The 54,974-nt window shown below is 70.3% G+C and carries 65 protein-coding genes; 11 read left to right on the top strand and 54 right to left on the bottom strand.

What is annotated here, in order from left to right; translation table 11 throughout:
- Window positions 1–72 precede the first annotated feature (72 nt).
- Window positions 73–1,587 carry a coiled-coil domain-containing protein gene (locus DQ384_RS32905; protein WP_147268977.1) on the top strand — a complete coding sequence of 505 codons (1,515 nt, stop codon included), beginning with the start codon at window positions 73–75 and terminating at the stop codon, window positions 1,585–1,587.
- A gap of 15 nt (window positions 1,588–1,602) precedes the next feature.
- Here the strand turns inward: DQ384_RS32905 and tsaD are convergent, their stop codons facing one another.
- The 10 genes from tsaD to DQ384_RS32855 form a co-directional block, all read right to left on the bottom strand.
- Window positions 1,603–2,634: a tRNA (adenosine(37)-N6)-threonylcarbamoyltransferase complex transferase subunit TsaD gene (gene tsaD, locus DQ384_RS32900; protein WP_181871550.1), complete on the bottom strand. Its 1,032-nt coding sequence runs from the start codon at window positions 2,632–2,634 to the stop codon at window positions 1,603–1,605.
- The gene (gene rimI / locus DQ384_RS32895; RefSeq protein WP_181871554.1) at window positions 2,627–3,079 is read right to left on the bottom strand and encodes a ribosomal protein S18-alanine N-acetyltransferase; all 453 of its coding nucleotides are present in this window, start codon (window positions 3,077–3,079) and stop codon (window positions 2,627–2,629) included. Before rimI ends, tsaD begins: the two co-directional genes overlap by 8 nt.
- Window positions 3,080–3,123: 44 nt before the next feature.
- A complete protein-coding gene (gene tsaB, locus DQ384_RS32890) occupies window positions 3,124–3,894 on the bottom strand; it encodes a tRNA (adenosine(37)-N6)-threonylcarbamoyltransferase complex dimerization subunit type 1 TsaB (protein WP_114032778.1) in 771 nt (256 codons plus the stop codon).
- A 74-nt stretch (window positions 3,895–3,968) separates the two neighbouring features.
- Window positions 3,969–4,538 carry a class F sortase gene (locus DQ384_RS32885; protein WP_114032777.1) on the bottom strand — a complete coding sequence of 190 codons (570 nt, stop codon included), beginning with the start codon at window positions 4,536–4,538 and terminating at the stop codon, window positions 3,969–3,971.
- Between the two features lie 22 nt (window positions 4,539–4,560).
- The gene (locus tag DQ384_RS32880; RefSeq protein WP_114032776.1) at window positions 4,561–5,061 is read right to left on the bottom strand and encodes a hypothetical protein; all 501 of its coding nucleotides are present in this window, start codon (window positions 5,059–5,061) and stop codon (window positions 4,561–4,563) included.
- A gap of 305 nt (window positions 5,062–5,366) precedes the next feature.
- Complete coding sequence (gene tsaE, locus DQ384_RS32875; RefSeq protein WP_114032775.1) at window positions 5,367–5,849, bottom strand: tRNA (adenosine(37)-N6)-threonylcarbamoyltransferase complex ATPase subunit type 1 TsaE; 483 nt, start codon at window positions 5,847–5,849, stop codon at window positions 5,367–5,369.
- Window positions 5,846–6,928: an alpha/beta fold hydrolase gene (locus tag DQ384_RS32870; RefSeq protein ID WP_114032774.1), complete on the bottom strand. Its 1,083-nt coding sequence runs from the start codon at window positions 6,926–6,928 to the stop codon at window positions 5,846–5,848. Before DQ384_RS32870 ends, tsaE begins: the two co-directional genes overlap by 4 nt.
- A 12-nt stretch (window positions 6,929–6,940) precedes the next feature.
- Complete coding sequence (alr, locus tag DQ384_RS32865) at window positions 6,941–8,155, bottom strand: alanine racemase (RefSeq protein ID WP_114032773.1); 1,215 nt, start codon at window positions 8,153–8,155, stop codon at window positions 6,941–6,943.
- Between the two features lie 140 nt (window positions 8,156–8,295).
- Complete coding sequence (locus DQ384_RS32860; protein WP_114032772.1) at window positions 8,296–9,798, bottom strand: NAD(P)H-hydrate dehydratase; 1,503 nt, start codon at window positions 9,796–9,798, stop codon at window positions 8,296–8,298.
- Between the two features lie 60 nt (window positions 9,799–9,858).
- Window positions 9,859–10,209 carry a holo-ACP synthase gene (locus DQ384_RS32855; protein ID WP_114032771.1) on the bottom strand — a complete coding sequence of 117 codons (351 nt, stop codon included), beginning with the start codon at window positions 10,207–10,209 and terminating at the stop codon, window positions 9,859–9,861.
- Window positions 10,210–10,564: 355 nt separating this feature from the next.
- On the opposite strand from DQ384_RS32855, the gene coaA reads away from it, so the two are divergent.
- The 6 genes from coaA to DQ384_RS32825 all read left to right on the top strand — a co-directional run bounded on the left by coaA (window position 10,565) and on the right by DQ384_RS32825 (window position 16,069).
- Entirely contained in the window at window positions 10,565–11,488 is a 924-nt protein-coding gene (gene coaA, locus DQ384_RS32850) for a type I pantothenate kinase (protein WP_114032770.1), read from the top strand.
- 130 nt (window positions 11,489–11,618) lie between these two features.
- On the top strand, window positions 11,619–12,584 hold the full coding sequence (locus tag DQ384_RS32845; RefSeq protein ID WP_114032842.1) for a DUF389 domain-containing protein: 966 nt from the start codon (window positions 11,619–11,621) through the stop codon (window positions 12,582–12,584).
- A 39-nt stretch (window positions 12,585–12,623) separates the two neighbouring features.
- Window positions 12,624–13,532, top strand: coding sequence for an ABC transporter ATP-binding protein (locus DQ384_RS32840; RefSeq protein ID WP_114032769.1), 909 nt, complete (start codon window positions 12,624–12,626; stop codon window positions 13,530–13,532).
- Entirely contained in the window at window positions 13,525–14,442 is a 918-nt protein-coding gene (locus DQ384_RS32835; protein WP_114032768.1) for an ABC transporter permease subunit, read from the top strand. The genes DQ384_RS32840 and DQ384_RS32835 overlap by 8 nt, the downstream gene beginning before the upstream one ends.
- Entirely contained in the window at window positions 14,439–15,356 is a 918-nt protein-coding gene (locus tag DQ384_RS32830) for an ABC transporter ATP-binding protein (protein WP_220183260.1), read from the top strand. The genes DQ384_RS32835 and DQ384_RS32830 overlap by 4 nt, the downstream gene beginning before the upstream one ends.
- Window positions 15,353–16,069 carry an ABC transporter permease gene (locus DQ384_RS32825; RefSeq protein WP_114032767.1) on the top strand — a complete coding sequence of 239 codons (717 nt, stop codon included), beginning with the start codon at window positions 15,353–15,355 and terminating at the stop codon, window positions 16,067–16,069. Before DQ384_RS32830 ends, DQ384_RS32825 begins: the two co-directional genes overlap by 4 nt.
- A 25-nt stretch (window positions 16,070–16,094) precedes the next feature.
- Here DQ384_RS32825 and DQ384_RS32820 read toward each other — a convergent pair whose 3' ends face one another.
- Window positions 16,095–16,469, bottom strand: coding sequence for a hypothetical protein (locus DQ384_RS32820; protein ID WP_114032766.1), 375 nt, complete (start codon window positions 16,467–16,469; stop codon window positions 16,095–16,097).
- A gap of 178 nt (window positions 16,470–16,647) precedes the next feature.
- Between DQ384_RS32820 and DQ384_RS32815 the strand changes: the two genes are divergently transcribed.
- Window positions 16,648–17,187: a hypothetical protein gene (locus DQ384_RS32815; RefSeq protein WP_147268976.1), complete on the top strand. Its 540-nt coding sequence runs from the start codon at window positions 16,648–16,650 to the stop codon at window positions 17,185–17,187.
- Window positions 17,188–17,276: 89 nt separating this feature from the next.
- Here DQ384_RS32815 and glmM read toward each other — a convergent pair whose 3' ends face one another.
- From glmM to rplM, 3 genes are read right to left on the bottom strand one after another with little or no spacing between them, the layout of a single operon-like run.
- A complete protein-coding gene (gene glmM / locus DQ384_RS32810; protein WP_114032764.1) occupies window positions 17,277–18,638 on the bottom strand; it encodes a phosphoglucosamine mutase in 1,362 nt (453 codons plus the stop codon).
- The gene (gene rpsI / locus DQ384_RS32805; protein WP_114032763.1) at window positions 18,635–19,162 is read right to left on the bottom strand and encodes a 30S ribosomal protein S9; all 528 of its coding nucleotides are present in this window, start codon (window positions 19,160–19,162) and stop codon (window positions 18,635–18,637) included. The genes glmM and rpsI overlap by 4 nt, the downstream gene beginning before the upstream one ends.
- Before the next feature lie 53 nt (window positions 19,163–19,215).
- Entirely contained in the window at window positions 19,216–19,659 is a 444-nt protein-coding gene (gene rplM / locus DQ384_RS32800; protein ID WP_114032762.1) for a 50S ribosomal protein L13, read from the bottom strand.
- A 475-nt stretch (window positions 19,660–20,134) separates the two neighbouring features.
- Here rplM and DQ384_RS32795 point away from each other — a divergent pair, with 475 nt between their 5' ends.
- Together DQ384_RS32795 and DQ384_RS32790 are read left to right on the top strand one after the other, a co-directional pair.
- Entirely contained in the window at window positions 20,135–20,872 is a 738-nt protein-coding gene (locus DQ384_RS32795) for a CAP domain-containing protein (protein WP_181871549.1), read from the top strand.
- 35 nt (window positions 20,873–20,907) lie between these two features.
- Complete coding sequence (locus DQ384_RS32790) at window positions 20,908–23,010, top strand: hypothetical protein (RefSeq protein WP_147268975.1); 2,103 nt, start codon at window positions 20,908–20,910, stop codon at window positions 23,008–23,010.
- Window positions 23,011–25,104: 2,094 nt separating this feature from the next.
- On the opposite strand, the gene DQ384_RS40605 is transcribed toward DQ384_RS32790, so the two are convergent.
- On the bottom strand, window positions 25,105–25,593 hold the full coding sequence (locus tag DQ384_RS40605; RefSeq protein WP_147268974.1) for a hypothetical protein: 489 nt from the start codon (window positions 25,591–25,593) through the stop codon (window positions 25,105–25,107).
- A gap of 43 nt (window positions 25,594–25,636) precedes the next feature.
- On the opposite strand from DQ384_RS40605, the gene DQ384_RS32780 reads away from it, so the two are divergent.
- Window positions 25,637–26,746: a hypothetical protein gene (locus tag DQ384_RS32780; protein ID WP_147268973.1), complete on the top strand. Its 1,110-nt coding sequence runs from the start codon at window positions 25,637–25,639 to the stop codon at window positions 26,744–26,746.
- Window positions 26,747–26,907: 161 nt separating this feature from the next.
- Here DQ384_RS32780 and truA read toward each other — a convergent pair whose 3' ends face one another.
- The 39 genes from truA to rpoC form a co-directional block, all read right to left on the bottom strand.
- Entirely contained in the window at window positions 26,908–27,804 is an 897-nt protein-coding gene (gene truA / locus DQ384_RS32775; RefSeq protein WP_114032757.1) for a tRNA pseudouridine(38-40) synthase TruA, read from the bottom strand.
- 348 nt (window positions 27,805–28,152) lie between these two features.
- On the bottom strand, window positions 28,153–28,719 hold the full coding sequence (rplQ, locus tag DQ384_RS32770) for a 50S ribosomal protein L17 (protein ID WP_114032756.1): 567 nt from the start codon (window positions 28,717–28,719) through the stop codon (window positions 28,153–28,155).
- A 213-nt stretch (window positions 28,720–28,932) separates the two neighbouring features.
- A complete protein-coding gene (locus DQ384_RS32765) occupies window positions 28,933–29,949 on the bottom strand; it encodes a DNA-directed RNA polymerase subunit alpha (protein ID WP_114032755.1) in 1,017 nt (338 codons plus the stop codon).
- A 121-nt stretch (window positions 29,950–30,070) separates the two neighbouring features.
- On the bottom strand, window positions 30,071–30,697 hold the full coding sequence (rpsD, locus tag DQ384_RS32760; RefSeq protein ID WP_114032754.1) for a 30S ribosomal protein S4: 627 nt from the start codon (window positions 30,695–30,697) through the stop codon (window positions 30,071–30,073).
- Window positions 30,698–30,717: 20 nt separating this feature from the next.
- Complete coding sequence (gene rpsK, locus DQ384_RS32755) at window positions 30,718–31,122, bottom strand: 30S ribosomal protein S11 (protein ID WP_012887860.1); 405 nt, start codon at window positions 31,120–31,122, stop codon at window positions 30,718–30,720.
- A 90-nt stretch (window positions 31,123–31,212) separates the two neighbouring features.
- Window positions 31,213–31,593: a 30S ribosomal protein S13 gene (gene rpsM, locus DQ384_RS32750; protein ID WP_114032753.1), complete on the bottom strand. Its 381-nt coding sequence runs from the start codon at window positions 31,591–31,593 to the stop codon at window positions 31,213–31,215.
- Window positions 31,594–31,792: 199 nt separating this feature from the next.
- Window positions 31,793–31,906 (bottom strand): 50S ribosomal protein L36, encoded by a 114-nt coding sequence (gene rpmJ, locus DQ384_RS32745; RefSeq protein ID WP_009740505.1) that lies wholly within the window; start codon window positions 31,904–31,906, stop codon window positions 31,793–31,795.
- Between the two features lie 106 nt (window positions 31,907–32,012).
- Window positions 32,013–32,234, bottom strand: a complete 222-nt coding sequence (gene infA, locus DQ384_RS32740; RefSeq protein ID WP_012887858.1) for a translation initiation factor IF-1 — start codon at window positions 32,232–32,234, stop codon at window positions 32,013–32,015.
- A 568-nt stretch (window positions 32,235–32,802) separates the two neighbouring features.
- Entirely contained in the window at window positions 32,803–33,285 is a 483-nt protein-coding gene (locus DQ384_RS32735) for a hypothetical protein (RefSeq protein WP_114032752.1), read from the bottom strand.
- Window positions 33,286–33,460: 175 nt separating this feature from the next.
- Window positions 33,461–33,892, bottom strand: coding sequence for a DUF1707 SHOCT-like domain-containing protein (locus DQ384_RS32730; protein WP_114032751.1), 432 nt, complete (start codon window positions 33,890–33,892; stop codon window positions 33,461–33,463).
- Between the two features lie 62 nt (window positions 33,893–33,954).
- Window positions 33,955–34,797, bottom strand: coding sequence for a type I methionyl aminopeptidase (map, locus tag DQ384_RS32725; RefSeq protein WP_114032750.1), 843 nt, complete (start codon window positions 34,795–34,797; stop codon window positions 33,955–33,957).
- Window positions 34,798–34,941: 144 nt separating this feature from the next.
- Window positions 34,942–35,595, bottom strand: a complete 654-nt coding sequence (locus tag DQ384_RS32720; protein WP_114032749.1) for an adenylate kinase — start codon at window positions 35,593–35,595, stop codon at window positions 34,942–34,944.
- Window positions 35,595–36,902 (bottom strand): preprotein translocase subunit SecY, encoded by a 1,308-nt coding sequence (gene secY, locus DQ384_RS32715; protein ID WP_114032748.1) that lies wholly within the window; start codon window positions 36,900–36,902, stop codon window positions 35,595–35,597. The genes DQ384_RS32720 and secY overlap by 1 nt, the downstream gene beginning before the upstream one ends.
- Before the next feature lie 168 nt (window positions 36,903–37,070).
- The gene (rplO, locus tag DQ384_RS32710; RefSeq protein ID WP_114032747.1) at window positions 37,071–37,544 is read right to left on the bottom strand and encodes a 50S ribosomal protein L15; all 474 of its coding nucleotides are present in this window, start codon (window positions 37,542–37,544) and stop codon (window positions 37,071–37,073) included.
- Between the two features lie 2 nt (window positions 37,545–37,546).
- On the bottom strand, window positions 37,547–37,729 hold the full coding sequence (rpmD, locus tag DQ384_RS32705; protein ID WP_020542293.1) for a 50S ribosomal protein L30: 183 nt from the start codon (window positions 37,727–37,729) through the stop codon (window positions 37,547–37,549).
- A gap of 3 nt (window positions 37,730–37,732) precedes the next feature.
- Entirely contained in the window at window positions 37,733–38,365 is a 633-nt protein-coding gene (gene rpsE / locus DQ384_RS32700; RefSeq protein ID WP_114032746.1) for a 30S ribosomal protein S5, read from the bottom strand.
- 49 nt (window positions 38,366–38,414) lie between these two features.
- Entirely contained in the window at window positions 38,415–38,795 is a 381-nt protein-coding gene (gene rplR, locus DQ384_RS32695; RefSeq protein ID WP_114032745.1) for a 50S ribosomal protein L18, read from the bottom strand.
- A gap of 2 nt (window positions 38,796–38,797) precedes the next feature.
- Window positions 38,798–39,340, bottom strand: coding sequence for a 50S ribosomal protein L6 (rplF, locus tag DQ384_RS32690; protein ID WP_114032744.1), 543 nt, complete (start codon window positions 39,338–39,340; stop codon window positions 38,798–38,800).
- Window positions 39,341–39,358: 18 nt separating this feature from the next.
- Window positions 39,359–39,757 (bottom strand): 30S ribosomal protein S8, encoded by a 399-nt coding sequence (gene rpsH, locus DQ384_RS32685; RefSeq protein WP_114032743.1) that lies wholly within the window; start codon window positions 39,755–39,757, stop codon window positions 39,359–39,361.
- 138 nt (window positions 39,758–39,895) lie between these two features.
- Complete coding sequence (locus DQ384_RS32680) at window positions 39,896–40,081, bottom strand: type Z 30S ribosomal protein S14 (protein WP_114032742.1); 186 nt, start codon at window positions 40,079–40,081, stop codon at window positions 39,896–39,898.
- A 38-nt stretch (window positions 40,082–40,119) separates the two neighbouring features.
- Window positions 40,120–40,695, bottom strand: coding sequence for a 50S ribosomal protein L5 (rplE, locus tag DQ384_RS32675; protein ID WP_114032741.1), 576 nt, complete (start codon window positions 40,693–40,695; stop codon window positions 40,120–40,122).
- Complete coding sequence (gene rplX, locus DQ384_RS32670) at window positions 40,695–41,009, bottom strand: 50S ribosomal protein L24 (protein WP_220183269.1); 315 nt, start codon at window positions 41,007–41,009, stop codon at window positions 40,695–40,697. Before rplX ends, rplE begins: the two co-directional genes overlap by 1 nt.
- A 9-nt stretch (window positions 41,010–41,018) precedes the next feature.
- Entirely contained in the window at window positions 41,019–41,387 is a 369-nt protein-coding gene (gene rplN, locus DQ384_RS32665) for a 50S ribosomal protein L14 (RefSeq protein WP_114032739.1), read from the bottom strand.
- A 147-nt stretch (window positions 41,388–41,534) separates the two neighbouring features.
- Window positions 41,535–41,822: a 30S ribosomal protein S17 gene (gene rpsQ / locus DQ384_RS32660; RefSeq protein ID WP_114032738.1), complete on the bottom strand. Its 288-nt coding sequence runs from the start codon at window positions 41,820–41,822 to the stop codon at window positions 41,535–41,537.
- The gene (gene rpmC / locus DQ384_RS32655) at window positions 41,815–42,051 is read right to left on the bottom strand and encodes a 50S ribosomal protein L29 (protein ID WP_114032840.1); all 237 of its coding nucleotides are present in this window, start codon (window positions 42,049–42,051) and stop codon (window positions 41,815–41,817) included. Before rpmC ends, rpsQ begins: the two co-directional genes overlap by 8 nt.
- Window positions 42,051–42,470 (bottom strand): 50S ribosomal protein L16, encoded by a 420-nt coding sequence (gene rplP, locus DQ384_RS32650; protein WP_114032737.1) that lies wholly within the window; start codon window positions 42,468–42,470, stop codon window positions 42,051–42,053. Before rplP ends, rpmC begins: the two co-directional genes overlap by 1 nt.
- Window positions 42,471–42,472: 2 nt before the next feature.
- Complete coding sequence (gene rpsC / locus DQ384_RS32645) at window positions 42,473–43,342, bottom strand: 30S ribosomal protein S3 (protein WP_114032736.1); 870 nt, start codon at window positions 43,340–43,342, stop codon at window positions 42,473–42,475.
- The gene (rplV, locus tag DQ384_RS32640) at window positions 43,342–43,710 is read right to left on the bottom strand and encodes a 50S ribosomal protein L22 (protein ID WP_114032735.1); all 369 of its coding nucleotides are present in this window, start codon (window positions 43,708–43,710) and stop codon (window positions 43,342–43,344) included. The genes rpsC and rplV overlap by 1 nt, the downstream gene beginning before the upstream one ends.
- Before the next feature lie 27 nt (window positions 43,711–43,737).
- Complete coding sequence (rpsS, locus tag DQ384_RS32635) at window positions 43,738–44,016, bottom strand: 30S ribosomal protein S19 (protein WP_114032734.1); 279 nt, start codon at window positions 44,014–44,016, stop codon at window positions 43,738–43,740.
- A gap of 11 nt (window positions 44,017–44,027) precedes the next feature.
- Window positions 44,028–44,864: a 50S ribosomal protein L2 gene (gene rplB / locus DQ384_RS32630; RefSeq protein ID WP_114032733.1), complete on the bottom strand. Its 837-nt coding sequence runs from the start codon at window positions 44,862–44,864 to the stop codon at window positions 44,028–44,030.
- Between the two features lie 47 nt (window positions 44,865–44,911).
- Window positions 44,912–45,214, bottom strand: coding sequence for a 50S ribosomal protein L23 (gene rplW, locus DQ384_RS32625; protein ID WP_114032732.1), 303 nt, complete (start codon window positions 45,212–45,214; stop codon window positions 44,912–44,914).
- Window positions 45,214–45,864 (bottom strand): 50S ribosomal protein L4, encoded by a 651-nt coding sequence (gene rplD / locus DQ384_RS32620; RefSeq protein WP_114032731.1) that lies wholly within the window; start codon window positions 45,862–45,864, stop codon window positions 45,214–45,216. The genes rplW and rplD overlap by 1 nt, the downstream gene beginning before the upstream one ends.
- The gene (gene rplC / locus DQ384_RS32615; protein WP_114032730.1) at window positions 45,861–46,514 is read right to left on the bottom strand and encodes a 50S ribosomal protein L3; all 654 of its coding nucleotides are present in this window, start codon (window positions 46,512–46,514) and stop codon (window positions 45,861–45,863) included. The genes rplD and rplC overlap by 4 nt, the downstream gene beginning before the upstream one ends.
- 14 nt (window positions 46,515–46,528) lie before the next feature.
- Window positions 46,529–46,837: a 30S ribosomal protein S10 gene (rpsJ, locus tag DQ384_RS32610; protein WP_012887830.1), complete on the bottom strand. Its 309-nt coding sequence runs from the start codon at window positions 46,835–46,837 to the stop codon at window positions 46,529–46,531.
- Window positions 46,838–47,067: 230 nt separating this feature from the next.
- Entirely contained in the window at window positions 47,068–48,261 is a 1,194-nt protein-coding gene (gene tuf, locus DQ384_RS32605) for an elongation factor Tu (protein WP_114032729.1), read from the bottom strand.
- A gap of 175 nt (window positions 48,262–48,436) precedes the next feature.
- Window positions 48,437–50,485: an elongation factor G gene (fusA, locus tag DQ384_RS32600; protein WP_245966950.1), complete on the bottom strand. Its 2,049-nt coding sequence runs from the start codon at window positions 50,483–50,485 to the stop codon at window positions 48,437–48,439.
- A 90-nt stretch (window positions 50,486–50,575) separates the two neighbouring features.
- Window positions 50,576–51,046 carry a 30S ribosomal protein S7 gene (gene rpsG, locus DQ384_RS32595; RefSeq protein WP_114032727.1) on the bottom strand — a complete coding sequence of 157 codons (471 nt, stop codon included), beginning with the start codon at window positions 51,044–51,046 and terminating at the stop codon, window positions 50,576–50,578.
- A gap of 1 nt (window position 51,047) precedes the next feature.
- Window positions 51,048–51,422: a 30S ribosomal protein S12 gene (gene rpsL / locus DQ384_RS32590; RefSeq protein WP_061253213.1), complete on the bottom strand. Its 375-nt coding sequence runs from the start codon at window positions 51,420–51,422 to the stop codon at window positions 51,048–51,050.
- Window positions 51,423–52,006: 584 nt separating this feature from the next.
- Window positions 52,007–54,974: DNA-directed RNA polymerase subunit beta' (gene rpoC / locus DQ384_RS32585; RefSeq protein WP_245966940.1), on the bottom strand; the 2,968-nt coding region annotated here is incomplete at its 5' end.

Genomic DNA, 54,974 nt, shown 5'->3' with positions numbered 1-54,974 from the left:
TCGTCGTGCCACGACGACCAGGACCGACCCCACCGCCGTGCGGCCGACGGCCCGCGAGTGAAGGAGCTTCCGGTGGATCACTCCAACCACACCCTCCTCCAGGCGGGCGACCAGACCGCCATCTCCGACAGGATGCGCGAGCTCCTCGCCCGGGCGGCCCAGGACCACGTCTACGAGCAGCGCACCCAGGGGGCCGTGCTCGACGAGATCCGGCAACGGCTCGAAGGCATGGAATGGCTGCTGCGCGAGGTCCGCGAGCGCGAGCTCGGCGGCCTCAGCGGCGCGCTGGAGGGGGTCAGCGGGCGGCTCGGCGAGCTCGCCACCCGGCCCCCCGTGTGGGCGGAGGGCCTGGCCCAGCACGTCGAGGCCGTGCGCGACCGGGTGGACGGCGTGGGCAACCGCCTCGCCGGGCTCGGCGACCGCATCGAGGTCGTCAGCGACCGCGTCAAGCCCATCGCCGACCTGTCCGGCCTCTGGACCGACCTCGCAACGGTGCGCGAGGGCGTCGCCGAGGCCCTCAAACGCCTCCAGGCCGTCCTGGACGGCGGCCAGGCGATCCCCGAGCGCCTCGGCGAGTTCGCGCGCCGCCTGGACCAGCTCGCCTCCAGCATGGAGGCCGCGGGCGGCCGGTTCACCCGCCTGGACAAGGCGCTGACCGACCTCACCCAGCGCACCGAGCGGCTGGAGGGCGGCGTCCTCGACCTCACCGAGGGCCTGGAGGAGACCCTGCCCTCGGCGATCGACCGCCTTACCGGCACGGTCGAGCGGCTCGCCGGCAAGCTGGACGACATGAGCGCCAGGCTGGAGGCGGCCGAGACGCGGCTCGGCGACCGGCTCGACGGGGTGGACGGGCGCGTGGCCGGCGTCGAGACCCGCCTGGCCGGCATGGACGGCACGCTCGCGGCCGTCCCCGGGCGCTTCGACGACGTGGACAGCCACCTGGGCGCCGTACGCGGCCGCTTCGACACGGTGGACGCCCGGCTGCGCAGCCTGGACGAGCGCGTCGAGGCCTCCGACGCCCGGCTCACCGTCCTGGACGACCTGGGCGAGCGGCTCACCGGCGTCGACGACGGGCTGAGCGGCCTCGACCGGCGGCTCACCGACGTGGACGGCCGCCTCACCGGCTTCGACCAGCGGTTCACCGGCATCGACGGCGCCCTGTCGCGCCACGACGAGCGCTTCGGCACCATCGGCGCGAGCTTCGAGGACGTCAACGAGCGGCTGGAGATGGTGGACGACCGCGTGGAGGCCGTCAACCAGCGCGTCGGCCAGCTCCCCGCGCTGCTGGAGGTCGGCGAGGTGCACAAGCGCGTCGGCGAGCTGCTCGACGCGAAGGGGGGCGACCAGGGCAAGCGGTTCGACCGCATCGACGAGAAGCTCGCCGAGACCGTCGCGTCCCTGCCCCCGCTCGCGGAGCTCGTCGACCTGGTGCGGGCCCGCCCCGACCGCGACCAGCTCTCGCAGACCGTGAACGAGGTCGTCCAGCCCGCCCGCACCGACCTCACCCGCAGGCTCGGCGCCCTGGAGGAGACGATGCTCGCCCTCGCCGAGGCCCTGCTACGCCCCGCCCGCCCGGTCAAGGACTGACCGCGAGCCGCCGTATCACATGTGGACGGTCGTGATCGGCAGGGAGGAGTCGGCCGGGATGTCCAGGGCGGACGGGCCGATGCCCGCGGCGACCAGCTCGGACCCGAGCGCGGCGATCATGGCGCCGTTGTCCGTGCACAGCCCCGGCCGGGGCACCCGCAGCCGCACCCCGGCGGCGTCGCACCGCTCCTGGGCCAGCGCCCGCAGCCGGGAGTTGGCCGCGACGCCGCCGCCGATCAGCAGGTCCTGAACGTCGTACTTGCGGCACGCCTGCAACGCCTTGCGGGTCAGCACGTCGACCACGGCCTCCTGGAAGGACGCGGCGACGTCGGCCACCGGCACCGTCTCCCCCGCACGCTCCTTGGCCTCGACCCAGCGCGCGACCGCGGTCTTCAGGCCCGAGAACGAGAAGTCCAGCGTGCCGTCGTCGTACTTGCCCCTCGGGAACGCGACCGCCGCCCCCGACCCCTGCGCGGCGGCCCGGTCGATGTGGGGCCCGCCCGGGAAGGGCAGGCCGAGCACCCGGGCCACCTTGTCGAACGCCTCGCCCGCGGCGTCGTCCACCGTCGAGCCGAGCGAGATCACGTCCTTGGCGACGTCGGGCACCAGCAGCAGCGACGAGTGGCCGCCGGAGACCAGCAGCGCGATCGACGGCTTGGGAAGCGGGCCGTGTTCGAGCTGGTCCACCGCGACGTGCGCGGCCAGGTGGTTCACGCCGTACAGCGGCACGCCGAGCCCCACCGCGTACGCCTTGGCGGCGGCCACGCCGACCAGCAGCGCGCCCGCGAGCCCGGGGCCCGCCGTCACGGCCACCGCGTCGATGTCGGCGAACCGCACCCCGGCCTGGTCGAGGGCGCGCTCGACCGTCGGCGTCATCGCCTCGAGGTGGGCGCGCGAGGCCACCTCGGGCACGACGCCGCCGAACCGGGCGTGCTCCTCGACGCTGGAGGCGACGGCGTTGGCGAGCAGGGTCTGCCCGCGCACGATGCCGACCCCGGTCTCGTCGCACGAGGTCTCGATGCCCAGCACCAAGGGCAGGTCAGCCATTTCGATCATCCCCCTGGCCGTTCAGCGACCTCATCATCATGATCGCGTCGGTTCCGTCGTCGTAGTAGTCGCGGCGCAGGCCGATGCGCTCGAACCCGAAGCGCTCGTACATCGCCTGCGCGGGCGGGTTGTCCGCGCGGACCTCCAGGAACACCGCCGTCACGCCCCGGCGCGCCGCCTCGGCGAGCAGCTCGGTCAGCATGGCGCTGCCGATGCCGGACCGCTGGTGGCCCGCGAGCACCGCGATCGTCTGCACGTCCGCCTGGTCGGCCGCCGCCGCGAGGCCCGCGTACCCGACGATCTCGTCGCCGGCCACGGCCACGACGTAGTGGCGGGTGCGCGGCTGGTCGGCCAGCTCGCCCCGCAGCATGCCCTCGCTCCAGGCGTCGAGCGGGAACGTCGAGCGCTCGATGGCGAGGACGGCGGGCAGGTCGGCCTCGGTCATCTGCCGCAGCGTGGCCGCGCTCAGGCGGCGGCCCTCCGCCGGGCTCACGCCGTGACCTTCTTCGGCGGGCCGGGCACCCGGGCGTCGGGACGGCGCAGGTAGATCGGCCGCGGCAGGGTCAGCACGGCGTCACCGGTGCCCGAACCGGCGGCGTCCCCCGAGTCGTCGTCCGCGAGAGCGGCCACGGTGCCGTGGCCGCTGACGGGCTCACCGGCGGTGGAGGCGTGATGGGCATGACCGGCGGCCATGAGCGTCAGGCGTTCGACGGCCAGGGCGGCCAGGGCGCCGGCCCCGGGATACTCGGGGGCGCCCTCCACCAGGCGTGCCTCGCCGAACGCGCCGGCGTGCATGCGCGCGCCCGCGCCCACCAGGGGCAGCTCGCCGGGCACGTCCCCGGGCCGGTCGACCGACGGCCCCGAGACCCGCGTGCGCATGTCGGCGTACTGCGCCCAGAACACCTCTTTTCGCCGCGCGTCCGTCGCCACGAGGAACGGCTCGGAGAGCCCGCTCGCGTAGGCGAGGACGTCCAGCGTGCACAGGCCGTACGCCGCGGCGCCCGTGGTGGACGCCAGCGCCTGGGCGGTCATCAGGCCGACCCGCAGCCCGGTGTACGGCCCAGGCCCCGACCCGGCCACGATCGCCGTGACGTCCTTGAGCACCGCCCCCGCCTCGCGCAGCACCTCGCGCACGGACGGAATCAGCAGCTCACCATGCCGGCGAGCGTCAACCGTCGTGACCTCGGCGAGCACGCGCTCACCATCGTGAAGCGCGGCGGTGACAGCCGGAGTCGCAGTATCGAAAGCCAAGACCAGCACAAACGCCTAGCTTAGTTGCGTCCGACCGCCGCCCGAGCCGAGTGAGCCCCGTGAACCCGGCCTCAACGCCTCCCTCACGCGTCCGAAGGCCGCGCCACGAGCGTCGCGTAAACGATCACGTTGTCCTGATATTCGTGCGTTTTGCGGTCGAAGACGCCGCCGCAGGTGACCAGGCGGAGGCCGTCGTCCACGTAGACGCGCTCCGACGGGAAGTGGTCCTTGGAGATCTGCTCCACCGACTCGACGCGGTACTGGGCGGTTTTGCCGTCGCTGCGGAGGACCTTGACGACGGCGCCCTTCTTGACCTCGCGGAGGCGGTAGAAGACGGCCGGGGCGGTCTTGGTGTCGACGTGGCCGATGATCACCGAGGGGCCGTCGTCGCCGGGGACGACGCTCTCGTCGAACCAGCCCGCCGTCGAGGGCTTCTCGAACGGCGGCAGCTCGACCTCCCCGTCATCGGCGAGCCCGAGCTTCATCAGCGGGGCCTTGAGGCCGAGCGAGGGGATCTCGAGCCGTTTGGGGACGGCGGCCGTGACCCGGGGCGCCTCGGCCTCCTTGCGCGGCCCGCCGGTGAGTGCGTACATGACCGTGCCGGTGACGAACCCCGCCACCACGATCTTCAACCACTTGGGGGTGTCGGCCATCGGGAGGAGACGCGTTCGGGGCTCAGCGCGACCTGGAGTTGTGCCGCGCCAGGGCGACGCCGCCGCCGAGTGCCGCGAGCAGCGCCACGACGGTCACGGCCGTGGGGATGCCGGAAGGCTCGTCCCCGGACGCGGCGCTCGCCGCCGTGCCACCGCCTCCGGCCCTCGGCGCGCGGCTCGGCACGACGCGCGTCCTGGTGGGCTTGGGCGTCGCGCGGGCGGTGAGGGTGAGCGTGGTCCTGCCGGTGTCGTTGGTGCCGTCGCACTTGACGTCGACCTGGTAGCGGCCGGGCCGGGCGTCCTCGTTGACGAGCGCGAAGCCGTGCACCTCGGGCGAGGGCGCCGCGGTGACGGGCGTGGAGGACGCGGCGGGGGTGGACGGCGGCGGCTGGGTGAGGGTGACGACACCGGTGAAGGAGTTGGACCGCGCCGTCGCGCGGTAGTCGGTGCCGCCCTGGGGAACGGGGCAGAACGCCCGGACGCGGACCGACCGCGACGCCCCGCTCTGCACTTTGTCCGGCACGAGCTGAACGCGGATGTCCTGCCTGCTGATCGTTGGAGACGGCGTTGGAGCCGCGCCGGTCTGGGCTTCGGCGGTGCACGCGACCCCGCCTAAGAGAAGGAATGCACCCGACACCGCGACCCGCCCGACCCTGTGCACCGTCGCACTCCACTTCGCCGTACGATCCGACCCCGCCCGATACGACCACACCTGGGCTTTACCTAACCTGCATACCCAGAATTAACAGGCCAATCCATCGGAACGATCTTCATTACCGATGATCCGCAACAACTCAGGAGTGCGTCAAGACAGGCAAGGTTACCGGTCTAGATCGGCGAACGCGGTCGATCCGGGGAGGCGCCGGTACCGTTCCATCGCGCCCCGACCCCGCGGACCTCGACGAACCGCTCCTCGCCGCTCTCGCCGCGCCGGATGGACACCTCCAGCCGGTCGTCCGCCAACCCTTCGACCAGGCCCTCGCCCCACTCGACGACGGTCACCGAGTCCTCCAAGGAGGCGTCGAGGTCGAGGTCGTCGACCTCCAGCGCGCCGCCGATGCGGTAGGCGTCGGCGTGGACCAGCGCGGGGCCGCCCGCCAGCGAGGGGTGGACCCGGGCGATCACGAACGTCGGCGAGGTGATCGGCCCGCGGACCTTCAGGCCCTCGGCGAGGCCCTGCACGAGCGTGGTCTTGCCGGCGCCGAGCGGCCCCGACAGCACCATCAGGTCGCCGGGGCCGAGCAGCCGGGCGAGCTCCTCGCCCAGGGCGCGCATGTCCTCGGTCGTGGGCACGTGCCGCGAAAGCGTCATACGGCCTCCCTCCCCGCCCCCGCGGAGCCGCCGCCGGTGTCCTCGGCGCGCTTGATCAGCTCGGTCAGGGTCTCGTTCACGGTCTCGGGGTTCTCCAGGGGCACCAGGTGGGAGGCGCCGTCGATGACGGTCAGCCGGGCACTGGGCAGGCCCGCGCTGATCGCCCTGCTGTGGTCGGGCGGGGTCAGCCAGTCGCTCGCGCCCACGATGATCTCCGTGGGCACCTTGTCCAGCACGCCGAGCGCGGACAGCTTGTCGTGGGACATCAGCGCCGGGTAGAAGTCCGCGATGACGTCGGTGGGCGTGGAGCGGATCATCGACTCGGCGAAGTCGACCACCGTCGGGCTGATCGAGGACGGGTCGCCGAACCCGAGGAAGCGCAGCGCCAGGAACGACACGTCGTTACCCGCCTGTCTGCCCTTGTCGATGAGGGCGGCGCGGCGGCCCAACATGGAGACGGCGGGCGCCGCCGCCCAGTGGACGGCCTTGGAGATCAGGGCGGGCAGCCCGAGCGTGATCTCGGCGAGCTTGCCGGCGGAGGTGGAGATCAACGCGACGCCGCGCACCTTGTCGCCGAACAGCTCGGGGTGGGCGTCGGCCAGGGCCATCACCGTCATGCCGCCCATGGAGTGGCCCACGAGCACGCACGGCCCCGGCACCAGCGTCTTCAGCACCTCGGCCAGGTCGGCGCCCAGGCGGTCGATCGTGCAGTCCTCGGCGGGGGTGCGCGTGGAGCGGCCGTGGCAGCGCTGGTCCCAGAAGACCAGGCGGTGGGTGTGGCGCAGGTCGCGGCGCTGGTAGTGCCAGGAGTCGAGGTTCAGCGTGTAGCCGTGGCAGAAGACGACCGTCAGCGCGGCGTCCTCGGGCCCGTCGACCTCGGCGTACAACTCGACCCCGTCGGAGGTCTTCACGATGGCCGGACGGCCCCGCAGCTCGCCGAAGGGCTCGCTCGCCTCCAGGTCGGGCCTGAGGCGGATGCGCCCCACGGCGTACCTTTTGGCCAGGGCGGCAGCCGCCACGCCCGCCGACGCGGTTCCGACGATCGCCCCCGCGATGCCGACCCTGCGGCGTGTGGACATCCCAACCTCCTCTTAGCGGTAAACGCGCGGCACGCGTGAACCAATCCTGGTCACGATCTCATGAGTGATCGTGCCTAGGGAATCCGCCCATTCCTGTGCGGTCGGCTCGCCGTCCGCACCCGATCCGAACAGCACGACCTCGTCTCCTTCGGCGATCGGATCGTCCCCGACGTCGATCATGAACTGGTCCATGCAGACCCGTCCCGCGACCCGGCGGCGGCGCCCGGCCGCGAGCACCTCGGCGCGGTTGGTGGCGCCGCGCAGCACGCCGTCGGCGTACCCGAGGGGAACCAGGGCGACGGTGGTCTCGCGCTCGGTCGTGTAGAGGTGGCCGTACGAGACTCCCGTGCCGGGCGGCACGCGCTTGGCCAGGGCGACGCGGGCGGTGAGCGTCATCGCCGGGCGCAGGCCGAAGTCGCCGAGCTCCGGGATGGGGCTGAGGCCGTACACCGCGATGCCGGGGCGCACCATGTCGTAGTGGGTCCCGGGCAGCGAGACCGTGGCGGCCGAGTTGGCGAGGTGGCGCAGGACGTGCGACCCGGTGATCCCCGCCTTCTCGGCGAGGCTCACCGCGTCGTCGAACTCGGCGATCTGGCGGGCGATCGAGGGGTGCCCGGGGATGTCGGCGCAGGCGAAGTGGGACCACAGGCCGACGATCTCGATGACGCCCTCGGCCTGGGCGGCCAGCGCGGTGTCGAGCAGCGCGGCCCACTCGCGGGCGGTCGCGCCGCCCCGCGTGATGCCGGTGTCGATCTTGAGGTGGACGCGCGCCACGCGGCCGGTGCGCCGGGCGGCGGCGGAGATGTCCCCGACCAGCCAGGGCGCCCCGGCCGACAGCTCGACGCCGGCCGTGAGCGCCTCGTCCAGCGGCTCGCCCGGGGTGAGGATCCAGGACAGGACGGGCGCCGTCACGCCGGCCGCGCGCAGTTCCAGGGCCTCCCGGACGTAGGCGGTGCCGAGGCGGGTGGCCCCGCCCTCCAGGGCGGCGCGCGCGCAGGGCACGAGGCCGTGGCCGTAGCCGTCGGCCTTGACGGCGACCATCATCTCGGAGGCGCGGGAGTGCTCGCGCAGGACGGCCACGTTGTGCCTGATCGCCGTCAGGTCGACGCGGGCCTCGGCAGGAGTGACGAGGGAACCGCGCGTGACCGCTCCGCTCTCCGGAGAGAGCGGCTGCCCGCTTCCCTCGGCCGAGGTCGGCGGCGGCCAGGCCCTGCCCGTTCCGGGCACGGGTACCGTCTCGGGAAGGCGGTTCCCCCGCTGGGTGAAGTCGCCGGTCCCCTCGCTAGCTGTAATGGGAGCTCACCCTCTCATTTCGCAGTGTGCCGCCGGCGACCGGACCCGTGCCCTGGCCAGGCCGGGTAAACCTGTCAGGCGCCCGCCGTGAGGGCGCGGAGCGCGCCGGGAAGTTCCAGCGCGACGTCCAGCGCCGCGATGGGCGCCTCGCCCGTGCGCGGATCGCCCGCGGCGGCCCGGGCGGCCAGGCCGTGCACATAGGCCGCGCACGAAGCCGCGTCATAGCAACTCAACCCCCCGGCGAGGAAGGCTCCGGCGATGCCGGCGAGCACGTCCCCCGTGCCGCCGGTGGCGAGCCACGGAGTGCCCGTGAGGTTCACGCGGACGGGCCGGCCCTCCTCGGCGACCAGGGTAGTCGACCCCTTGAGCAGAACCGTCACGCCGAGCTCCTCGGCCGCGCGCCGCGCGTAGTGGAGCCTGCGGGCCTCGATCTCGCCGGACGGCACGTCGAGCAGGCGGCCGAGCTCGCCGGCGTGGGGAGTGAGGAGCGTGGGGGCGTCGCGCCGCAGGAGCGAGGGGTCGCGAGCGGCCAGCGTGAGCCCGTCGGCGTCGACGAGCACCGGCACGTCGCTCCGAAGGACCGACCTGGCCAGCGCGTGGGCGTCGTCGTCGGTGCCCATGCCGGGCCCGAGCACCCACGCCTGCACCCGCCCGACCTCGCTCACCCCCTCGCCCGGGGCGAGGATCGTGGTGATCGCCTCCGGCCACCTGGCCCTGACGTACCGGACGGGCTCGGCGGCGCTCGCGAAGCGCACCAGCCCGGCGCCCGCCCGCACGGCGCCGCCGACGGTGAGCACGGCCGCGCCGGTGAAGCGGTCGCTGCCCGCGACGACGCCGACCACCCCGCGCCGGTACTTGTTGGACTCGGGTTCGGGCTTCGGCAGCCGGTCGGCGACGTCGGGGCCGGTGAGCGCGGTCACGCCCGGTTCCGGCAGCCAGGGGCCGAGACCGATGTCCACCGGGCTCAGCAGGCCGACGTGGCTCGCGCCCGGGTCGATCAGCAGGCCGGCCTTCACGGCCCCGAAGGTCACGGTGACGTGCGCGCGCACCGCCTCGCCCTCGACCTCGCCGGTGCTCGCGTCCACCCCGCTCGGCACGTCCACCGCGACGACGATGCCGGGGGCATGGGCGCTGAGCCGGGCCAGCGTGACGTACGGCTCACGCAGCGCGCCGGCGCCGCCGATGCCCACCAGGCCGTCCAGGATCACATCGGCACGGTCGATCAGCCGGGCGAGCGCCGGATCGGCGTGGGCGTCGGCCCCGCGCAGGTCGAGCGTTCTGCCGCCCGCGCGCCGCAGCTCGGCGAGGCCGCCCTCGTGCGCCGACCGCCCGGCGAGCACGGCGTGCACCCGCGCGCCCCTGCGGGCCAGGTACGCCCCGGCGTACAGGGCGTCGCCGCCGTTGTCGCCGGCGCCGACGAGCAGCACGACGCGCGAGCCGTACACGGCGGGCAGCAGGCCGGCGCAGGTGGCGGCGAGCCCGGTGGCGGCGCGGCGCATGAGCGTGCCCTCGGGCAGGCGGCTCATCAGCTCGCGCTCGGCCGCCCTGATCTCGTCGGAGGTGTACGCGGTCAGCATTCCACCGAATCTAGCCCTCCCCGATCATCGAGGCGAAGGCCACCCGCCGGAGCGCTCCCGTCAACCCTCGGCGATCACGTACGCGATCGCGAAACCGCCGTCGTGGCTCAGGGACACGTGCCACCGGCGCACGCCCAGCTCGCGGGCGAGGTCGCTGACCCGCCCGGTGAGCCGGAGCACGGGCCTGCCGAGGGCGGCCGTCGTGATCTCGGCGTCGCGGTGGGCGAGGCCGGGCGGCGCGCCGAGCGCCTTGGCCGCGGCCTCCTTGGCCGCGAACCGCGCGGCGAGGGAGGCGATGGGCAACCCGATCTCGACCTCGGTGAACAGGCGCTCGCGTAGCTTGGGGGTACGTTCCAACGCGGTGTCCAGGCGGGCGATCTCGACGATGTCGACGCCGATGCCGACGATCACCGGCCCGCCCTCCCCGGCGCCGGCGGGCGCCGTAGGGGTGGCGAGGCGTGCCGTCCTGCCCTGACAGGCTCAGGGACTTCGTGCGGCACCCGCGCGAAGGCGGGGGTCCCGACGCTCGGGCGCACCGGAGCGGCAGGTGGCGGCCATTGCGTCACGGTCCAATCTTGCCCCACTTCAGCAGCTCGGGTCTCCTTGCAGGGCCCCCCGGTATCGCCCCACCCCTACCCCTAGACCGGCACCCCTGTGTGATCATCCCGAAGATCCGCTCCCCCTCTTCTCCCCCGGGAAAGGCCGCGCCCGCCGCGCCGAGGCCCCCGAGCGGCCGGGCCCAAGGCCCTCAGTAGAGTTTGCGGCCATGGAGGCACCCACGCCGTACGTCGAGCTGAGCCGCGAGCAGTGGCGGGACCTACGCCTGAACACGCCTCTCACCTTGACGGCCGAGGAGCTGGAAGAGCTTCGCGGCGTCGACGACCCGATCGACCTCGCCGAGGTCACCGACATCTACCTGCCGCTGACCCGGCTGCTCAACCTGCACTTCACCGGGGCGCGGCAGCGCAGCGCGGCGGTGAACACCTTCCTCGGCGACGACCACGCGCCGCCGCCGTACATCCTCGGCATCGCGGGCAGCGTCGCGGTCGGCAAGTCGACCACGGCGCGGCTGCTGCACACGCTGCTGGCCCGCTGGCCCGAGCACTCCCGGGTCGAGCTGATCACGACCGACTCCTTCCTGTACCCGAACAAGGTGCTGGAGGAGCGCGGCATCCCCCACCGCAAGGGCTTCCCCGAGAGCTACGACCGGCGGGCGCTGGTCCGCTTCGTCGCCGAGGTGAAGGCCGGGGTCCCGGAGGTCCGCGCGCCCGTTTACAGCCACCTGGAGTACGACATCGTGCCCGGCGCGGTGCAGACCGTGCGGCGGCCGGACATCCTCATCGTGGAGGGGCTGAACGTGCTGCAACCGGCTCCCCCCGCGGCGCTGGCGGTGAACGACTACTTCGACTTCTCGATCTACGTGGACGCCAAGGTCGAGGACATCCGCACCTGGTACGTCGACCGCTTCCACAAGCTGCGCCGCACGGCCTTCGCCGACCCGAAGTCGTACTTCTCCTACATCGCCGACATGTCGGAGGAGGAGGCGACCCGGTTCGCCAGGAACGTCTGGCGGGACGTCAACGAGCTGAACCTGGTGGAGAACATCGCCCCCACCCGTGGCCGCGCGGGCCTCGTCCTGCTGAAGGGCTCCGACCACTCCGTCCGCCGCATCCGCCTGCGCCGCACGTAGCCGTACCAAGCCACGCGGCGCCACCTGACCGCACCGACCACACCAGGCCGTACGAAGCCGCCCGGCCCCGCGAAACGCGTCCCGGGGAGTCGTCGCGTGCGCGGGGCCGCGCCGTGCGTACGCTTTGCCGGTGCTGCACTTACGCGTCATCTGCCCGGCCGAGCGCAGCTCCGCCGTGCTGGACCTGCTCAACGACGCGGCCGGCGTCACCAACGTCGTCGTCCTGCCGGGCGCGGGCCACCGGCCGAAGGGCGACGTGGTGCTGTTCGACGTCGCCCGCGAGGCCGCCAGCGAGCTGCTGGGCCACCTGAAGGAACTCGGCATGGCCGACGACGGCTCGATCGCGGTGGAACGGGTGGACTTCTCCCTCTCGCGCGTCGCCGAGGAGGCCGAGGCCGAGGCCCCCGGCGCGCCCGAGGACGCGGTGGTCTGGGAGGAACTCTCCCGGCAGGTGTCCTCCGACTCCCGGATCACCTGGGCGTACCTCGCGTTCCTCGCCATCGCCACGCAGATCGCGGCCATCGGCGTGCTGCTGCCGTCGATCATCCTCATCGTCGGCGCGATGGTCCTCGGCCCGGAGTTCGGGGCGGTGGCGGCGATCTGCTTCGGCATCCTGCGCGGGCACCCTCGCCTGGTCACGTCGGCCCTGCGCACCCTGGCGGTCGGGTTCACGGTGGCCATCGCGGTCACGTGCGCCTGCGCGCTGGTCTCGCGCGGCCTGGGCTGGATCGGGCCCGGCAGCCTGGCCGGCCACGAAGAGGTCGACTTCATCGTCAAGCCCGACAAATGGTCCTTCATCGTGGCACTGCTCGCCGGGGCCGCCGGGGTGCTGTCGGTGACGGCGGGCAAGTCCTCGGCGCTGGTCGGCGTCTTCATCTCGGTCACCACCGTCCCGGCCGCCGGGTACGCCGCCGTGGCCGTCGCCCTCGGCCGGTGGGGCGACGTCGCGGGCTCCGTGGCGCAGCTCGCGGTCAACATCACCGGGATGGTCATCGCGGGCACGGCCACGCTCCTCGTCCAGAGGTTCTTCTGGTCCAGGTACGGCCTGCGGATCACGCCGCCCACCGCGCGGATGAGGAGGAGTTCCTCCCTGTGACGGAGGAACCACCGGACGGACGTTGGATAGTGTCCGGTCATGACCATCCTCGCCACCGAGGGACTCACCAAACGCTTCCCCCGGGTGACGGCGCTCGACCGCCTCACCGTCAGCGCGGGGCCTGGCGTGACCGGCCTGGTCGGCGCGAACGGCGCGGGGAAGTCGACGCTCATCAAGATCCTGCTGGGGCTGCTGCCGCCCACCGAGGGCACCGCCACGGTGCTCGGCCTCGACCCCGCCACGCGGGCCCTCGACATCCGCAGGTCCGTGGGCTACATGCCCGAGCACGACTGCCTCCCGCCGGACGTGTCCGCGACCGAGTTCACCGTCCACATGGCGCAGATGTCCGGCCTGCCGCGCAGCGCCGCCCGCGAGCGCGCCGCCGACACCCTGCGCCACGTCGGGCTGTACGAGGAGCGCTACCGCCCCATCGGCGGGTACTCGACCGGCATGCGCCAGCGGGTGAAGCTGGCCCAGGCGCTCGTCCACGACCCCAAGCTCGTCTTCCTCGACGAGCCCACCAACGGGCTGGACCCGCAGGGTCGCGACGACATGCTCGCGCTGATCCGGCGCATCGGCACCGAGTTCGGCATCAGCGTGGTCGTCACCTCCCACCTGCTGGGCGAGCTCGAACGCGTCTGCGACCACGTCATCGTCATCGACGGGGGCCGCCTGCTGCGCTCTTCGGCCATCGGCGAGTTCACGCAGGCGACCCGGACGATCACCGTCGAGGTCGAGGAGGGCCGGCAGGCCCTGGCCGACCGGCTGACCGCCCTCGGGCAGACGGTGACCGCGCACGGCCGCCTGCTGATCGTCGAGACGGACTCCCCGGCGGCGTTCGACGTCGTCCGCGACGCCGTGGTCGACCTGGACCTGTGCCTGGTCCGGCTGGAGCAGGGCCGCCACCGCATCGAGGACGTCTTCAGGGAGGAGGTCGCCAATGTCTGAGCCGTCCCCCGCGACCGCGGCCGCACAGGCGTCCCCCGCGGCGCCCACCGGCGTCATCCACGACATCGGCTACCGCCACTACGAGGGCCCGCGTCTCGGCCGGGGCGCCGCGCTCGTGGCGCTCACCATCCAGAGCCTCCGCGGCGTCTTCGGCCTCGGCCGCACCGCCCGGGCCAAGATCATGCCGTTCCTGATCGGCGGCACCATGATGCTGCCCGCGGTGGTGTCCATCGCGCTCATGGCCGTGGTCAAGCAGCGCGGGGTGGCCTATCCGTCCTACGCGCTGATCATGCAGGCCGTGCTCGCGGTGTTCCTGGCGGCCCAGTCGCCCTACCTCGTGGCCCCCGACCTGCGGTTCCGGGTGCTGCCGCTGTACCTGTCACGGCCGGTGACGACCGCCGACTACATCGCCGCCAAGCTCGCGGCGATGGCCCTGGCGATGTTCCTGCTCATCGCCGTGCCGCTGACCGTCCTGTACGCCGGCGAGCTGCTTGTGGATCTGGACGGGCCCCCGCAGACCAAGGAGTACTTCGCGGCGCTGGCCACCGGCGTGATCTTCGCGGTGCTGCTGGCCTCCGTCGGGGTCGCGATCGCCTCGTTCACCCCCCGGCGCGGGCTGGGCGTCGCGGCCGTCATCGCGGTCTACCTGCTGACCTCCGCCATCTCCGGCGTGCTGGTGGGCGTGCTGATGTCGGTGAGCCGTGACAGCGCGGCCGCCTGGGCGTGGCTCATCAACCCGTTCTTCCTGGTCGACGCCGTGCAGGTGTGGCTGTTCGGCACCTCTCCGAACAACGACGGCGGGTACCCCGAAGGCGTGGGCGGCCCCGTCGCCCTGGCCGCCATCCTGGTGGTGATCGCCCTGAGCGTGACCGCCCTGGCCCTCCGCTACCGCAAGGCGGCCTCATCGTGAACATCGAACTCGCCCAGGTCTCCCGCTGGTACGGCAACGTGGTCGCCGTCAACGACGTCACGATGACCGTCGGGCCCGGCGTCACCGGCCTGCTCGGCCCGAACGGCGCAGGCAAGTCGACGCTGCTGCACATGATGGCCGGGTTCCTCGCCCCTTCCACCGGCACCGCCACCCTCGACGGCCGGCAGATCTGGCGCAACCACCAGATCTACCGCTCCATCGGCCTGGTGCCCGAGCGCGAGGCCGTGTACGGCTTCCTGACCGGCTGGCAGTTCGTGCTGTCCAGCGCCCGCCTGCACCGCCTGTCGTCCCCCGAGGACGCCGCCTCCAAGGCGCTGGCGCTGGTCGACATGGAGGGCGCGAAGGACCGGCGCGTCGAGACCTACTCCAAGGGCATGCGCCAGCGGGTCAAGGTCGCCGCCGCGCTCGTCCACGACCCGCAGGTGCTGCTGCTGGACGAGCCGTTCAACGGCATGGACCCGCGCCAGCGCCTCCATTTGATGGACCTGGTCAGGGAGCTCGGCGCCGCCGGGCGCACCATCCTGTTCAGCTCCCACATCCTGGAGGAGGTCGAGCGGGTCGCCCAGCAGATCGAGGTGCTCGTGGCCGGCCGCCACGCCGCCTCGGGCGACTTCCGCGAGATCCGCCGGCGCATGACCGACCGGCCCCACCTGTTCCGCGTCCGCTCCAGCGACGACCGGCGCCTGGCCTCCGCGCTGATCGCGGACGCGTCCTCGGGCGCGGTCTCCCTGGGCGAGGCCGGCCTGGAGGTCCAGGCGGTGGACTTCCGCAGGTTCACCTGGCTGCTCCCGAGGCTCGCCCGCGACGCGGGCGTCTCCGTCTGGCAGGTGTCCCCCGCCGACGAGGACCTCGAAAGCGTCTTCTCCTACCTGATCTCCGGGAGCTCCCGTTGAACTCCGTCGTCGCCGGAATCACCTACCGGGCCGTGCTGGGGCGGCGCAGGGTGCTGCTGCTGATCCTGCTGCCCCTTCTGCTCATCGGCCTCGCGGTGCTGCTGCGCGCCATCGGCAGCACGGACGAGAACGCCACGATCAAGCTCATGCAGATCTACGCGATCGGCATGATGCTGCCACTGCTCGGCCTGATCGCGGGCACGGGCACGATCGCGCCCGAGATCGACGACGGCACGATCATCCACCTGCTGTCCAAGCCGATCTCCCGCCCGTCGATCGCCGTCACCAAGTTCGCCGTGGCCGCCTCGCTGCTCGTGCTGTTCGCGGCCGTCCCGACGTACATCGCCGCCTACATCGTCCTCGGCAACGAGGCGGGCATCGCCACCGGCTTCGGGCTCGGCGCACTGGTCGGCGGCATCGCGTACGCCGGGGTCTTCCTGTTCCTCGGCGTCGTCACCCGGCACGCGGTGACGGTCGGCATCATCTACGCCGTGGTGTGGGAGGGCCTGGTCGGCCAGTACGTGCCCGGCGCGGGCAACCTGTCGATCCAGCAGTGGGCGCAGACCTTCGCCGCGCAGTTCGTCACGTCGAACTTCTTCAAGTCCTCCGTCGGCATGGGTTTCGCCGTCCCCGCCGTACTGATCGTCACGATCGGCTCGGTGGTGTGGGCAGGCCAGCGCCTCCGCTCCATCTCCCTCACCGGCGAGGAGTGACGCCGCTTCCTCGGCGGCCGTGTTGTCAGCGGCGGAACATCAGGCGGACGCAGACGCCGATGGCGATGCAGCCCACCGCGAAGACCAGCAGGACCGTCGAGGAGACGAAGCCCACGACCCACAGGCCCCCGCCGGTCTCGGGTCGTGGGCCGACGCCCTGCCACAGGGCCGTGAGGGGCTGTGGCACCGCGAACGGCACCAGCGTCGCCACGGCGCTCTTGACCGACACGGTCACGCCGAGGACGAGCCCACCGATCAGCACGACGGCGTACATCCAGGGGTACAGCAGGGAGCGGAAGAAGTAACCGTCGGTGCCCGTCGAGGCGAGGATCCAGGTGAAGAACGCTCCCGCGAGGAACGAGGCGACGGCGATCATCTGGAGCCTGTACCTGTGGACCACGAACAATCACCCTAGATGACAACGCCACCGCGCGCCGTCGCACCTCCGGCGGGTGGGCGCGCGGGGCCCGTCGCGTTGACCGGCTTGAGTCTCCACCTGCTGGAGGCTGGAAGGTTGCTCCTCGAAGGCACGCCATCTGGTGCCGCCACCACGCCTGACATATGAGGAGATGACCATCATGGCGGATCGGCCGTCCGCGCGAGAGCGGCAGCAGATCATCGACGCGTTCGTGAGCGAGGCGTTCGCCGGTGTCGGCCCCGGCGCGACCGGCGCGCGCATCGCCGAGGGCATGCGGCAGCTGCCCGCCGACGCCCCCGACGAGCTCGACGCCGACAAGGCGCGGGCCTGGGACGAGCTGGCGGAGCTGGTCGCCGACCCCGCCTTCCGGCGGCGCGTGCGCCAGATGGCGGTCACCGGCGCCCAGGAGGCCGAGAAGCGGCCGTACGACCCGCAGCCGATCTTGGAACACGCGGGTGCCGCGGTGGCGGCGGGCATCGCGCCCGGCTCGCCCGAGGGCCGGGAGGTTCTCGACAGGATCGTCCCGGCGGGCACCCCCGCCGAGGAGCGCCGCCGCCTGGCCGGCCAGGTGGAGACGTTCACCGACCGGCGGGTGGAGCGGTTCTGGGAGCTGACGGGCGTCCTCAACGACCGGCCGCCGTTTCCGAGCGGCGTCCCGGCGTTCGAGTGGCTGGCCGAGGCCCTGCGCGCCCACGCCTGAGCCCGCGCGAGTCCTGGAAGCCGAAAGGCGGGGCCCTCACCAGGAGGACCCCGCCTTTCGGGCACTGCTGTCGCGCGTGACGCCTCGGATCAGGCGCAGGTGGCGCGGACGACCTCGGCCAGCTTTCCGGCGATGAGCTCGGCCTCGTCCTGCGACTCGGCCTCGACCATCACCCGGACCATCGGCTCGGTGCCGCTCGGCCGGATGACCACCCGGCCGGTGTCCCCGAGCGCGCTCTCGGCCTCGGCGACCGCGGAGGCGAGCTCCTCGGAGGTCGCGGCCTTGGCCTTGGCGACGTCCCGGACGTTGACCAGCACCTGAGGCAGCCGTGTCATGACCGACGCCAGCTCCTCCAGCGACCGGCCCGACCTGGAGACCTCCGCGAGCAGGTGAAGCGAGGTCAGCAGGCCGTCCCCGGTGGTGGCGTGGTCGAGCATCACGACGTGGCCCGACTGCTCGCCGCCGAAGTTGTACCCGCCGGTCTTCATCGCCTCCAGGACGTACCGGTCGCCGACCGCGGTCTCCACCATGGTCAGCCCGGCCTTCCGCAGGGCGATCTTGAAGCCGAGGTTGGACATGATCGTGGCGACGACCGTGTCCTTCGCCAGGGTGCCCGCATCGTGCATGGCCAGCGCCAGGATCGCCATGATCTGGTCGCCGTCCACCAGCTCGCCCGTGGCGGTCACGGCCAGGCAGCGGTCGGCGTCGCCGTCGTAGGCGATGCCCGCGTCGGCGCCGCGCTCGATGACGGCCTCGCGCAGCGCGTCCAGGTGCGTGGACCCGACGCCCTCGTTGATGTTGAGACCGTCCGGCGAGGTGCCGATGGTCTCCACGGTCGCGCCCGCGCGCAGCAGCGCCTCAGGAGCCACCATGTGCGCCGCGCCGTGCGCACAGTCGACCACCAGCCGCAGGCCCTCAAGGCGGCCGTCGACCGTCGTCAGGACGTGCGAGACGTACCGGTCGGCCTCGCCGTACGCGTCGCGCACGCGGCCGACGGCGGCGCCCACCGGGCGGTTCCACTTCTCACCGAGGCGCCGCTCGATGTCGTTCTCGACCGCGTCCGGAAGCTTGAAGCCGCCACGGGCGAAGAACTTGATGCCGTTGTCCGGCGCCGGGTTGTGCGAGGCGGACAGCATGACCCCGAGATCGGCCCCGAGGGCCGAAGTGAGGTAGGCGACGGCCGGGGTGGGCAGCACGCCGAGGCGCAGCACGTCCACACCGGACGACGCGAGGCCGGCCACCACCGCGGCTTCGAGGAACTCCCCCGAAGCGCGAGGGTCCCGGCCCACGACGGCGACCGGGCGGCCACGCCGCCCGACGCTCGACTCGAATGCTCCGGCGTCGCCGAGGACATGAGCCGCCGCGACCGACAGGTCCATGGCGAGCTCCGCCGTGAGGTCGCGGCCCGCGACCCCACGGACTCCGTCGGTGCCGAACAGCCGGCCCGTCAACGCTTGCTGTACTGAGGAGCCTTACGGGCCTTCTTGAGACCGGCCTTCTTCCGCTCCGTCTCCCGCGCGTCACGGGTGAGGAAGCCGGCCTTCTTCAGTGGCGCGCGGTTGACCTCGACGTCCAGCGCGGTGAGCGCGCGGGCGAGGCCCATGCGTACGGCGCCGGCCTGACCGGTCACGCCGCCACCGTCGATGCGCACGAAGACGTCGAACTGGTCTTCGGCGCCGAGGACCACGAAGGGCTCCTTGACGATCTGCTGGTGGACCTTGTTGGGGAAGTAGTTGTCCAGCGAGCGACCCTCGATGGTCCACTTGCCGGTGCCCGGCATGATGCGCACCCGGGCGATCGCCTCCTTGCGACGGCCGGTGCCGTACGAGTTGCCCGTCGTGATGGGCTTACGCGCGGCGACGTCGCTGCTGGGAGCGGACTCGCTGGTGTACTCGGACGGGAACTCCTCGCTGGAGGGGTCCGCAAAGTCCGGCTCGCCTTCGTAGGGCGTTTCGACACCGGTGGGCTCGGCCACGGTTCTCCTCTAACTTTCGATCTTGGCGTCAGCCGTCGGCCAACGGTGTGCGACTACTGGGCGATCTGGGTGAGCTCGTAAGGGACCGGCTGCTGCGCCTGGTGCGGGTGCTCGTTGCCGGCGTACACCTTGAGCTTCTTGGCCATCTTCCGGCCGAGGGAGTTCTTCGGAAGCATGCCCTTCACGGCCTTCTCGACGGCGCGGTCCGGCCGCTTCTCCAGCAGCTCGCTGTAGGACACCGAGCGCAGACCGCCCGGGTAGCCGGAGTGGCGGTACGCCTTCTTCTGCTCCAGCTTGTTGCCGGTCAGGGCCACCTTGTCGGCGTTGATGATGATGACGAAGTCACCGGTGTCGACGTGCGGCGCGAAGATCGGCTTGTGCTTACCGCGGAGCAGCGTCGCGACCTGGGCAGCCAGCCGACCCAGCACGACGTCGGTGGCGTCGATGACGTACCACTGACGCTGTACGTCGGTGGCCTTAGGGGTGAACGTGCGCACGGTGGTAAGCCTTCTGTCGGGTGGGCATCTCTGGAGTAGGTCATGGGCGGGCGCACGACATGGCCCAGACCTTCCGTCTCCGCGAACAGGGAGATGACGCCGGACGCGCCGCGCATCGGTCACGACAGACCGATCCACACACAACGAACTAGCAGACTACCGGTAGCGACGAGCGCGGGTCAAAACGAGAGCACCGACGCAGCGGTGTCACACCGGGTCCGCGCCGCACAGTCTACTGGTCAGCGCCACGTGCACCCGGGGGACACGGGCACGGGAAACCCGGATTCCGGCGCGCAACCCCGCCCCGCGGTCCGGAAACCTGTCCTGGAACCGAGATTCGGACACCTTTCCGGAACAAAAACCCGTCCCCGACGTCTCTTCTGTAACATGAGCCGACCTCCCTATATTTGGCAGCGGCATGTGTCAGCGCCTCACCCCCAGATCACCCCAGAGGTTCCCCCCTAGGCGGACCCACGTGGGTCTTTTGGCATGCCTGACCGCCGCCCTGCTCGCCGGCATCGTCGTCTCCCGTCTCGACCCTCCCAAGGCCGCCCTGGACGAGGTCTACCTGCAGACCGGCGTGCCCACGGCAACCCCCGGCCACATCCTCGTCGCCCCCGAGGTCGCCACCACGCGCATGCCGCCCCTCGGCCGAGTCGCCCGCCCGAGCGCGCCGCGTGCCACCGGCGAGCCGCGCACCCGCCCGACCCCCACGGCCACCAAGAGCCGCGACGCCATCGACGGCAGCGGCTCCCAGATCCCCGGCGGCGACGCCAATGTGGGCACCGCCAGCGGCGACGGCCGGGCCGCGCCCCCCGACGACGCCCTGCCCGTCTCCCAGCTCGAAGCGGCCGCCGTCGCGCTCACCAACGAGGAGCGCACGCGCAAGGGATGCGCACCGCTGCGGCTCGACCCGCGCCTGGCCCGTGCCGCCCGCGCCCACAGCCGGGACATGGCCGAGCGCGGCTACTTCGGCCACACTTCGCCCGACGGCGCCAGCCCCTGGGACCGCATGGCCCGCGCCGGCTACAGCAACAGCGCCGCCGAGAACATCGCCCGCGGCTACGCGTCCGCGGAGGAGACCGTGCGCAGCTGGATGGCCAACAGCGGACACCGCCGCAACATCCTGAACTGCCAGATCAAGACCGTGGGCGTCGGAGTCGCCTACGGCTCGGGCGACATCTGGTGGACCCAGGACTTCGGCTATTCCTGACCTGTTATGTCGCGCCGCCGGGCTAGTCTCGGCGCATGGGTTACCCCGGGGACCAGCCACCACGCCGCCAGCCTTACCGCCCGTACGAGCCGCCCGCGCCGACCGGTTCGCCCAGGCCGGAGGAGCAAACGGACGAGCCGGGCAGAGAGTCGGCGTCGTGGCCATCCCTTCCGCCGGAGGAGGAGCGCGAGGCCGCGCGACGCCCGCTGTCGCGCATGGAGGAACGCCGCCGACGCGCCCAGGGCGTCCCGGCGGGCGACCCCCTGTTCGGCCCCCTCGTCCCCGGCGACTCCGGCGAGCCGAGCCCTTCCGGCGGCTCCGTTCCCGGCACGGATCCGACGTCCGCGTACGGCGCGGGGACCACGTACGGCGCGGATCCTGCGTCCAGGTACGGCGCGAACTCCGAGCCCAGGACCGACCCCGGACTGAGCCTGGGTCCCGCCGGTCGCGGGCCCGGCGACGACCCGGCCCTGCGCACGGATCCCGGCCTAGGCGGACTCGGCGGCCTGCCCGGCACCTCCCCTTTCGGAGCGGGTCCGTCGTCCGTCGGCACATCGGCCTTCGGCGCGGCCCCGTCGTCCTCCGGCGCCCCTGACTTCGGCGGGACCTCGTCGTCCCTGCCCGGCGCGAGCTTCGGCGGCGATCCGACGCCCCCGTCCGGGACCAACTTCGGCGCGGGTTCCGGTTCCCCGGGCGGCACGGGCTACGGCGGCGCCCCGGCGAACCCCTCCGCGCCCGGCTCCGGCTTCGGCGTCGACCCGCTCGCCTCTGACCGCTTCGGGGAACCCGGTACGACCAACGGCACCGGCTTCGGTGAGCCCGGGGCAGGAGGCGGCGGCTCTGTATATGGGCCCGGGTCCGGATCCGCGTTCGGGGGGGTCGGCGGGGGCAGTGCCTTCGAGTCGCCCCGGGGACGCGGAGGCGTCTTCCAGGACCCCGAGGGCGCGAGCCCTTTCAGCCGCCCGTCCGATCCGGCTGCCGGGCAGCCCTTCGGCCAACCCTTCGAGCGCGCCTTCGAGAAGCCCGAGTCGCGCCCGTTCGAGCAACCCCGGCCGCAGGAGGCGCGCAACCCGTTCGAGACGCGTCGGCCCGCCTCGCGTCCCTTCGCCGACCAGCCGGGCGGCAGCCCCTTCGAGCCGCCCCGCGCCCCCGGCCGCCCCTTCGAGCCGCCGCGCGCCGAGGCGGACCCGTTCGAGACCGGCCGCACGTCCGGAAATCCCTTCGAGCCGTCGCGGCCCCAAGGGGGCGCGCCCGAGGCGCCCCGCGCCGAGGAGCGTTCGTTCGAGGCGTTCTCCCGGCAGGCGGGCGGAGCCTTCGGACACACGGGCGACGACAAGGCGACCGAGAACGGGGGGAAGTCCTCCCGTCCGCCGAAGGAGACGCGCAGGAGCGAGCCCGATCCCGCCGCAGGCCGGTCCAAGGGTCCGCTGTTCGTCGCGGGCGGCGTCGTCCTCCTGATCGCCGCGGTGGTCGGAGGCATCATGTTCCTGAACAACCTGGACGACCCCGCGCCGCCGGCGGCCACCCCGGCCACGGGCCCGACCGCACAGGCGCCCATCGTCGGGGCCGGCACCGACAAGTACGGCTTCGCGGCCTCCCGCAAGACCGACCCGCAGCCGCTCACGCTCAACGAGCTGTTCGGCCACAAGACGGTGAGCGCGCACGGCCGGTCGTACGTCATGACGGTGCGGCGGGCCGACAAGAAGTGCAAGGACGCCGTGCACGGGACGGGGATCCAGAAGTCGCTGACGGCCGCGGGCTGCACCCAGTTCCTGCGCGCCAGCTTCCGGGACAAGCCGGGCAACCTCATCGGCACGGTGGGGATCGCGAACCTGAAGAACGCCGCGGCGTCGAAGAAGGCCGCGAAGTCGGGTTCGGGCAACGACCTGGCCGACTACGTCACGCCGCTGCCGGGCAAGGACACCGCGACCAAGCTGCTCGGCGGCCCCGGGGAGTCCTTCGCGACCGCGTGGCCCCAGGGGCACTACCTCGTCATGCTGTGGTTCCAGTACAAGGACGGGCACAAGCCGTCGAAGGCAGAGATGAAGCGTCTCAACCGGGCGGCCCTGGACATCACCGAGGCGACCGTTTTCGCGGCGTTGGACACCCGGGCGCTTACCGGAGCCCGAACCAACTGACCCCGAATTCCCCTCAAAAGCACCCATAAGCGCACATAGTGGTTGTGAGCTAGACCCGGAAACGCCCATAACGGTATGCCGATCTCCGACTGTGGATACGCTTCCGCGTATGCGTGGCCAGGATTCCGGATCCGAGCACGAGCGAGAGACCGAGAGTTCGGGGGCTCCGGCAATGCCACCCCCCAGCTTCGGCCAGGCCTTCCCCGCCGTGCCCGTGCCCGAACACACCCCAAGCCCTCCGGCGCCCCCTCATCTGCTCCCTCCTGACCACCCCCAGGCCAGTCCGGCCCCGGCAGCCCCGCGGCTCTCATCATTCCCACCTCCGAGCGGACCAGGGACTTCGGCGGCCCCGGCGGCTCCTGCCGGCCCTGGTGTCCCGGAGACCCCGGCGGCTTCGACCGGCCCGGCGACCCGAGGCGGTACGGCCGCCTCCAGCGTTCCGGAGTCGTGGGGCAGGCCGGCGTCGTGGGGCCGCGGCGACGCCCAGCCTTGGCCCGCCGACGAGCGCTTCCCCAGCGAGTACGACTGGTTCGGTCAACCGGCCCAGGCCACCCCGTCGTCCCGCACTCCCCACACACCACCGTGGCCCTCCGCACACACCGACCGGCCCGCGCCCCCGACCACCCCGGCCTCCCCTGCGCTCTCGACCAACGCAGCGGCATCGGACGCACGACGCGGCGAGCCGGTGATGGAACCCTGGCCAGGAGGCGCCGGTTCGTCGAGCCCCACGAACCGGCAGATCTCCGCTTCGGGCGGCTCGGCTACTCCAGGACTCCCCGACACCCCGGCCATTTCGGCTATTTCCGGCCTTTCCAGCAACTCAACACACCCCCCCACCGGTTCGCCGGACCCGTCCGCCTGGCGGACATCCACCTCGCCGCTCCCAGGCGACCCGAAGGCGCTCGGCGACCCGACGAGCCGGCAGACCTCTGCCTCAGGCGTCCCGAGTAGCGCGCCCGCTTCCCCGAACGCCCCCGTCGGCCCGCCCGACCCGGCGACCTGGCAGACCTCCGCGACCGCCCTTCCAGGCACCCCCGCCGCTCCGCCCGACCCGACGAGCCGGCACACCTCTACCTCGGGGCTCCCTGGTGGCTCGCCCGCTCCCGCACACGGCCCCGCCGGTTCGACACACCCGCACGCGGGCGAGGTGCCCATGTGGGCCGCTCCGGTCGTGCTGCCCGCCGAGGCGCCTCCGGCATCGCCGGGCGCGTGGGCCGGGCCAGGATCCTCCCCACAGGACGTCCCCTGGACCGGTACCGGGGCCGTGCCGCAGGACGCGCCATGGACGCCGCCAGGGACTCCGCCCCCGGCGCGGGACACGCGTGGCGCACCTCTCGACCCGGCCCTTGCCGACGCGGCCCCTTCCGACGCGGCCCCTTCCGGCTCGGACTCTTCCGGCTCGGACTCTTTCGGCTCGGACTCTTTCGGCTCGGGCCCCTCCGCCTCGGCCCCTGCTGACTCGGCCCCTTCTGGGGCGTCCGCCGTGTCAGGTCTCCCCGGTGCGTCGCCCGCCGAGCGGACGGGGCCCGTACGTCCTGGCGAGCCGGGCGACGTTCCCGTCTGGCCCTTGACACCCTCCCCCGGCCAGGGCGAGCGTTCCGCGGAACCGGCGGCGGGATCGGAAGGCGGCGGCCTGGTGGGCGAGAGCACCATCCCCGCCACCGGCCGGTCGCAGTCCCTCCCCGGAGAGACCACGATCCGCGTCCCGAGGACGCCCGTCCCCGTCATGGGGACACAGCCGGAGTACCCGACCGCCACCTTCCCGTTCCCCGGGGGCGCAGGCCCGGACGGCACCGCTCCGGCCGGGGACGCACTCGCCGACGCCATCGCTCCGCCACCCGGGGGCACAGACCTCGGGAGTACGGCTACGTCGGCCGGCGACACGTACGCCGGAGGCACCACTTCGTCACCAGGGACGAGTGCCGCCGGTATGACTCCGTCCCTTTCGCCGGTCCCGTTGGGAGGCGCCGCCTCCCCCGACGGAGACCTGCTGACGTCTGCCCCCGACCCGCTCGACTCACCGAGTTCGGTCACCGCGCCGCGGACACCGCCGGCCACCGGCCCCGCGTCACCCGCCGACGCGCCCGCCCCCGCTCAGGACGCGCCCAGCGCGGCCCCGGAAGCCGCCGGCCCCGAGGGGCCGGCCCCCCGGACACCCGGCCCCGACGGCCCCGGTCCGAAGCCCGCGCCCCCGATCCCGTCCCCCGGCCCCGTGCCGGCTCCCACGGTGCCCGCGCCGTCTCCCCCGCCGATGCCGGCCCCCACGCCCACCATCCCCGCGCCGCGGCCCGCCGCACCCGCCTCGGTTCCGTCTCCGGAGACGCCGCCTCCCCCGGCGCGGGACTCCTCCGGCGGCGAACCTCCCACGGGCCGGAAGGGCATGCCCCTCCCGCGTTCCCAGGCCGGCCCCCCGCCGAAGCCCGCGGCTCCTCCGGGACGCCGCCCGGGCACACCCCTTCCTCCGGCCCCGGTGTCCTTGCCCCCGTGGCCGTCCCCGGCCGCGCCGACCCTGGGCTCGCCGACGTCCCCCGCAGGATCGTCCACAGGGCCGGGCACGGGCCCGTCCCGCTCAGGTGGTCTCACGGCCGGGCCGCCTGCCCCTGGTACGCCGCTCCCCCCCGCCCCCGTGACCAGCGACGCCCTCACCCGCAGGTCACCGGCTCGCCCGGCGGGCACGCCCCCGGAGACCTTGGGCACGCCCTCTGTCCCCGGGTCAGAAGCCGCGCCCGGCGGTGCGGCGGGATCACCGGCCGGCTCGGCATCACCGTCGCCGAACGGCGGCCTGGGAACGCGGTCCGCCGCCGCGTCCTCACCCGCGGCCGCCTCCCCGGCCACGTCCCCGAGCAAGGAGATCGTCCCGGCCCGGTCCGTCCGCGCGGGCTCGTCCGCGACCGGCTTCCGTGCCGACCGGCCGTCGTCCGGTCCCGTCGTCGAACGCCCGCCGTTCGTCCCCCCGGGCGCCATTCCGGAGCTTCCGGCGGGGACGAGCTCCCCGCCGCCCGCCTCGTCCTCGCGCAAGCGGCTCCTCCTGGTCGCCGGGGCCGCCGTGGCCGTCGCCGCGATCGGCACCGGGGCCGTCTTCGGGTTCCAGGCCTTCGACCGAGGCGGTGCCACGCCGGCGGCGATGCCGGACCCGCTCCCGTCCGTGGACGTCGTGATCCCCGAGCCCACGGACCTGCCCTCGGCCGAGCCGTCCCCGGCCGTCACGACGGTTCTCAACTCGGAGAAGACCGACCCGAAGAAGCTGACGCTGAAGGAGGCGTTCGCCCGGCAGAAGGTGTCGGTCGGCGGGCGCGCGTTCGTCCGGACGAAGGTGAACATCACCGCCCAGTGGGATAAGGCCGCCGTCGGCGCGTACGCCAAGGCGCTGAAGAAGGCCGGATGCAGCCGGATCCTGCGGGCGACGTACGTGGACAGCAAACGGCAGTACGCCGTGACCACGGGCATCGCGGTGTTCCCGACCAAGGAGGCCGCCGTCGCGGTGGACAAGAAGAAGGACCTGGCGAAGACCCTCTGGTTCCGGGGACTGGCCGGGGCGGCGGGGAGCGGCGCGGACAAGGCCGACATCTCCGGCGGTTACGCGGCCGGTCTCGTGTGGGGCCGCTACATCGTCTTCAGCTTCGCCACCTACAGCGACGGCCACACCCCGACGACCCAGGAAAAGGACCTCGGCCCCATCAGCGGCGCTTTCCGGGACTACACCGCCCAGGTCATACAAAAGCGCGTCACGGGCTGATCCTTCCGACCCGACAGACGACCCGCCCCTCGGCATTGGCCTGGCCGGGAGCCGAGGGGTCCCGGCCGGAGTGAAGCGGGTCCGACCCGGAGTAGGTCCGACCTGGAGTGCGCTCCCCGGCCGGTGCCATGCGCCCCTTGGCGTACGTACCGGGTGGCGGCTCAGCGGCTGAGGGTTCGGACGCGCCGGGTCCGCCGGGCGCGTCCGGCCAGGTCCTCGGGGGCGGGGTAACGCACCTCTTCCAGGCACAGGCCCAGGGCGGGGGCCACGTTGACCCCGGAGTCGCGCACGGCGTTGGCGAGGACGGTTCCCGGCCACTCGACCGGCCGGTTGCCCTCGCCGACGGCGAGCAGCGAGCCGACGAGCGCGCGGACCATCGAGTGGCAGAACGCGTCGGCGACCACGGTGGCGACGAGCATCCCATCCTCCTCGCGCGCCCATTCCAGCCGCTGGAGCTCCCGGATGGTCGTGGCGCCGTCACGGCGCTTGCAGAACGCGGCGAAGTCGTGCTCCCCGACGAGCCGGGCGGCGGCCGCGTTCATGCGGCCGAGGTCCAGGGGGCGCGGGTACCACAGGACCTCGCTCCTGCGCAGGGGGTCCACGCCCCCAGGCGCGTCGCACACCCGGTACGCGTACCTGCGGGACAGCGCGGAGAAGCGGGCGTCGAAGCCCTCAGGAGCCTCTGTGACGGCGTTCACCCGTACGTCCAGGGGCAGGGCACCCGCGAGGCGCCGCGTGAGCGCAGAGAGCCGCTCAGCCATGCTCATGGGGGCCGCCGACTCGCTCCGGCGTCCCTCGGTGGCCCTGAGCGACGCGACGGGGATGTCGACGTGGGTCACCTGTCCGCGGGCGTGCACGCCGGCGTCCGTACGCCCGGCGACGGTCAGGGAGGGAGGCGGGTCCAGGCGCAGTATCCGGCCTAGGGCCTTCTCCAGCTCACCCTGGACGGTGCGCAGCCCCGGCTGCCGGGCCCATCCCGAGAAGTCCGTGCCCTCGTAGCTCAGGTCGAGGCGCAGCCGGACGGTCGGCTCCCCCGCGTCCGCCCCGGCCTCAGGCACGAACCCGGCCTCGGACGCAGGCTCGGGCGCGGCCTCGCACGCGCGCCGGGGCGCGGCCTCGCACGCAGGCTCAGGCGCGCACTCAGGCCCAGGCGCGAGGCCGGACCCGGGAACAGGCGCGGACTCGGGGACGGGCGCGGGCGCGACGGAAGCGCGCGAAGACGTCGCCGCGGCCTCGCGGGCGTCGTCAGCGGTTCCGGGGGTCACGGTTCCTCCTCTCGGGACGGTGAAGGCTCTCCAGACGGGTCGGTGAACGACGCGGGCCCAGCGCACCGGTCGAGTGCGCTGGGCCCGTTTCGCGATCGATCATCGGCCGGGACGGAAGATCCCGGCATCACCACTGCCCGATCAGGCCTCGTCCTTCTTGGACTCGGTCTTCTCGTCCGCGGCCGCGTTCTCGCCGGCGGGGGTCTCGTCCGCGGGCGCGGCGTCGGCCGGGGCCTCCGAGGAGGAATCGGCGGGGACGTCGTTCTCGGGAAGCTCGACGATCTCCTCGGCGGGCGCGGCCGGAGCGGCGGCGGCGGGAGCCGTACGGGTGGTGACCCTGGCGGCGTTCAGCGGCTCGCTCACCAGCTCGATCAGCGCCATGGGGGCGTTGTCGCCCTTGCGGGGGCCGAGCTTGGTGATGCGGGTGTAGCCACCGGGACGCTCGGCGAAGGTCGGAGCGATCTCGGTGAACAGGTGGTGCACGACGCCCTTGTCCTTCACCACGGTCAGGACCTGGCGGCGGTTGTGGATGTCGCCCTTCTTGGCCTTGGTGATCAGACGCTCGGCCAGCGGCCGGAGGCGCTTGGCCTTGGTCTCGGTGGTGCGGATGCGGCCGTGCTGGAACAGCTGGGTGGCGAGGTTCGCCAGGATCAGCCGCTCGTGAGCCGGGCTGCCGCCGAGACGTGCGCCCTTGGCAGGCTTGGGCATGGTCTATCTCCTTTGGGATGACCCGCTCCGGCCGTGTCAGGTACCGGGGTCGGGCCGGGAGCCTTGGGGGTGGAACCCCAGGACTCCCGTTCTCGGATGACCCGCTCCGGCCGTGTCAGGTACCGGAGTCGGGCAGGGAGCCTCGGAGTCGGTGCTCCGGGGCTCCCGTTGACGTGGAACTGCGAGAAGCGGTGAAGCCGGGCGCCCCGAAGATCAGTACTGCTCGGTCTCGACGTAACGGGCGTCGTCGTCGTCGTAGTCGCCGCCGGCGACGGCCGTCGGGTCGAACCCGGGCGGGGAGTCCTTCAGGGCCAGCGTCATCTCGTGCAGCTTCTGCTTGACCTCTTCGATGGACTTGGCACCGAAGTTCCGGATGTCCAGAAGGTCCTGCTCGCTGCGCGCGACGAGCTCGCCCACCGTGTGGATGCCCTCGCGCTTGAGGCAGTTGTAGGAGCGGACCGTGAGGTTCAGCTCCTCGATCGGCAGCGCGAGGTCGGCGGCGAGCGCCGCGTCCGTCGGCGACGGGCCGATGTCGATGCCCTCGGCCTCGACGTTGAGCTCACGGGCCAGGCCGAACAGCTCGACCAGCGTCTTGCCGGCGGAGGCCACCGCGTCGCGGGGCTTCATCGACGGCTTGGTCTCGACGTCCAGGATGAGGCGGTCGAAGTCGGTGCGCTGCTCGACTCGGGTGGCCTCGACCTTGTAGGTGACCTTGAGCACCGGCGAGTAGATCGAGTCGACGGGAACGCGGCCGATCTCCTGGCCGGGCTGCTTGTTCTGGGCGGCGGAGACGTAGCCTCGGCCGCGCTCGACGGTCAGCTCCATCTCCAGCTTCGCCTTGCCGTTCAGCGTGGCGATGTGCAGGTCGGGGTTGTGCACCTCGACACCGGCGGGCGGCGCGATGTCGGCGGCGGTGACCTCGCCGGGCCCCTGCTTGCGCAGGTACATCACAACGGGCTCGTCGTGCTCGGACGACACGACCAGCGCCTTGAGGTTGAGGATGATGTCGGTGACGTCTTCCTTGACCCCGGGCACGGTCGAGAACTCGTGCAGCACGCCCTCGATGCGGATGCTCGTGACCGCCGCCCCCGGGATGGAGGACAGCAGCGTGCGCCGCAGCGAGTTGCCGATGGTGTAGCCGAAGCCCGGCTCCAGCGGCTCGATGACGAACCGCGACCTGGTCTCCTCGATCGACTCTTCGAGGAGGGAGGGACGCTGTGCGATCAGCATGTGGGTTCTCCCCTGGTTCCGCGGGGCCCGCTATTTGACCACCGCGACGGTTCTTCCAACCACCCAGGGCGTGCCGCCTCCGGATCGGAGGAGACACGCCCTTCGGACGGCCTGCGAGCTCTTACTTGGAGTAGAGCTCGACGATCAGCTGCTCCTGGACCTGCGTGTCGATCTGCTGGCGGACCGGGAGCTGGTGCACGAGGACGCGCAGCTTGTCCGGCACGACACCGAGCCACGCCGGGACGGTCCTGTCGCCGACGGTGGCGCGGGCCACCTCGTAGGGCATGAGGTTCCGCGACTTCTCGCGGACCTCGATGATGTCGTGCTCCCGCACACGGTAGGACGGAATGTCGACCTTCTTGCCGTTCACCAGGATATGTCCGTGACGGACCTGCTGGCGGGCGGCGTCGCGCGAGACGGCGAGGCCGGCGCGGAAGACGACGTTGTCCAGGCGGCTCTCCAGGATCTGGAGGAGGTTCTCGCCGGTCTTACCGGTCTTGCGGTTGGCTTCCTCGTAGTAGTTGCGGAACTGCTTCTCGAGGATGCCGTAGATGCGGCGCGTCTTCTGCTTCTCACGAAGCTGGAGCTGGTACTCCGACTCCTTGGGACGGCCGCGGCCGTGCTCACCCGGCGGGTAAGGACGGATCTCGATGGGGCACTTGGGGGACTCACACTTGGCGCCCTTGAGGAAGAGCTTGGTCTTCTCACGGCGGCAGAGCTTGCAGTCCGCTCCGGTGTAACGAGCCATTTCTCTGTCTCTCCTGGGCCTCAGACGCGGCGGCGCTTGGGCGGACGGCAACCGTTGTGGGGAACCGGGGTCACATCCTGGATGGACCCCACCTCCAGGCCGGTGGCCTGGAGCGACCGGATGGCGGTCTCGCGACCGGACCCGGGGCCCTTCACGAAGACGTCGACCTTGCGCATGCCGTGCTCCATGGCGCGGCGGGCGGCGTTCTCGGCGGCCATCTGCGCGGCGAACGGGGTGGACTTGCGGGAGCCCTTGAACCCGACGTGGCCGGCGCTGGCCCAGGAGATCACGTTCCCACTCGGGTCGGTGATCGAGACGATCGTGTTGTTGAACGTGCTCTTGATGTGGGCGTGCCCATGAGCGACGTTCTTCTTTTCCTTGCGACGCACCTTCTTGGGTGCGCCTTGGCGGCTCTTCGGCGGCATGTAGCGCTATCTCCTGAGGTAATCGGTCCTGCTGCGTGTACGGGGGCGCGGGGCGGGCCGCCGGGCCCTGCCGGGCGCCTCCGTCGCGGACTACTTCTTGCCGGGCTTCTTCTTGCCGGCCACGGTCTTCTTCTTGCCCTTGCGGGTGCGCGCGTTGGTCTGCGTACGCTGACCGTGCACGGGGAGACCGCGGCGGTGGCGGATGCCCTGGTAGCAGCCGATCTCGATCTTGCGGCGGATGTCGGCCTGGACCTCACGGCGCAGGTCACCTTCGATCTTGAAGGTGGCCTCGATGTAGTCACGCAGCGGCACCAGCTCGGTGTCGGAGAGCTGGTGGACGCGAAGGTCCCCGTTGATCCCCGTGGCCTGCAGCACTTCGAGAGCGCGGCTGCGGCCGATTCCGTAAATGTAGGTGAGAGCGATCTCCAGCCGCTTGTCGCGGGGGAGGTCGACGCCAACCAGGCGAGCCATGGTCGGGCATTCTCCTTCGATGTGGCGGAGGTCCTGCGCCTCACTACCCCTCCCCATGCCCGGGGTGAGGGCCCCGGCCTCCGACCGGGGGTCTCCCGCGTGGTTCGGCGTGCGCCGCCTGCGCGGGTGTGATGCGCGATTACGTCGTATTCAGTTGTCACCCGAAGGCCCGCACCGGGCGGGCCTCACCGGGACGCGATCAGCCCTGGCGCTGCTTGTGGCGCAGGTTCTCGCAGATCACCATGACGCGACCGTGCCGGCGGATCACCTTGCACTTGTCGCAGATCTTCTTGACGCTCGGCTTGACCTTCATAGTCCTTGTCGTTTCCTCAGACGGCCCGCCCGCCGGCACCGTCGGCCGAGTCGCCCGACCGTGCGCGCACGATCGGCCGGCCCCACCTCGCCGCCGGGTAGGAGGGTTACTTGTATCGGTAGACGATCCGCCCACGACTGAGGTCGTAAGGGCTCAGTTCTACGACGACCCTGTCGTCGGGGAGGATCCGGATGTAGTGCATCCGCATCCGTCCGCTGATGTGGGCCAGGACCTTATGGCCGTTGTCGAGTTGCACCCGGAACATCGCGTTCGGTAGCGACTCAACCACAGTGCCCTCGATCTCGATGGCGCCGTCCTTCTTGGCCATGTCCCTCGCGTTTCACTGATCGGTCGTCTGAGGTTTCGGCACACTACGCAGCCGCGACCGCGAGCGCGTGAGAGAGCGGCGGATGGACCGCCGGACGCGCAAATGGTCATAGTGAGCCGACAAAGGAGTGTACGACAACCGGCGAGGAATTGCGAAACGCCTGGCGCTTGTCCGGACACAACCGCCCATCACTCTACCTCAGACCTGCCTGTTGACGGGATGGGCTGACCCGCGCGCGGACGCGCCCACCCGGCCGCCGGTACCGCCGATACCCGGCCTGAGTGGGCGCGTGCTCACGGGTGGACACGTCAGAGCCGTCGGCGGCGGCGATCACGTGTCCAATGCGCGGGCGGACGGTCACAGCGCTCCTCCATCTCGGCGGTAACCCCCGTTGTCCGCTAAAGATCACCTACCCGCCAACAAACCGGGAAACTGCCATGAGTGGTAAAGGCTGTGTCCAATGCCCGTGAACACGAGAAGAGCGGGCGCCCCCTGGAGCGCCCGCTCGCCGTCCCCCTTCTCAGGTCCTCCTCGCTGGGGCCCGAGGCCTCACGTCACCGCCCAGGGCTCAGAAGCCGTAGTTCTTCCAGCCGCTCCAGTCGTAGTCGCTCGTGGAGCCCTCGCCGACCCGGAAGCGGAACCCGTCGATGTCGCTGTCGTTGAAGAACAGGCGGGTGTGGTAGTGACCGAAGGTCTTGTAGCGCTTGTAGAAGTGCCAGCCCTCGTCGTCGTGGTAGTAGAAGTCGGCCCAGCTGTACTGGCGGTCGCGGTCACGGTCGAACAGGTCGAAGTCGACGTAGTCCCGGCCGCCCTTGACGCCCCAGAAGCCCTTGACGTAGGAGCGGTGCCCCCGGTCCTCGCCGCGACCGAAGCCCGAGTAGATCGGGCCGAAGCTTCCGCCAAGACGCTGCGCCTGCGCGGTGGCCGTGACGCCCGCGGTGGTGCTCGCGTCGCCGGTGGCGGCCTGGGCGGCGGTCCCGGGGGCGGCGAGACCTGCGGCCAGCGAGCCGGCGAGGGCGGTGCCGACGACCAGGTTGCGAATCTTTCGCACGGTGTTCCTCCTGATTGCGAGCCGTCCTCGGGACGAGGACGGGTTCCCCGTGCCGGACGAGCCTTCTCGGTGCCGCTCGTTCCGGACATCGCTCACGTTAGGAAGATCGGGCCCGGCGTTCCGCGTAGGAATACACACTCAGGGCCGAACGTGCACTACGGCACAGAAGCGGATATCAGCGTCCGCGGTCGCGATTCTTCGGACCGGCGCCGAATATGGTGCTGACCAGCAGGATCGCGCCCCAGGGGCCGGCGACCCACATCGGCCAGTAGTAGCCGCCGAAGTCGGACATCGCCCAGATGACCGTGCACACCGCCACCGCCCCGGCCCAGCTCGCCCACGCGGCCTTGAGCCCCTTCTGGGCGTCGGACGGCTCGACACCTTTGCCTGGAGAGGGCGCGGGGACGGGTCGTGCCTTCAGGTCGATGTCCGGCAGGTCGGCCGTCACCTTCTGCAGGTCACCATAGGTTCTTCCTTGGTAGACGAGCTCCAGGCGCTCCTGGAACTCCTCCATGGTGAGCCGCCCCTGGGCGCAGTGCTCACGGAGCGCGGCCGCGACCCGGTCCCTGTCGCCGTCGGACGCCCTCATCTCCGGTGTCGCCGCCATCGATCCCTCAACTTCCGCGCTGACGTCCGCCACGGGGCCGCCGCCCGGCGGGTCAAGGGAGCTCAACGCCCCGTCTCTCCACCGGTCACAGCCTGCCCGCCCAGCAGTTCGCTGAGCCGTGCCTTCCCCCCGTCGAGGGCGGTAAGCACCCAAGGACCATTATCGGTGACGGCGACGCTGTGCTCGAAGTGCGCGGAAGCCTTTCCGTCGATCGTCACGACGGTCCAGTCGTCGTCGAGCACGCGGGTGCGGTCGGTGCCGAGGTTGAGCATCGGCTCGACCGCGAAGCACATGCCCGGCTCGAAGCGCGGGCCCTTGCCGGGCCGGCCGTGGTTGGCGACCCACGGGTCCATGTGCATCTCGGTGCCGATGCCGTGACCGCCGTACTCCTGAGGGATGCCGTAGCGGCCCTGAGATCGAACGTAACGCTCTACCTCGTGCCCGATGTCGGAAAGGTGCCGACCCACGGTCAAGGCGGCGACACCGCGCCACATGGCCTCTTCGGTGACCCGCATCAGCTCGGTGAGCGACGGGTCGACCTCGCCGACGCCCACGGTGATCGCCGAGTCGCCGTGCCACCCGTCCAGGATCGCCCCGCAGTCGATGGAGATGATGTCGCCCTCGCGCAGCGCGCGCCGGGCGGTCGGGATGCCGTGGACCACCTCGTCGTTGACCGACGCGCAGATGGTGGCGGGAAAGCCCTGGTACCCCTTGAAGGACGGGATCGCCCCCTCGCCGCGGATGGCCTTTTCGGCGATCGCGTCGAGGTCGAGCGGCGTGATCCCGGGTCGCACGGATTCACGCAGGAGTTCGAGCGTCCGCCCGACGACGAGGCCGGCGGCCCGCATCTTCTCCACCTGCTCCGGCGTCTTGATCTGGATTCCGTGCTTGTTCTTCTTGAACACTTACTGGCACCCCCTGGGGTGATTCAACGGCCGGTGCGGCGGCACGATTCCCCCGATTGTCCCCCAACATGCCGAACGCCACCCCTGGAGAAAGCCCCCAGAAGTGGCGTTGGCACCGAATGGGATGTATTCGGCTGTATTACGTCATTCCGCGAAGCGACGCAGCTCCGACATCGCGCGCTGCGTGATCTCCTCGACCGGCCCGGTGGCGTCCACGCCGCGCAGGATGCCCTCGTCGGCGTAGAACCTGATCAGCGGGGCGGTCTGGTCCTGATAGACCTCCAGCCGGTGGCGGATGGTCTCTTCCCGGTCGTCGTCCCGCTGGAACAGCTCGCCGCCGCACGCGTCGCAGACCCCCTCGTTGCCGGGAGGGTCGAACACCACGTGCCACACCTTGCCGCAGGACCGGCACGTGCGCCGCCCGGCCAGGCGCCGCACGACCTCCTCGTCGTCGACCACGAGCTCCAGCACGACGTCGAGCGAGGTGCCGAACTCGGCCAGCATCTTGTTGAGGATCTGGGCCTGTGGCACGTTGCGCGGGAAACCGTCCAGCAGGAAGCCCTCCTGCGCGTCCGGCTCCGAAAGGCGGTCGCGGACCATGGCGACGGTCACCTCGTCGGGTACGAGGTCGCCACGGTCCATGTACTCCTTGGCAAGCTTGCCGAGTTCCGTGCCGCCCGACACGTTGGCACGGAAGATGTCCCCTGTCGAGATCTTCGGGATGGACAGGTTCGATGCGATGAACTGGGCCTGTGTCCCCTTGCCCGCTCCGGGGGGCCCGACCAGGACGACGCGCACTACTTGAGGAAGCCCTCGTAGTTCCGCTGCTGTAGCTGGCTCTCGATCTGCTTCACGGTGTCCAGCCCAACACCAACCATGATCAGAATGCTCGTGCCTCCGAACGGGAAGTTCTGGCTCGCTCCTGCCACTGCCAGCGCGATGATCGGCACCATGGAGATCAGGCCCAGGTACAGCGAGCCGGGAGCGGTCAGCCGCGTGAGCACGTAGCTCAGGTACTCAGCGGTCGGCCGTCCCGGGCGGATGCCCGGGATGAATCCACCGTACTTCTTCATGTTGTCGGCCACTTCAACGGGGTTGAAGGTGATGGACACGTAGAAGTAGGTGAAGAAGATGATCAGCACGAAGAACGTGAGCATGTAGACCGGGTGGTCGCCGCGCACGAAATTCTGCGCGAGCCACTGGACCACGGCGTTCGGCTCCGAGCTGTTCCCGAACAGCGACACCACGAGCTGCGGAAGGTAGAGCAGCGAGGAGGCGAAGATGACCGGGATGATGCCGGCCTGGTTCACCTTCAGGGGGATGTAGGTCGAGGTCCCGCCGTACATGCGCCGGCCCACCATGCGCTTGGCGTACTGCACCGGGATGCGGCGCTGGGCCTGCTCGACGAACACGACCGCCGCGATCATGAACACTCCGACGACCATCACCACGACGAAGGTGAAGGCGTTCTGGCGGAAGATGTTCAGCAGCTCGGACGGGAAGACCGCGATGACCTGAGTGAAGATCAGGATGGACATGCCGTTGCCGACACCCCGGTCGGTGACGAGCTCGCCCAGCCACATGATCACGGAGGTGCCCGCCGTCATCACGACCACCATCGTGACGATGGTGAAGACGTCGTTGTTGACCAGGAGCGGCTGACGGCAGTTCGGGAAGAGCTGCCCGGTGCGCGCCAGCGCGACGAAGGCGGTCGACTGCAGGACCGCGAGGCCGATGGTGAGGTAACGCGTGTACTGCGTGATCTTGGTGGTACCGGCCTGGCCTTCCTTCTTCAGCGCCTCGAGCCGGGGGATCACCACCGTCAGCAGCTGGAGGATGATGCTGGAGGTGATGTACGGCATGATGCCCAGCGCGAAGACTGAAAGTTTCAGCAGCGCGCCGCCGCTGAAGAGCTGCACCATTCCGTAGATGTTGGCGGCGTCTCCGGCCTGCGCTTCCTTCAGACACTGCTGCACGTTGATCGTGTTGACGCCCGGCGTCGGCAGGACCGACCCGAGCCGGAACAACACGATGATGCCCAGCGTGAAGAGAAGCTTGTTGCGCAGGTCGGGCGTACGGAACGCCCGGGTAATCGCGGTCAGCACGGTCCCTCCTGCGCGCCTGAAAGGCGGTATCGGTCAGCGAAGGTCTGCAGGTGATCCATCGGCACATCTCTGATCAACGAGCCCTGGACACCGTTTGTCCAGCGCACTCTAACGCACTACGGGCGCGGCGGCTCTCTATGAGCCCCCGCGCCTCGTATTGCCTGCCTACTACAGCTCGGTGACGGAGCCACCGGCCGCAGCGATCTTCTCCTTCGCGGAGGCGGAGAACGCATGCGCACGCAGGTTCAACGCCACCGAGATCTCACCGGTTCCGAGGATCTTGACCGGCTGGTTCTTGCGGACGGCACCGCGCTCGACCAGCGTCTCCACGGAGACGTCGCCGCCCTCGGGGAAGAGCTCGCCGAGCCTGTCCAGGTTGACGACCTGGTAGGTCGTCTTGAACAGGGCGTTGGAGAAGCCCTTCCGCTTGGGCAGGCGCCGCTGGAGCGGGACCTGGCCGCCTTCGAAGCCGTAGGGCACCGTCGTACGGGACTTGGTGCCCTTGGTGCCACGACCGGCGGTCTTGCCCTTGGACGCCTCGCCGCGACCCTTGCGGATCTTGGCCTTGTTGGCGCCGGGAGCCGGACGCAGGTGGTGGACGCGCAGCGGCGTGCCGCCGCCGGTGTTCTCAGCGTTAGCCATGACTAGTCGACCTCTTCCACCTCGACGAGGTGCGTCACCACGGCGACCATGCCCCGGATCTCCGGGCGGTCCTCCTTGACGACGACGTCGCCGATTCGCTTCAGGCCCAGCGAGCGCAAAGAGTCACGCTGGTTCTGCTTGCCACCGATCTTGGACCGGACCTGGGTGATCTTCAGACGAGCCATCGGCTAGCTCACCGCCTTCGCCGCGGCCGCGGCCTCGGCGATGCCCTCTGCACGGGCCTTGAGCATGCGCACCGGGGCGACGTGCTCGATCGGCAGCCCACGACGCGCGGCGATCTCCTCGGGCCTGCTGAGGCCCTTCAGCGCCGCGACGGTGGCGTGGACGATGTTGATCGGGTTGTCCGAGCCGAGCGACTTGGACAGCACGTCGTGGATGCCGGCGCACTCCAGGACGGCGCGCACGGGGCCACCCGCGATGACACCGGTACCGGGCGAGGCCGGGCGCAGCAGGACGACGCCCGCGGCGTCCTCCCCCTGCACGGTGTGCGGGATGGTGCCCTGGATGCGCGGCACCTTGAAGAAGTGCTTCTTGGCCTCCTCGACGCCCTTGGCGATCGCCGCGGGCACCTCCTTGGCCTTGCCGTACCCGACGCCGACCAGGCCGTTGCCGTCACCGACGACGACCAGGGCGGTGAAGCTGAAGCGCCGGCCGCCCTTGACGACCTTGGCGACCCGGTTGATCTTTACGACGCGCTCGATGTACGAGACGCCCTTCTCGGCAGCGCCGCCGCGGCGATCGTCGCGACGGTCACGCCGCTCACCACCGCCGCCGGCACCGCGACGCGGAGCTGCAGCCATCAGTGGTTCCTCTCCTCGTTGCTCTTGATTGCGATCCTGGCCGGAGACATCAGAACTCCAGCCCGCCTTCTCGGGCGCTGTCCGCGAGGGCCGCGATGCGGCCCGCGTAGCGGTTGCCACCGCGGTCGAACACGACAGCGGTGATCCCGGCGGCCTTGGCCCGCTGAGCGACGAGCTCGCCGACCTTCTTCGCCTTGTCCGTCTTGGTACCCTCGGCCGTGCGCAGCGAGGCGTCCAGAGTGGAGGCGCTCGCCAGCGTGTGGCCGGCGGTGTCGTCCACGATCTGGACGAAGATGTGGCGCGCGGAACGGTTGATGACCAGGCGCGGACGGGCCAGAGAGCCGACGACCTTCTTGCGGACGCGACGGTGACGGCGCGAGCGCGACAGCGCCCGGGCGGCCGTGTGCTTGGCAACCTTGGTGAAGGCCATGACTACTTACCAGCCTTTCCGACCTTGCGGCGGATGACTTCGCCCTGGTACCGCACGCCCTTGCCCTTGTAGGGGTCGGGCTTGCGCAGCTTGCGGATGTTCGCGGCGACCTCGCCGACCTTCTGCTTGTCGATGCCGTCCACGTGGAACAGGGTCGGCCGGTCGACGCGGAAGGAGACGCCCTCGGGGGCGTCGACGACCACCGGGTGGCTGAAGCCCAGTGAGAACTCCAACTGCGTCGGCCCCTTGGCCTGGACGCGGTAACCGACGCCGACGATTTCCAGCGTCTTGCTGTACCCCTTGGTCACGCCGTCCACCATGTTGGAGATCAGCGTGCGGGACAGCCCGTGGAGCGCGCGTACCTTGTTCTCGTCGTTCGGGCGGGTGACGGTGATGTTGCCGTCATCCCCACGGGCGACGTCGATCGGCTCGGCGATCGTGTGCGAGAGCGTGCCCTTCGGCCCCTTGACCGTGACATCCCGGCCGTCGATGGTGATGTCAACACCATTCGGTACGGGGATGGGCAGCCGTCCAATTCGCGACATGCTGGGTTCCTCCCCTCGTTACCAAACGTAGGCGAGGACTTCCCCGCCCACACCACGCTTGCCGGCCTGCTTGTCGGTCATGAGGCCACCGGACGTCGAGATGATCGCGACGCCGAGACCGCCCAGGACCCGAGGCAGGTTGTCCTTCTTTGCATAGACCCGCAGACCGGGCTTGGAAACCCGGCGCAGGCCCGCGATTGACCGTTCACGCGTGGGCCCGAACTTGAGCTCCACCACGAGGTTCTTTCCAACCTTGGCGTCCTCGACGGCCCAGGACTGGATGTAGCCCTCCTGCTGGAGGATCTCGGCGATGTGCGCCTTGATCTTCGAGTACGGCATGGCCACGGTGTCGTGGTATGCCGAGTTCGCGTTACGCAGACGTGTCAACATGTCTGCGATCGGGTCGGTCATCGTCATGGCCGGTGGCCCTCCTCACCGCGGTTTCCCGGCAGGGACCTACGGTGTGGTCGTGGGCGCCTCGATCGGCGCCCGGTTGATATGACTTTGAAATGAGCCGGTACGGCGCGGGCCCCCAGGAGGAGGCCCGCACGCGGGCTACCAGCTCGACTTGGTGATGCCGGGCAGCTCGCCCCGGTGCGCCATCTCACGGAAGCACACGCGGCAGAGGCCGAACTTGCGGTAGACGGCGCGGGGCCGGCCACAGCGCGAACAACGAGTGTACGCGCGGACACCGAACTTCGGCTTGCGCTCGGCCTTGGCGATCAGAGACTTCTTGGCCATCAGGCCTCCCTCTTGCGATCCACAGTCATCGTGACTGCCTACGCTTCCTTGAAAGGAAAGCCGAGAAGCTTGAGCAGCGCCCGGCCCTGGTCGTCGTTCGGGGCCGTGGTCACGACCGTGATGTCCATGCCCCGCTGGCGGTCGACCCTGTCGGGGTCCACCTCGTGGAACATGACCTGCTCGGTCAGCCCGAAGGTGTAGTTCCCGTTGCCGTCGAACTGCTTGGGCGAGAGGCCGCGGAAGTCCCGGATACGCGGAAGCGCGAGGGACAGCAGCCGGTCGAGGAACTCCCACATGCGGTCGCCGCGCAGCGTGACGTGCGCGCCGATCGGCATGCCCTCGCGCAGCTTGAACTGCGCGATGGACTTGCGGGCGTGGGCGACCGCCGGCTTCTGGCCGGTGATGGCCGTGAGGTCGCGAACCGCGCCCTCGATGAGCTTGGAGTCCCTGGCCGCCTCGCCGACACCCATGTTCACCTTGATCTTGGTGAGCCTGGGGATCTGCATGACGTTCTCGATGCCGAACTGCTCACGCAGCTTGTCGGCGATCTCCTCGCGGTACCGCTGCTTGAGGCGGGGCGCGACGCGCTCGGTCTCGGTTGTGGTGGCGGTCATCAGTTGTCCTCACCCGATTCGTCGGCCTCGGCGGCCTTCTTCGCGGGCTTGTCGTCCTTCTTCGCCTCGTCCTTCTTGGCCTCATCCTTGAGCTTCTTGACGTTGCTCACGTGGATGGGGGCCTCCAGGGTCTGCACGCCGCCTTCCTTGGCGCCGCGCGGTCCCTGGTGGGTGACCTTGGAGTGCTTCTTGATCAGGTTCACGCCCTCGACCACCACGCGGTCCTCGCGCGGGATCGCGCGGATAACGCGGCCCTTGGCACCCTTGTCCTTACCGGCGATGACCTGGACGAGGTCACCCTTCTTCACATGCAGCTTCGGCATCTACAACACCTCCGGCGCGAGCGAGATGATGCGCATGAACTTCTTCTCGCGCAGCTCGCGACCCACCGGACCGAAGATACGCGTGCCCCGAGGGTCACCGCTGTCCTTGATGATGACCGCGGCGTTCTCGTCGAAGCGGATGTAGGAGCCGTCGGGGCGGCGGCGCTCCTTACTGGTGCGCACCACGACAGCCTTGACCACATCACCCTTTTTGACACCCGCGGCGGGAAGGGCGTCCTTCACCGTCGCGACGATGATGTCGCCGATACCCGCGTAGCGCCGACCCGAGCCACCGAGCACGCGGATGCACAAAAGCTCCTTGGCACCCGTGTTGTCGGCGACCTTGAGCCGCGACTCCTGCTGGATCACGTCAACTCCCGTGTGTCACGCCGGTTCTCATTCTCTGAGCCTGGCGGAACTAGATTCGGTCTTTACACCCCCGGCGACGGCCCTGCCGGCTCCGAGGGGGGACGCCACACGGGAGACCCCCTTCCGGGGGGCCTCCCGCACGGCGACTTACTTGGCCCGCTCGAGGATCTCCACGACCCGCCACCGCTTGGTGGCGGACAGCGGCCGGGTCTCCATCAGGAGGACGCGGTCGCCGACGCCGCAGGAGTTCTGCTCGTCGTGAGCCTTGTACTTGGTCGTACGGCGGATGACCTTGCCGTACAGCGGGTGCTTGACGCGGTCCTCGACGGCGACGACGACGGTCTTGTCCATCTTGTCGCTGACGACCAGACCCTCGCGGGTCTTGCGGTAGTTCCGCGCCTGGGCGGTCTCGGTGGTCTCAGTTGTCTCAGCCATCGCTCGGCTCCTTCTCGACCGTGATGATGCCGAGCTCCCGCTCGCGCATCACGGTGTAGATACGGGCGATCTCGCGGCGGACGGCACGGAGCCGCCCATGGCTCTCCAACTGACCGGTCGCCGCCTGGAAGCGGAGGTTGAACAGCTCCTCCTTGGCTTCCTTCAGCTTCTGGACCAGCTCATCCTGGTCCGAAGTCCGCAGCTCACCGGCGGTCAGGCCCTTAGCCATCACGCCTCACCCACTTCACGCTTGACGAACCGGCACTTCATTGGGAGCTTGTGCATCGCGCGGCGCAGGGCCTCGCGGGCGACCGGCTCAGTGACGCCGGAAAGCTCGAACATGACGCGGCCGGGCTTGACGTTGGCGATCCACCACTCCGGCGAACCCTTACCGGAACCCATGCGGGTCTCGGCCGGCTTCTTGGTCAGAGGGCGGTCCGGGTAGATGTTGATCCACACCTTGCCGCCACGGCGGATGTGCCGGGTCATGGCGATACGAGCGGCCTCGATCTGGCGGTTGGTCACGTAGTGGTGCTCAAGCGCCTGGATGCCGTACTCGCCGAACACGACCCTGGTGCCGCCCTTGGCGGCTCCGCTGCGGTCGGGCCGGTGCTGCTTACGGTGCTTGACCCTGCGCGGGATCAGCATGGTCAGCTCCCTTCAGCACCCGGCTGCTCCGCCGGGCCGGTCTCGGGCGCCCCGGCGGGCGCGGTGTTCTCGGTCTTGGCTCCACTGGCTCCGCCACGACCGCCGCCACGAGGCGCGCCGCCGTCACGTCCGCCACGACCGCCGCCGCCGCCCGCGCCGCCACGGCCGCGCTGCGGCCGGTCCGTGCGGTCACGACGCTGGCCGCCCGCGCGCGCACCGGCCGCGGCCGCCTCGCGCTCGGCGCGGCTGGTCGGGGCCTCGCCCTTGTAGATCCACACCTTCACGCCGATGCGGCCGAAGGTGGTGCGGGCCTCGTAGAAGCCGTAGTCGATGTCCGCGCGGAGGGTGTGCAGCGGCACGCGGCCCTCGCGGTAGAACTCCGAGCGCGACATCTCGGCGCCGCCGAGACGGCCGGAGCACTGGACACGGATGCCCTTGGCGCCGCTCTTCATCGCCGACTGCATGGCCTTGCGCATCGCCCGCCGGAAGGAGACCCGGCTGGAGAGCTGCTCGGCCACGCCCTGGGCGACGAGCTGGGCGTCGACCTCGGGGTTCTTGACCTCGAGGATGTTCAGCTGAACCTGCTTCTTGGTCAGCTTCTCGAGGTCGCCACGGATGCGGTCCGCCTCGGCGCCGCGGCGGCCGATGACGATGCCCGGCCGGGCGGTGTGGATGTCGACCTGGACGCGGTCGGTGGTGCGCTCGATCTCGACCTTGGAGATGCCGGCGCGCTCCATGCCCTTCTGCAGCATGCGGCGGATCGACACGTCCTCGGCGACGTACGACTTGTACAGCTTGTCGGCGTACCACCGGCTCTTGAAGTCGGTCGTGATGCCGAGTCGGAACCCGTGCGGGTTAACCTTCTGGCCCACTAGCGGGTCCTTCCCTTCGGCTTGTCCTGGCGCTCAGGCCGGGACTCGACGATCACGGTGATGTGACTCGTCCGCTTGTTGATCCGATAGGCACGGCCCTGGGCACGGGGGCGGAACCGCTTCAGCGTCGGGCCCTCGTCAACCCACGCGCGGCTCACGATCAGCGTGTCGCGCTCGAGCTTGAAGTTGTGCTCGGCGTTCGCCATCGCGCTCGACAGCACCTTGTAGATCGGCTCGCTCGCCGCCTGAGGGGCGAACTGCAGCACGGCCTGCGCCTCCGAAGCGGGCAGCCCGCGAATGAGGTCCACCACACGGCGGGCCTTCTGGGGCGTGACGCGGACGAACCGCGCCTGAGCCCTGGCTTCCATCGCTTACTCCTCGTTTCTGAAAGGCGCTTACCGCCGGCTACGCCGGTCTTCCTTGACGTGGCTGCGGACGGTCCGCGTCGGCGCGAACTCGCCCAGCTTGTGGCCGATCATCGACTCGGTGACGAAGACCGGGACGTGCTTGCGCCCGTCGTGGACGGCGATCGTGTGGCCGAGCATGTCGGGCACGATCATGGAGCGCCGCGACCACGTCTTGATGACGTTCTTGGTGCCCTTTTCGTTCTGCGTGTCCACCTTCTTCATCAGGTGGTCGTCAACGAAAGGACCCTTCTTAAGGCTACGTGGCATTTAGGCTGCTCCTACCGCTTCTTCCTCTTGCTCCGCCGACGGATGATCAGTCGGTCGCTGGCCTTGTTGGCCTGACGGGTACGGCCCTCGGGCTTGCCCTTGGGGTTCACCGGGTGGCGACCGCCGGAGGTCTTGCCCTCACCACCACCGTGCGGGTGGTCGACCGGGTTCATGGCGACACCGCGGACGGTCGGGCGCTTGCCCTTCCAACGGTTACGACCGGCCTTGCCGATGCTGATGTTGGCCTGCTCGGCGTTGCCGACCTGGCCGACCGAGGCGCGGCAGCGCACGTCCACCTGGCGCATTTCGCCGGAGGGCATACGCAGCGTGGCGTACTGCCCCTCCTTGGCCAGCAGCTGGATCTGCGCGCCGGCGGACCGGCCGAGCTTCGCGCCGCCACCGGGCTTCAGCTCCACGGCGTGGATGAAGGTACCGGTCGGGATGTTGCGCAGCGGCAGGCAGTTGCCCGGCTTGATGTCGGCCGCGGGGCCGTTCTCGATGCGGTCGCCCTGCTTGATGCCCGTGGGAGCGAGGATGTAGCGCTTCTCGCCGTCCGCGTAGTGCAGGAGCGCGATGCGCGATGTGCGGTTCGGGTCGTACTCGATGTGAGCGACCTTCGCCGGGACGCCGTCCTTGTCGTGGCGCCGGAAGTCGATGATCCGGTAGGCGCGCTTGTGCCCGCCACCCTGGTGACGCGCGGTCACACGGCCGTGGACGTTACGGCCACCCTTGCTGTGCAGGGGAGCAAGCAGCGACTTCTCCGGCGTGCTGCGCGTGATCTCGGCGAAGTCCGAGACGCTCGCGCCGCGACGGCCCGGAGTCGTCGGCTTGTATTTACGGATGCCCATCTTTTTCGTTCATCCCTCGTCGGTGTTGCGTGGCAATGCGGTGGTGATCAGCCGATCTGACCGAAGATGTCGATCCGGTCGCCTTCCACCAGGCTCACGATCGCCCGCTTGGTGCTGGGGCGCTGGCCGAAGCCGAACCTCGTGCGCTTGCGCTTGCCCTGCCTGTTGATCGTGTTCACGCTCGTGACCTTGACGCCGAAGATCTGCTCGATCGCGATCTTGACCTGGGTCTTGTTGGCCGTCTTGCGCACCAGGAACGTGTACTTGTTGTGCTCATCGATCAGGCCGTAGCTCTTCTCGGAGACGATCGGCTTGATGATGATGTCGCGCGGGTCGGCGATCTTCTGCATCAGGCGTCTTCCTTCCCGCTGCTGCCCAGCCGCGCCACGATCTGGTCGTAGGCCTCACGGGTGAAGACCAGGTCGTCGTAGCAGAGCACGTCATAGGTGTTGAGCTGGCCGGCGTCCAGGAGGTGGACCTCCGGGGCGTTGCGCAGGCTCAGCCAGGTGAGCTCGTCACCCTCGTCGACGACGACGAGGACGCTGCGAGCCTTGGTGATGTTGCGCAGGGCGTCCAGCGCCGCCTTGGTCTTCGGGGTCTCCCCCGTGACCAGGCCGTCGACGATGTGAACCCGGCCACCGACCGCGCGGTCGCTGAGGGCTCCGCGAAGCGCCGCGGCCTTCATCTTCTTCGGCGTCCGCTGCGAGTAGTCGCGCGGCTGCGGGCCGTGGACGGTGCCACCGCCGGCGAACTGCGGCGCGCGGGTCGAGCCCTGACGGGCGCGGCCGGTGCCCTTCTGCCGGTACGGCTTCTTGCCGCCACCGCTGACCTCGCCGCGGGTCTTCGTCTTGTGGGTGCCCTGCCGGCGAGCGGCCAGCTGGGCGACGACGACCTGGTGGATCAGCGGGATGTTGACCTTGGCCCCGAAGATGTCCTCGGGCAGGTCGACGCTGCCGGTCTTCGCGCCGGCCGCGTCGAGGACGTCAATGGTCGTGCTCACTTGGCAGCCCCCTTCTTGGCGGCGGTGCGAATGAGGACCAGGCTGCCGTTGGCACCGGGGACGGCGCCCTTCAGCAGGATCAGGCCCTTCTCGGCGTCGACGGCGTGAACCTTGAGGTTCTGGACCGTGGTGCGGGTGTTGCCCATGCGGCCCGCCATGCGCAGGCCCTTGAAGACGCGGCCCGGGGTGGCGCAGCCACCGATGGAGCCGGGCGAGCGGTGCTTGCGCTGGGTGCCGTGCGAGGCGCCCAGGCCCTTGAAGCCGTGACGCTTCATGACACCCGCGAAGCCCTTGCCCTTGCTCTTGCCCGTGACGTCCACGAACTGGCCGGCCTCGAACGCGTCGGCCAGGACCTCCTGGCCGAGGGTGTAGTCGGAGGCGTCGCTGGTGCGGACCTCGACGAAGTAGCGGCGCGGGGTGATGTCGTGCTTGCGCAGGTAGTCACCCAGGGGCTTGTTGACCTTGCGCGGGTCGACCTGCCCGTAGCCGAGCTGAACAGCGGAGTAGCCGTCCTTTTCCTCACTGCGGACGCGGGTCACCACGCACGGACCGGCCTCGACGACGGTCACCGGGACCATCCGGTTGCCCTCGTCGAAGACCTGGGTCATGCCGAGCTTCTTGCCCAGGACGCCCTTGATCTGCTTAGCCATGTCAGTGCGTTCCCTCAGAGCTTGATCGAGATGTCGACGCCGGCCGGGAGGTCGAGACGCATGAGCGAGTCGACCGTCTTCGGCGTCGGATCGATGATGTCAATCAGCCGCTTGTGCGTGCGCATTTCGAAGTGCTCACGGCTGTCCTTGTACTTGTGCGGCGAGCGGATGACGCAGTACACGTTCTTCTCGGTCGGCAACGGCACCGGGCCCGCGACCTTCGCGCCAGTCCGCGTCACCGTCTCGACGATCTTCTTGGCCGAGCTGTCGATGACCTCGTGGTCATAGGCCTTAAGCCGGATGCGGATCTTCTGTCCCGCCATAGTGGCCTCGGTGTCCTTCGCTGTCGTCCTGCAAAAGTTTCGTGCGGCCTTGTGCCGCTGTCAGGTGTCCCGGGATGGGCGCCCCTGACCCGCCTCATTCTTCCGTGATCTTGCAGTCGACTCGGTCCTGGGACCGAGACGGCTGCGAGATCACGGGCCTGGCCGGGCTCGGAGCCCTCGCCGGGGCTCGGGGGCCGATGCTCTGGCCCCGTCGTGGTGCGGCGGTCGTACTACTTGATGATCTTGGTGACGCGGCCCGCACCGACGGTGCGGCCACCCTCGCGGATGGCGAACTTGAGACCGTCCTCCATCGCGATGGGCTGGATGAGCTGGACGGTCATCTCGGTGTTGTCACCGGGCATGACCATCTCGGTGCCCTCGGGCAGGGTCACGACGCCCGTCACGTCCGTGGTACGGAAGTAGAACTGCGGGCGGTAGTTGTTGAAGAACGGCGTGTGCCGGCCGCCCTCGTCCTTGGACAGGATGTAGACCTGAGCCTCGAACTCGGTGTGCGGGGTGGTCGTGCCCGGCTTGATGATGCACTGGCCGCGCTCGACATCCTCGCGCTTGATACCGCGCAGGAGCAGGCCGACGTTGTCACCGGCCCGGCCCTCGTCAAGGAGCTTGCGGAACATCTCGACACCGGTGACGGTGGTCGTGGTGCTCTTGTCCTTGATGCCGATGATGTCGACGGTCTCGTTGACCTTGACGATGCCGCGCTCGATACGGCCGGTCACGACGGTGCCGCGGCCGGTGATCGAGAACACGTCCTCGATCGGCATGAGGAACGGCTTCTCGGTGTCACGAACGGGCTCGGGGACGTTCTCGTCCACGGCGTTCATGAGCTCGATGATCGAGTCGCCCCACTTCTCGTCGCCCTCGAGCGCCTTCAGCGCCGAGACGCGCACGACCGGCAGGTCGTCGCCCGGGAACTCCTGGGCGGAGAGCAGCTCGCGAACCTCGAGCTCGACGAGCTCCAGGATCTCCTCATCGTCGACCATGTCGGCCTTGTTCAGGGCGACGACGATGTAGGGAACGCCGACCTGGCGGGCCAGGAGGACGTGCTCCTTGGTCTGCGGCATCGGGCCGTCGGTGGCGGCGACCACGAGGATCGCGCCGTCCATCTGGGCGGCACCGGTGATCATGTTCTTGACGTAGTCGGCGTGACCGGGGCAGTCCACGTGAGCGTAGTGACGCTTCTCGGTCTGGTACTCGACGTGGGCGATGGAGATGGTGATGCCGCGGGCCTTCTCCTCCGGCGCCTTGTCGATCTTGTCGAACGGGGTCGCCTCATTGAGGTGAGGGAAACGGTCGTGAAGCACCTTGGTGATCGCCGCGGTCAGAGTGGTCTTGCCGTGGTCGATGTGCCCAATGGTGCCGATGTTCACGTGCGGCTTGGTCCGCTCGAACTTGGCCTTGGCCACTGCTCTGTCTCCTTAGAGATTCTGACGTGACTTGCTACTCACTCGGGCTCGGAGCCCGATCCCCGGGCGGCGATCACTCGCCACCCGAGTCGGTCGGGGTCTGGGACCTTCGCCCCGAGCCCCTCGGCCCGCGGGCGGCGATCATCTCGCCGCCCCGGCCTGAAGGGCGTCGGAACTATTCGCCCCGAGCCTTCGCGACGATCTCCTTGGCGATGCCCGGGGGCACCTCCGCGTAGGAGCTGAACTGCATGCTGTAGACCGCCCGGCCCTGGGTCTTGCTTCGCAGGTCGCCCACGTAGCCGAACATCTCTGACAGCGGAACCAGGGCGTTGATGACCTTCGCCCCGGTCCGGTCTTCCATCGCCTGGATCTGCCCGCGGCGGCCGTTGAGGTCACCGATGACGTCACCCATGTAGTCCTCGGGCGTGGTGACCTCGACGGCCATCATCGGCTCCAGGATTACGGCGTCCGCACGGCGCGCGGCCTCCTTGAAGGCCATCGAACCGGCGATCTTGAAAGCCATTTCGGACGAGTCGACCTCGTGGTAGGCACCGTCCTGCAGGGTGACCTTGACGCCCACCATCGGGTAGCCGGCCAGCACGCCGAACTCGGCGGCCTCCTGCGCGCCCGCGTCCACCGAGGGGATGTACTCCCGGGGGATGCGGCCACCGCTGACCTTGTTGGCGAACTCGTAGCCGTCGTTGCCCTCGCCCAGCGGCTCCAGGTCGATGATCACGCGCGCGAACTGGCCGGAACCACCGGTCTGCTTCTTGTGCGTGTACTCGACCTTCTCCACCTTGCGGCGGATGGTCTCGCGGTAGGCGACCTGCGGCCGGCCGACGTTGGCCTCGACCTTGAACTCGCGGCGCATGCGGTCGACGAGGATCTCCAGGTGGAGCTCACCCATGCCCCAGATGACCGTCTGCCCGGTCTCCTCGTCCCGGCGGACCTGGAAGGAGGGGTCCTCCTCGGCCAGGCGCTGGATCGCGGTGCCGAGCTTCTCCTGGTCACCCTTGGTCTTGGGCTCGATCGCGACGTTGATGACCGGCGCCGGGAAGTTCATCGACTCCAGGACGACCTGGTGCGCGGGGTCGCTGAGGGTGTCACCGGTGGTGGTGTCCTTCAGGCCCATGACGGCGACGATCTGACCGGCGATGGCCGACGGGCGCTCCTCGCGCTTGTTGGCGTGCATCTGGTAGATCTTGCCGATGCGCTCCTTCTTGCCCTTGACGGAGTTCACCACGGAGGTGCCCGTCTCGAGCGTGCCGGAGTAGATCCGGATGAAGGTGAGCTTGCCCAGGTGCTGGTCGCTCATGATCTTGAAGGCCAGAGCGGAGAACGGCTCGTTCGGGTCCGCGTGGCGCTCGATGACCTGCTCCTCGTTCCCGACCGCGTGCCCCTGGAGTGCGGGGATGTCGGTCGGGGCCGGGAGGTAGGCCACGATCGCGTCGAGCAGGGGCTGGACGCCCTTGTTCTTGAACGCGGTGCCGCACAGGACCGGGTTGAGCGCGCTCGAGAGCGTGGCGCGGCGGATGGCGGCGACGAGCTGCTCCTCGGTGGGCTCGACGCCCTCCAGGTAGAGCTCCATGAGCTCGTCGTCGTTCTCGGCGACGGTCTCGATGAGCTTGTCGCGCCACTCGCGGGCGACCTCGGCGTGGTCGGCCGGGATGTCGACGGTGTCGTACATCTCGCCCTTGGCCGCCTCGGCGCTCCAGAGCAGGCCCTTCATCTTCACCAGGTCGATGATGCCCTTGAAGTCGGCCTCGACGCCCCAGGGAAGCTGGATGACCAGCGGGGTCGCGCCAAGGCGCGACACGATCATGTCCACACAGCGGTGGAACTCGGCGCCGACGCGGTCCATCTTGTTGACGAAGCAGATGCGCGGAACGCCATAGCGGTCGGCCTGACGCCACACCGTCTCCGACTGGGGCTCGACGCCGGCGACGGCGTCGAACACGGCCACGGCACCGTCGAGAACACGGAGCGAACGCTCGACCTCGACGGTGAAGTCGACGTGGCCAGGGGTGTCGATGATGTTGATCGTGTGGTCAAGCCAAACACAGGTGGTCGCGGCGGAGGTGATGGTGATGCCGCGCTCCTGCTCCTGCTCCATCCAGTCCATCGTGGCAGCGCCCTCGTGGACTTCACCGATCTTGTAGTTGATACCGGTGTAGAACAGGATGCGCTCGGTCGTGGTGGTCTTGCCCGCGTCGATATGGGCCATGATCCCGATGTTGCGGACCTTGGCCAGGTCAAGAGCGGTCGATGTGGCCACTTCTCTCGCGTCCTCGTCGTCTCGTCGTCGCCGCCGGGATTACCAGCGGTAGTGGGCGAAGGCCTTGTTGGACTCGGCCATCTTGTGCGTGTCCTCGCGCCGCTTCACGCTGGCTCCGAGGCCGTTGCTCGCGTCGAGCAGCTCGTTCATCAGCCGCTCGGTCATGGTCTTCTCGCGGCGGGCGCGGGAGTACTGCACCAGCCAGCGCAGCGCCAGCGTGGTGCTGCGCGCGGCGCGCACCTCGACCGGCACCTGGTAGGTCGCGCCACCGACACGGCGGCTGCGAACTTCGAGGGTGGGCTTGACGTTGTCGAGGGCACGCTTCAGGGTGACCACCGGGTCGTTGCCCGACTTGTCCCTGCAGCCCTCCAGGGCGTCGTACACGATCTTCTGGGCGAGAGACCGCTTGCCGTTCAGAAGAACCTTGTTGATGAGCGCGGTGACCAGCGGTGAATTGAACACCGGGTCAGCGACAAGCTGGCGACGCCCAGCGGGACCCTTGCGCGGCATGTCAGCTCTTCTCCTTCTTCGCGCCGTAACGGCTGCGGGCCTGCTTGCGGTTGCGGACGCCCTGGGTGTCCAGCGAGCCGCGGATGATCTTGTAGCGAACACCCGGCAGGTCCTTCACACGACCGCCACGCACGAGCACGATGGAGTGCTCCTGAAGGTTGTGGCCGACACCCGGGATGTAGGCCGTGACCTCGATGCCGTTGGTCAGCCGGACACGCGCCACCTTGCGGAGGGCCGAGTTCGGCTTCTTGGGAGTCGTCGTATATACGCGCGTGCAGACGCCGCGCCGCTGGGGGCTCCCCTTGAGCGCCGGTGTCTTGGTCTTACTGACCTTGTCCTGGCGGCCCTTGCGGACCAGCTGCTGAATCGTGGGCACCGCGTCTCCGTTCGTGCTTGGCCGGTGATTCGAAAAGTCGTGCGTTTCGCAGGCTCTGCCGGTGTCATGACCTGCTGTTTTTCCTCCGGCTCCGACCCACGCGTTCGGGCGTGTCGCGATCTTTGCCGCAGTACGCCCGGCGATGGCCGGACCAGTGGGAGAGATCATGCGGCGTCCGGCCGGTTCTCGATGACGAGAACCTCTCGGAGCACACGCATGTGAGCCCATGAAGCCACGGGCACGAAGGGCAAGACTACCCAGCCCATCGCAACACGTCAAAACGGCTGCGCCTGACCGCTCGTGTCGGGCGGCCCGGGGTCGTGTCGTGGTCCCGCGGACGGTTTCCCTCCGGCCGCTGTCGAGACTCCCGACAAGCTTACCGGCACTCGCGGGGTTCTCTCGACGATTTCCGGGTCTCGCCGGCGTTCCCGTGTCGTGCCGTCGGGCCCGTTCCCCCGGCCGCCGCGCCGGGCGGCAGGGGCCGTCACGGCGTCCGCTCGCGGGGACCCCTGCGGAGCGCGAGGGGCGCCCGCCTCCCTCCCCGGGAGACGGGCGCCCCTCGTACGCCCTGAACGCCAGCGGCGTCAGCGGTTGTACTGACCGAAGTCGTACTCCTCCAGCGGGACGGCCTCGCCGCTGCCCGTGCCGAAGGTGTAGTCGGTCGCGGAGCCGTCGTAGCCGCCGACGGTGTACATCGCCGCCTTGGCCTCCTCGGTGGGCTCGACCCGGATGTTGCGGTACTGGGACATTCCCGTACCCGCCGGGATGAGCTTTCCGATGATGACGTTCTCCTTGAGGCCCAGCAGGGAGTCCGACTTGGCGTGGATCGCCGCGTCGGTGAGCACCCGGGTGGTCTCCTGGAAGGACGCCGCCGACAGCCACGACTCGGTGGCCAGCGACGCCTTGGTGATGCCCATGAGCACCGGACGGCCGGAGGCGGGGGTGCCGCCCTCGGCGACGACCTCGCGGTTGACCGCCTCGAACCGCGGCCGCTCGACGAGCTCGCCGGGCAGCAGGTCGGTGTCACCGGACTCCAGCACGTTCACGCGCTTGAGCATCTGCCGCACGATGATCTCGATGTGCTTGTCGTGGATCGACACACCCTGCGAGCGGTAGACCTCCTGCACCTCGGCCACCAGGTGGAGCTGCACGGCCCGCGGGCCGAGGATGCGCAGCACCTCGTTGGGGTTGACCGCGCCGGCCACGAGCTGCTGGCCGACCTTGACGCGCGAGTCGTCCTGGACCAGCAGGCGCGACCGCATCGACACCGGGTAGGCGATCTCCTCCGAGCCGTCGTCCGGCGTGATGACGATCTTCCGGGTCTTGTCGGTCTCGTCGATCCGGATGCGGCCGTCGGCCTCGCTGATCGGGGCGACGCCCTTGGGGACGCGCGCCTCGAACAGCTCCTGGACACGGGGCAGACCGTGGGTGATGTCGGCGCCCGCCACACCACCGGTGTGGAAGGTACGCATCGTCAGCTGCGTGCCGGGCTCGCCGATCGACTGGGCCGCGATGATGCCGACGGCCTCACCGACGTCCACCAGCTTGCCGGTCGCCAGCGAGCGGCCGTAGCAGGTGGCGCAGACGCCGATCTTGGCCTCGCAGACGAGCGCGCTGCGCGTCCGGACCGTCTCGACGCCCGCGTCGACCAGCGCGGTGACGGTCTGGTCGTTGATGTCGACACCGGCCGAAGCGACGATCTTGCCGTCGACCTCGACGTCCTCGGCGAGGATGCGGCCGTGCACGTTGCTCTCGGCGTTGTCGGCCTTGACCAGCGTGCCGGCGGAGTCGCGCTCGCCGACGTGCAGCGGGACGCTGCGGTCGGTGCCGCAGTCGATCTCGCGGACGATGACGTCCTGCGCGACGTCCACCAGACGACGGGTCAGGTAACCCGAGTCGGCGGTACGCAGGGCGGTGTCCGCGAGGCCCTTCCGCTGTCCGTGGGTGGAGATGAAGTACTCCAGCACCGACAGGCCCTCGCGGAAGGAGGACTTGATCGGACGCGGGATCGTCTCGCCCTTGGTGTTGGACACCAGGCCGCGGATGCCCGCGATCTGCCGGACCTGCATCTTGTTACCGCGAGCGCCGGAGTTGACCATCATCCAGACGGAGTTCGTCGCCGGGAACGCGTTCACCATGTCGGTCTCGACGTCCGCCGTGGCGTGCGTCCAGATCTCGATGAGCTCCTGGCGGCGCTCCTCGTCGGTGATCAGGCCGCGCTCGTACTCGCGCTGCACCTTGTCGGCCCGACGCTCGTACGACTCCATGATCGCGGCCTTGTTCGGCGGCGCGACGACGTCGTCGATGGAGATCGTGACGCCGGAGCGGGTCGCCCAGTGGAAGCCCGCGTCCTTCAGCGCGTCCAGCGCCGCCGCGACCTCGACCTTCGGGTACTTCTCGGCCAGCTCGTTGACGATCGCCGAGAGCTGCTTCTTGCCGATCTGCGAGTTCACGAAGGGGTAGTTGTCGGGCAGCGTCTGGTTGAACAGGGCGCGGCCGAGCGTGGTCTCCAGGCGGTAGGTCTCGCCGGCCTCCCAGCCCTCGGGCGCCTGCCAGCCGCGCGGCGGCGGGACGTCCTTCATGCGGACCTGGATCTTGGCCTGGATGTCCAGCTCGCCCCGGTCGAAGGCCATCAGGGCCTCGGCCACCGAGCCGAAGACCCGGCCCTCGCCCACGGCCTCTTCCCGGTGGGTGGTCAGCCAGTACAGACCGATGATCATGTCCTGGGTGGGCATGGTCACGGGCTTGCCGTCGGCCGGCTTGAGGATGTTGTTGGTCGAGAGCATCAGGATGCGCGCCTCGGCCTGGGCCTCCGCCGACAGCGGCAGGTGGACCGCCATCTGGTCGCCGTCGAAGTCGGCGTTGAACGCCGTGCAGACGAGCGGGTGGATCTGGATCGCCTTGCCCTCGACGAGCTGCGGCTCGAACGCCTGGATGCCCAGGCGGTGCAGGGTCGGCGCGCGGTTGAGCAGCACCGGGTGCTCGGTGATGACCTCTTCGAGCACGTCCCACACGACCGGGCGCGCGCGCTCGACCATGCGCTTGGCCGACTTGATGTTCTGCGCGTGGTTCAGGTCGACCAGGCGCTTCATCACGAACGGCTTGAACAGCTCCAGCGCCATCTGCTTGGGCAGGCCGCACTGGTGCAGCTTGAGCTGCGGGCCGACGACGATGACCGAACGGCCGGAGTAGTCGACGCGCTTGCCGAGCAGGTTCTGACGGAAACGTCCCTGCTTGCCCTTGAGCATGTCGGACAGCGACTTCAGCGGACGGTTGCCGGGCCCGGTGACCGGGCGGCCACGGCGGCCGTTGTCGAACAGCGCGTCGACGGCCTCCTGCAGCATCCGCTTCTCGTTGTTGACGATGATCTCGGGCGCGCCGAGGTCCAGAAGCCGCTTGAGGCGGTTGTTCCGGTTGATGACCCGGCGGTACAGGTCGTTGAGGTCGGAGGTCGCGAACCGGCCACCGTCGAGCTGCACCATCGGGCGCAGGTCCGGCGGGATGACCGGGATGCAGTCCAGGACCATGCCGTTCGGCGAGTTCCGCGTCGTG

It is taken from the genome of Sphaerisporangium album, from assembly GCF_003323745.1.
In the GTDB taxonomy this organism is placed as follows: Bacteria; Actinomycetota; Actinomycetes; order Streptosporangiales; family Streptosporangiaceae; genus Sphaerisporangium; species Sphaerisporangium album.
This window is presented reverse-complemented; position numbering and strand designations above follow the sequence as displayed.

Coding starts and splice junctions, on each gene's coding strand:
- tsaD (WP_181871550.1), bottom strand. CDS start 2,634: ATGGCTGACCTGCCCTTGGTGCTGGGCATCGAGACCTCGTGCGACGAG.
- rimI (WP_181871554.1), bottom strand. CDS start 3,079: ATGACCGAGGCCGACCTGCCCGCCGTCCTCGCCATCGAGCGCTCGACG.
- DQ384_RS32885 (WP_114032777.1), bottom strand. CDS start 4,538: ATGGCCGACACCCCCAAGTGGTTGAAGATCGTGGTGGCGGGGTTCGTC.
- tsaE (WP_114032775.1), bottom strand. CDS start 5,849: ATGACGCTTTCGCGGCACGTGCCCACGACCGAGGACATGCGCGCCCTG.
- DQ384_RS32870 (WP_114032774.1), bottom strand. CDS start 6,928: ATGTCCACACGCCGCAGGGTCGGCATCGCGGGGGCGATCGTCGGAACC.
- DQ384_RS32860 (WP_114032772.1), bottom strand. CDS start 9,798: ATGCTGACCGCGTACACCTCCGACGAGATCAGGGCGGCCGAGCGCGAG.
- coaA (WP_114032770.1), top strand. CDS start 10,565: ATGGAGGCACCCACGCCGTACGTCGAGCTGAGCCGCGAGCAGTGGCGG.
- DQ384_RS32840 (WP_114032769.1), top strand. CDS start 12,624: ATGACCATCCTCGCCACCGAGGGACTCACCAAACGCTTCCCCCGGGTG.
- DQ384_RS32835 (WP_114032768.1), top strand. CDS start 13,525: ATGTCTGAGCCGTCCCCCGCGACCGCGGCCGCACAGGCGTCCCCCGCG.
- DQ384_RS32815 (WP_147268976.1), top strand. CDS start 16,648: ATGGCGGATCGGCCGTCCGCGCGAGAGCGGCAGCAGATCATCGACGCG.
- DQ384_RS32790 (WP_147268975.1), top strand. CDS start 20,908: ATGGGTTACCCCGGGGACCAGCCACCACGCCGCCAGCCTTACCGCCCG.
- rplQ (WP_114032756.1), bottom strand. CDS start 28,719: ATGCCCAAGCCTGCCAAGGGCGCACGTCTCGGCGGCAGCCCGGCTCAC.
- DQ384_RS32765 (WP_114032755.1), bottom strand. CDS start 29,949: ATGCTGATCGCACAGCGTCCCTCCCTCCTCGAAGAGTCGATCGAGGAG.
- rpsD (WP_114032754.1), bottom strand. CDS start 30,697: ATGGCTCGTTACACCGGAGCGGACTGCAAGCTCTGCCGCCGTGAGAAG.
- rpsK (WP_012887860.1), bottom strand. CDS start 31,122: ATGCCGCCGAAGAGCCGCCAAGGCGCACCCAAGAAGGTGCGTCGCAAG.
- rpsM (WP_114032753.1), bottom strand. CDS start 31,593: ATGGCTCGCCTGGTTGGCGTCGACCTCCCCCGCGACAAGCGGCTGGAG.
- rpmJ (WP_009740505.1), bottom strand. CDS start 31,906: ATGAAGGTCAAGCCGAGCGTCAAGAAGATCTGCGACAAGTGCAAGGTG.
- infA (WP_012887858.1), bottom strand. CDS start 32,234: ATGGCCAAGAAGGACGGCGCCATCGAGATCGAGGGCACTGTGGTTGAG.
- DQ384_RS32730 (WP_114032751.1), bottom strand. CDS start 33,892: ATGGCGGCGACACCGGAGATGAGGGCGTCCGACGGCGACAGGGACCGG.
- rplO (WP_114032747.1), bottom strand. CDS start 37,544: ATGGCTAACGCTGAGAACACCGGCGGCGGCACGCCGCTGCGCGTCCAC.
- rpmD (WP_020542293.1), bottom strand. CDS start 37,729: ATGGCTCGTCTGAAGATCACCCAGGTCCGGTCCAAGATCGGTGGCAAG.
- rpsE (WP_114032746.1), bottom strand. CDS start 38,365: ATGGCTGCAGCTCCGCGTCGCGGTGCCGGCGGCGGTGGTGAGCGGCGT.
- rplR (WP_114032745.1), bottom strand. CDS start 38,795: ATGGCCTTCACCAAGGTTGCCAAGCACACGGCCGCCCGGGCGCTGTCG.
- rplF (WP_114032744.1), bottom strand. CDS start 39,340: ATGTCGCGAATTGGACGGCTGCCCATCCCCGTACCGAATGGTGTTGAC.
- rpsH (WP_114032743.1), bottom strand. CDS start 39,757: ATGACGATGACCGACCCGATCGCAGACATGTTGACACGTCTGCGTAAC.
- DQ384_RS32680 (WP_114032742.1), bottom strand. CDS start 40,081: ATGGCCAAGAAGTCTCTGATCGCCAAGGCCGAGCGCAAGCCGAAGTTC.
- rplE (WP_114032741.1), bottom strand. CDS start 40,695: ATGACCGCCACCACAACCGAGACCGAGCGCGTCGCGCCCCGCCTCAAG.
- rpsQ (WP_114032738.1), bottom strand. CDS start 41,822: ATGGCTGAGACAACTGAGACCACCGAGACCGCCCAGGCGCGGAACTAC.
- rpmC (WP_114032840.1), bottom strand. CDS start 42,051: ATGGCTAAGGGCCTGACCGCCGGTGAGCTGCGGACTTCGGACCAGGAT.
- rplP (WP_114032737.1), bottom strand. CDS start 42,470: ATGCTGATCCCGCGCAGGGTCAAGCACCGTAAGCAGCACCGGCCCGAC.
- rplV (WP_114032735.1), bottom strand. CDS start 43,710: ATGGAAGCCAGGGCTCAGGCGCGGTTCGTCCGCGTCACGCCCCAGAAG.
- rpsS (WP_114032734.1), bottom strand. CDS start 44,016: ATGCCACGTAGCCTTAAGAAGGGTCCTTTCGTTGACGACCACCTGATG.
- rplB (WP_114032733.1), bottom strand. CDS start 44,864: ATGGGCATCCGTAAATACAAGCCGACGACTCCGGGCCGTCGCGGCGCG.
- rplW (WP_114032732.1), bottom strand. CDS start 45,214: ATGCAGAAGATCGCCGACCCGCGCGACATCATCATCAAGCCGATCGTC.
- rplC (WP_114032730.1), bottom strand. CDS start 46,514: ATGGCTAAGCAGATCAAGGGCGTCCTGGGCAAGAAGCTCGGCATGACC.
- rpsJ (WP_012887830.1), bottom strand. CDS start 46,837: ATGGCGGGACAGAAGATCCGCATCCGGCTTAAGGCCTATGACCACGAG.
- fusA (WP_245966950.1), bottom strand. CDS start 50,485: ATGGCCCATATCGACGCGGGCAAGACCACCACGACCGAGCGCATCCTG.
- rpsG (WP_114032727.1), bottom strand. CDS start 51,046: ATGCCGCGCAAGGGTCCCGCTGGGCGTCGCCAGCTTGTCGCTGACCCG.